At 33.9% G+C, this 57,671-nt stretch carries 38 protein-coding genes, 1 tRNA gene and 1 pseudogene (2 of these 40 running past the window's edge); 20 read left to right on the top strand and 20 right to left on the bottom strand.

What is annotated here, in order from left to right; translation table 11 throughout:
- Window positions 1–111: the start of a DNA repair protein RadA gene (radA, locus tag ACKX2A_RS08365; RefSeq protein ID WP_415328913.1), read on the bottom strand. Its footprint begins 1,242 nt before the window's first position; 111 of the gene's 1,353 nt are visible here — the first part of the coding sequence; it begins with the start codon at window positions 109–111; its stop codon lies beyond the left edge, outside the window.
- Window positions 112–347: 236 nt separating this feature from the next.
- Here radA and ACKX2A_RS08360 point away from each other — a divergent pair, with 236 nt between their 5' ends.
- The 3 genes from ACKX2A_RS08360 (at window position 348) to yidC (ending at window position 4,882) form a co-directional block, all read left to right on the top strand.
- The gene (locus tag ACKX2A_RS08360) at window positions 348–917 is read left to right on the top strand and encodes a YceI family protein (RefSeq protein ID WP_415328912.1); all 570 of its coding nucleotides are present in this window, start codon (window positions 348–350) and stop codon (window positions 915–917) included.
- Window positions 918–1,240: 323 nt separating this feature from the next.
- The gene (locus ACKX2A_RS08355; RefSeq protein WP_415328911.1) at window positions 1,241–2,848 is read left to right on the top strand and encodes a CTP synthase; all 1,608 of its coding nucleotides are present in this window, start codon (window positions 1,241–1,243) and stop codon (window positions 2,846–2,848) included.
- Between the two features lie 237 nt (window positions 2,849–3,085).
- Entirely contained in the window at window positions 3,086–4,882 is a 1,797-nt protein-coding gene (gene yidC / locus ACKX2A_RS08350) for a membrane protein insertase YidC (protein WP_415328910.1), read from the top strand.
- A 107-nt stretch (window positions 4,883–4,989) separates the two neighbouring features.
- Here yidC and ACKX2A_RS08345 read toward each other — a convergent pair whose 3' ends face one another.
- A complete protein-coding gene (locus tag ACKX2A_RS08345; RefSeq protein WP_415329437.1) occupies window positions 4,990–5,574 on the bottom strand; it encodes a ribonuclease HII in 585 nt (194 codons plus the stop codon).
- A 59-nt stretch (window positions 5,575–5,633) separates the two neighbouring features.
- Here ACKX2A_RS08345 and ACKX2A_RS08340 point away from each other — a divergent pair, with 59 nt between their 5' ends.
- From ACKX2A_RS08340 to ACKX2A_RS08315, 6 genes are all read left to right on the top strand, one after another.
- On the top strand, window positions 5,634–8,681 hold the full coding sequence (locus tag ACKX2A_RS08340; RefSeq protein ID WP_415328909.1) for a SusC/RagA family TonB-linked outer membrane protein: 3,048 nt from the start codon (window positions 5,634–5,636) through the stop codon (window positions 8,679–8,681).
- 10 nt (window positions 8,682–8,691) lie between these two features.
- Window positions 8,692–10,302, top strand: a complete 1,611-nt coding sequence (locus tag ACKX2A_RS08335) for a SusD/RagB family nutrient-binding outer membrane lipoprotein (protein ID WP_415328908.1) — start codon at window positions 8,692–8,694, stop codon at window positions 10,300–10,302.
- A 396-nt stretch (window positions 10,303–10,698) separates the two neighbouring features.
- Complete coding sequence (locus ACKX2A_RS08330) at window positions 10,699–13,740, top strand: SusC/RagA family TonB-linked outer membrane protein (protein ID WP_415328907.1); 3,042 nt, start codon at window positions 10,699–10,701, stop codon at window positions 13,738–13,740.
- 19 nt (window positions 13,741–13,759) lie between these two features.
- On the top strand, window positions 13,760–15,412 hold the full coding sequence (locus ACKX2A_RS08325; protein ID WP_415328906.1) for a SusD/RagB family nutrient-binding outer membrane lipoprotein: 1,653 nt from the start codon (window positions 13,760–13,762) through the stop codon (window positions 15,410–15,412).
- Between the two features lie 141 nt (window positions 15,413–15,553).
- Window positions 15,554–17,314: an arginine--tRNA ligase gene (gene argS / locus ACKX2A_RS08320; RefSeq protein WP_415328905.1), complete on the top strand. Its 1,761-nt coding sequence runs from the start codon at window positions 15,554–15,556 to the stop codon at window positions 17,312–17,314.
- 19 nt (window positions 17,315–17,333) lie between these two features.
- A complete protein-coding gene (locus ACKX2A_RS08315; protein WP_415328904.1) occupies window positions 17,334–18,680 on the top strand; it encodes a T9SS type A sorting domain-containing protein in 1,347 nt (448 codons plus the stop codon).
- 17 nt (window positions 18,681–18,697) lie between these two features.
- On the opposite strand, the gene ACKX2A_RS08310 is transcribed toward ACKX2A_RS08315, so the two are convergent.
- The 5 genes and pseudogenes from ACKX2A_RS08310 to ccoN all read right to left on the bottom strand — a co-directional run bounded on the left by ACKX2A_RS08310 (window position 18,698) and on the right by ccoN (window position 30,608).
- Window positions 18,698–19,627 carry a YihY/virulence factor BrkB family protein gene (locus ACKX2A_RS08310; RefSeq protein WP_415328903.1) on the bottom strand — a complete coding sequence of 310 codons (930 nt, stop codon included), beginning with the start codon at window positions 19,625–19,627 and terminating at the stop codon, window positions 18,698–18,700.
- A 138-nt stretch (window positions 19,628–19,765) separates the two neighbouring features.
- Window positions 19,766–22,092: pseudogene (locus tag ACKX2A_RS08305) on the bottom strand (BamA/TamA family outer membrane protein).
- The gene (locus tag ACKX2A_RS08300) at window positions 22,092–26,915 is read right to left on the bottom strand and encodes a translocation/assembly module TamB domain-containing protein (RefSeq protein WP_415328902.1); all 4,824 of its coding nucleotides are present in this window, start codon (window positions 26,913–26,915) and stop codon (window positions 22,092–22,094) included. The pseudogene ACKX2A_RS08305 and the gene ACKX2A_RS08300 overlap by 1 nt, the downstream one beginning before the upstream one ends.
- Window positions 26,916–27,423: 508 nt before the next feature.
- Entirely contained in the window at window positions 27,424–28,311 is an 888-nt protein-coding gene (locus ACKX2A_RS08295) for a cbb3-type cytochrome c oxidase N-terminal domain-containing protein (RefSeq protein WP_415328901.1), read from the bottom strand.
- Between the two features lie 17 nt (window positions 28,312–28,328).
- Window positions 28,329–30,608 carry a cytochrome-c oxidase, cbb3-type subunit I gene (gene ccoN / locus ACKX2A_RS08290; RefSeq protein ID WP_415328900.1) on the bottom strand — a complete coding sequence of 760 codons (2,280 nt, stop codon included), beginning with the start codon at window positions 30,606–30,608 and terminating at the stop codon, window positions 28,329–28,331.
- A gap of 195 nt (window positions 30,609–30,803) precedes the next feature.
- Between ccoN and ACKX2A_RS08285 the strand changes: the two genes are divergently transcribed.
- Window positions 30,804–31,097 carry a helix-turn-helix domain-containing protein gene (locus ACKX2A_RS08285; RefSeq protein ID WP_415328899.1) on the top strand — a complete coding sequence of 98 codons (294 nt, stop codon included), beginning with the start codon at window positions 30,804–30,806 and terminating at the stop codon, window positions 31,095–31,097.
- Between the two features lie 144 nt (window positions 31,098–31,241).
- On the opposite strand, the gene ACKX2A_RS08280 is transcribed toward ACKX2A_RS08285, so the two are convergent.
- Window positions 31,242–32,585: an alkaline phosphatase family protein gene (locus ACKX2A_RS08280; RefSeq protein WP_415328898.1), complete on the bottom strand. Its 1,344-nt coding sequence runs from the start codon at window positions 32,583–32,585 to the stop codon at window positions 31,242–31,244.
- 187 nt (window positions 32,586–32,772) lie between these two features.
- Between ACKX2A_RS08280 and ACKX2A_RS08275 the strand changes: the two genes are divergently transcribed.
- Complete coding sequence (locus ACKX2A_RS08275; RefSeq protein WP_415328897.1) at window positions 32,773–34,191, top strand: amino acid permease; 1,419 nt, start codon at window positions 32,773–32,775, stop codon at window positions 34,189–34,191.
- Between the two features lie 727 nt (window positions 34,192–34,918).
- Complete coding sequence (locus tag ACKX2A_RS08270) at window positions 34,919–35,854, top strand: glycosyltransferase family 2 protein (RefSeq protein WP_415328896.1); 936 nt, start codon at window positions 34,919–34,921, stop codon at window positions 35,852–35,854.
- 329 nt (window positions 35,855–36,183) lie between these two features.
- Here the strand turns inward: ACKX2A_RS08270 and ACKX2A_RS08265 are convergent.
- A tRNA-Gln gene (locus ACKX2A_RS08265) sits at window positions 36,184–36,254 on the bottom strand.
- 99 nt (window positions 36,255–36,353) lie between these two features.
- Between ACKX2A_RS08265 and ACKX2A_RS08260 the strand changes: the two genes are divergently transcribed.
- The 4 genes from ACKX2A_RS08260 (at window position 36,354) to ACKX2A_RS08245 (ending at window position 40,284) form a co-directional block, all read left to right on the top strand.
- Complete coding sequence (locus ACKX2A_RS08260) at window positions 36,354–37,391, top strand: AMP-binding protein (RefSeq protein ID WP_415328895.1); 1,038 nt, start codon at window positions 36,354–36,356, stop codon at window positions 37,389–37,391.
- A 107-nt stretch (window positions 37,392–37,498) separates the two neighbouring features.
- Window positions 37,499–37,891 (top strand): alternative ribosome rescue aminoacyl-tRNA hydrolase ArfB, encoded by a 393-nt coding sequence (gene arfB, locus ACKX2A_RS08255; RefSeq protein WP_415328894.1) that lies wholly within the window; start codon window positions 37,499–37,501, stop codon window positions 37,889–37,891.
- A gap of 84 nt (window positions 37,892–37,975) precedes the next feature.
- Complete coding sequence (locus tag ACKX2A_RS08250; protein WP_034673009.1) at window positions 37,976–38,947, top strand: deoxyhypusine synthase family protein; 972 nt, start codon at window positions 37,976–37,978, stop codon at window positions 38,945–38,947.
- A gap of 245 nt (window positions 38,948–39,192) precedes the next feature.
- Entirely contained in the window at window positions 39,193–40,284 is a 1,092-nt protein-coding gene (locus ACKX2A_RS08245; RefSeq protein WP_415328893.1) for an acyltransferase family protein, read from the top strand.
- 281 nt (window positions 40,285–40,565) lie between these two features.
- On the opposite strand, the gene ACKX2A_RS08240 is transcribed toward ACKX2A_RS08245, so the two are convergent.
- Complete coding sequence (locus ACKX2A_RS08240; protein WP_415328892.1) at window positions 40,566–41,357, bottom strand: glucose 1-dehydrogenase; 792 nt, start codon at window positions 41,355–41,357, stop codon at window positions 40,566–40,568.
- 158 nt (window positions 41,358–41,515) lie between these two features.
- Between ACKX2A_RS08240 and ACKX2A_RS08235 the strand changes: the two genes are divergently transcribed.
- Window positions 41,516–41,812, top strand: a complete 297-nt coding sequence (locus ACKX2A_RS08235; RefSeq protein ID WP_415328891.1) for an MGMT family protein — start codon at window positions 41,516–41,518, stop codon at window positions 41,810–41,812.
- Window positions 41,813–41,982: 170 nt separating this feature from the next.
- Here ACKX2A_RS08235 and htpG read toward each other — a convergent pair whose 3' ends face one another.
- A complete protein-coding gene (gene htpG / locus ACKX2A_RS08230) occupies window positions 41,983–43,875 on the bottom strand; it encodes a molecular chaperone HtpG (protein WP_415328890.1) in 1,893 nt (630 codons plus the stop codon).
- 138 nt (window positions 43,876–44,013) lie between these two features.
- Here htpG and ACKX2A_RS08225 point away from each other — a divergent pair, with 138 nt between their 5' ends.
- On the top strand, window positions 44,014–45,441 hold the full coding sequence (locus tag ACKX2A_RS08225; RefSeq protein ID WP_415328889.1) for a hypothetical protein: 1,428 nt from the start codon (window positions 44,014–44,016) through the stop codon (window positions 45,439–45,441).
- A 41-nt stretch (window positions 45,442–45,482) separates the two neighbouring features.
- Here the strand turns inward: ACKX2A_RS08225 and recA are convergent, their stop codons facing one another.
- The 3 genes from recA to ACKX2A_RS08210 all read right to left on the bottom strand — a co-directional run bounded on the left by recA (window position 45,483) and on the right by ACKX2A_RS08210 (window position 48,994).
- Entirely contained in the window at window positions 45,483–46,484 is a 1,002-nt protein-coding gene (recA, locus tag ACKX2A_RS08220) for a recombinase RecA (RefSeq protein ID WP_415328888.1), read from the bottom strand.
- A 396-nt stretch (window positions 46,485–46,880) separates the two neighbouring features.
- Entirely contained in the window at window positions 46,881–48,077 is a 1,197-nt protein-coding gene (locus ACKX2A_RS08215) for an oxygenase MpaB family protein (RefSeq protein ID WP_415329435.1), read from the bottom strand.
- A gap of 137 nt (window positions 48,078–48,214) precedes the next feature.
- A complete protein-coding gene (locus ACKX2A_RS08210; protein WP_415328887.1) occupies window positions 48,215–48,994 on the bottom strand; it encodes a response regulator transcription factor in 780 nt (259 codons plus the stop codon).
- A gap of 362 nt (window positions 48,995–49,356) precedes the next feature.
- Here ACKX2A_RS08210 and ACKX2A_RS08205 point away from each other — a divergent pair, with 362 nt between their 5' ends.
- Complete coding sequence (locus ACKX2A_RS08205) at window positions 49,357–50,649, top strand: hypothetical protein (protein ID WP_415328886.1); 1,293 nt, start codon at window positions 49,357–49,359, stop codon at window positions 50,647–50,649.
- Window positions 50,650–50,696: 47 nt separating this feature from the next.
- Here ACKX2A_RS08205 and gap read toward each other — a convergent pair whose 3' ends face one another.
- The 6 genes from gap to ACKX2A_RS08175 all read right to left on the bottom strand — a co-directional run bounded on the left by gap (window position 50,697) and on the right by ACKX2A_RS08175 (window position 57,055).
- Window positions 50,697–51,707: a type I glyceraldehyde-3-phosphate dehydrogenase gene (gene gap / locus ACKX2A_RS08200; RefSeq protein WP_415328885.1), complete on the bottom strand. Its 1,011-nt coding sequence runs from the start codon at window positions 51,705–51,707 to the stop codon at window positions 50,697–50,699.
- 29 nt (window positions 51,708–51,736) lie between these two features.
- Window positions 51,737–52,723, bottom strand: a complete 987-nt coding sequence (gene pfkA / locus ACKX2A_RS08195; RefSeq protein WP_415328884.1) for a 6-phosphofructokinase — start codon at window positions 52,721–52,723, stop codon at window positions 51,737–51,739.
- Window positions 52,724–52,932: 209 nt separating this feature from the next.
- Window positions 52,933–53,079 (bottom strand): DUF4846 domain-containing protein, encoded by a 147-nt coding sequence (locus tag ACKX2A_RS08190; protein WP_415328883.1) that lies wholly within the window; start codon window positions 53,077–53,079, stop codon window positions 52,933–52,935.
- Window positions 53,080–53,269: 190 nt separating this feature from the next.
- The gene (locus tag ACKX2A_RS08185; protein WP_415328882.1) at window positions 53,270–54,028 is read right to left on the bottom strand and encodes a TIGR03915 family putative DNA repair protein; all 759 of its coding nucleotides are present in this window, start codon (window positions 54,026–54,028) and stop codon (window positions 53,270–53,272) included.
- Window positions 54,029–54,046: 18 nt separating this feature from the next.
- The gene (locus ACKX2A_RS08180; RefSeq protein WP_415328881.1) at window positions 54,047–55,720 is read right to left on the bottom strand and encodes a right-handed parallel beta-helix repeat-containing protein; all 1,674 of its coding nucleotides are present in this window, start codon (window positions 55,718–55,720) and stop codon (window positions 54,047–54,049) included.
- 75 nt (window positions 55,721–55,795) lie between these two features.
- Entirely contained in the window at window positions 55,796–57,055 is a 1,260-nt protein-coding gene (locus tag ACKX2A_RS08175) for a putative DNA modification/repair radical SAM protein (RefSeq protein ID WP_415328880.1), read from the bottom strand.
- Between the two features lie 188 nt (window positions 57,056–57,243).
- On the opposite strand from ACKX2A_RS08175, the gene ACKX2A_RS08170 reads away from it, so the two are divergent.
- A protein-coding gene (locus tag ACKX2A_RS08170) for a hydroxymethylglutaryl-CoA reductase, degradative (RefSeq protein WP_415328879.1) crosses the window boundary here: on the top strand, window positions 57,244–57,671 show its start. The gene runs 901 nt beyond the window's last position; only the first 428 of its 1,329 coding nucleotides appear in the window; the start codon lies at window positions 57,244–57,246; the stop codon falls past the right edge of the window.

Genomic DNA, 57,671 nt, shown 5'->3' with positions numbered 1-57,671 from the left:
AACCTCTTCCACCAAAGTATTCCATTGTCCGCAGTTTTTGCACTGTCCCATCCATTGGGAGTATTGTGTTCCGCAGTTTTGACAGAAATATGCTGTTTTTAATTTTGCCATGATGTAAAATTATGAAAAACTTAGAGTTTATTTAAATTGTGATTTGAGAATTATAAAATTTAGATTTTTAAAATCCTCCGACTCTCTCAGATGAATCTTTTAATTGAAAAAAATTAATGGTTCAAATTCAATTTTAAAATGATTTTAGCAAAATCAAAAAAATATCATACATCAATGTCACGTTATGAGAACTAACGTATTTTTGTATCAGAAATTAATTTAATAAACAATATATAATGAAAAAGGTATTTTTAACTTTCGTATTTGCGTTTGTAAGCATTTTAGGATTTGCACAGACAGATTGGGTAGTAGATCCAATGCACTCTTCTGTTAATTTCAATATCAAACATATGGGAATAAGCTTTGTACAAGGCAGATTCGATAAATTTGACGGTAAAGCAGCGATCAAAGGTAATACTATTGAAAACGGAGATTTGAACGTTACGGTTGATGTAAATACGATCAACACAGGAGTTGAAATGAGAGATAAGCATTTGAAAAGTGCAGATTTTTTCGAAAGTGAAAAATATCCAAACATGAGTTTCGAATCGACTTCTATTAAAAAAGATAAAAATAATTCTTACATCTTGAAAGGAAAACTTACCATTAAGGATGTAACAAAAGAAATTACTGTTCCATTAATTTTCGGAGGGATTACAAAAAATCAGCAAGGAAAAGAGGTGATGGGAATTCAGACAACATTTAAAGTAAACCGTTTAGATTATAATATTAAATATGATCCAACGGGGGCTGGCGTGGCTAAAGACGTTGACGTTAACTTATATTTTGAGTTAATTAAGCAATAGTTTTCATATATAATTTGGTTTAGAAAAGGTTTTCAAGTTTTTTGGAAACCTTTTTTTGTTGTTGGATAATAGCAAAGGCGCAAAGATTTTATCAATTAGAATGTTTTTAAGGCGCAAGAAAATCAAAGATTTTCAATTAAGTTTTAAAAGAAAATATTCATTGTTAAATTTTATCAAAGATAAAATCCTTGCGTCTTAGAGATGGGTAATAATCAAGTAATAAACCTTTGCGTCTTTGCTATTATCCAACAATAAAACTTAAAATTCTAAAATGAAATTGCTTTGTATTTCTTTTTCCCCTAACTTTGCACAAACCTAATCTAATGAGTAAAAAGAATACAAAGTACATCTTTGTGACAGGAGGTGTAACTTCATCTTTGGGAAAGGGAATCGTTTCAGCTTCTCTTGGACTTCTACTAAAATCACGTGGCTTCAACGTAACAATCCAAAAGCTAGATCCTTATATTAATATCGATCCCGGTACTTTGAATCCTTATGAGCACGGAGAATGCTATGTAACCGAAGATGGCGCGGAGACGGATCTGGATTTAGGACACTATGAGCGTTATCTTGATGCTCCCACTTCCCAAAACAACAACGTTACGACAGGAAAAATCTACCAGACTGTAATCGAAAAAGAAAGAAAAGGAGACTTCCTTGGAAAAACAGTGCAGGTAATTCCTCATATTACGAACGAAATTAAACGTAGAATTAAAATTTTATCGAAACAGAACTACGATATCATCATTACTGAGATCGGAGGAACTGTTGGGGATATCGAATCTTTACCTTACATCGAAACTGTTCGTCAGTTGAAATGGGAATTGGGTGAGAAAAATTCTATGGTTATTCACCTTACTTTGTTGCCTTATCTGGCTTCAAGTGGAGAATTAAAAACAAAGCCTTCTCAGCATTCTGTTCGTCAGTTAATGGAAAGCGGAATTATGGCAGATGTTTTAGTTTGTAGAACAGAACATAAAATCCCGAAGGATCAGAGAGCGAAATTGGCCCAGTTCTGTAACGTTCCTTTAGATAACGTCATTGAATGTAAAGATTTGGAAACTATATATGAAGTTCCAATGTACCTTCAAAAGCAAAACTTTGATGATGTAGTTCTTAAAGAATTGGATCTGAAAAGTGATAAGGAAGCTGATCTTAAAGACTGGAAATCTTTCTTAAAGAAATTCCAGAACCCTAAAAAATCTGTGGAAATTGCATTGGTTGGAAAATATGTTTCTCTTCAGGATTCTTATATTTCAATCGCAGAGGCTTTCAAACATGCAGGTGCAGATTTGGAAACTGAAGTGAAAATAAGATGGGTTTACAGTGGAGATCTTACTGCTGAAAATATTAAAGAAACTTTAGCTGGCGTTAGCGGAATTCTTGTTGCTCCAGGTTTTGGTGACAGAGGAATTGAAGGAAAAGTTCTTACCGCTCAATATGCAAGAGAAAATAAAGTTCCGATGTTGGGAATTTGTTTAGGAATGCAGATTATGACGGTTGAATTTGCGAGAAATGTTTTAGGTTATACTAAAGCAAACTCAATGGAATTCGATACTTCTACGGAACATCCTGTAATTTCATTAATGGAAGAACAGAAAAATGTAGTAGATAAAGGAGGAACAATGCGTCTTGGAGCCTGGAAATGTTCTTTGAAAAACGGTTCTAAATTAAACGACATCTACGGAGCAAAAAATATTACAGAAAGACACCGTCACAGATATGAATTCAACAGCGATTATATCGGTGAATTCGAGAAAAACGGTTTCTTGGCAACAGGAACAAATCCGGAAACAGGATTGGTGGAAGCATTGGAAATGCCGGATCACCCATTCTATGTTGGTGTACAGTATCACCCGGAATATAAGAGTACGGTAGCAACTCCGCATCCGCTATTCAGAGCTTTTATTAAGGCTTGTTCAGGGAAATAATTTAAATTAGTAAACCTTCAAGATTTCAAAAGCCCTGAATGTTTGATGGATATAAAGTAATTTAAATATTACAAACGTCATATATAAACTCAGACTGATCTTTCTCAGCCTGAGTTTATTATATAGTAACATATTATAGTATAGAGTTTTGATAAAAAAACAGTATTTTTGTCGACTCGAAAATGTATGTCATTTTGATATACATTTAAATAGGTAAAAAATTTTAATTAAAATAAAATGCAACAGAACAACGGACTCGATAAAAGTCAAATGATTAGTTTTGGGGTTTTATGCTTGGTACTTTTTGGTTTCATGTTTTATTTTCAAAACAAGCAATCGAAAGAAGAAGCATTAAAAGCTCAGCAGCAGAAAACTGAACAGGCTAAAAATGCTGTAAAACAAACTCAGGCAAGCAATATCAATCCAAATGTAACTCCGAATGCAATTCAGACGGCAAATCTTTCCAACAAAGAACTGAATATTGAATTTGCAAGTCTTGGAGGGCAGGTTTCTAAAGTGGAACTTGCAGAATACAAAGCATACGATCGTAAAACAGATAAGGCAGATCTTCCGCTTAATCTTATTACTAAAAATAATTCAAACTACGGTTTCCAATTCAAAGATAAAACAGGAAAAGTAATTAATACTAAAGATTTAGTTTTTGCTCCGACTGTTAACGGAAATGCTGTGACGATGACGGCTAATTATAATGGTGCGGTTATCCAATTCATTTATACTTTACTTCCGAAATATACTTTAGACTTTAAAGTAAGAACGCAGGGTTTAGCAAAAATCACCTCTGATAACAAAGCAGATTTTATCTGGAATTATAATGTAAGAAATTTAGAAAAGGGTAGAGCTCAGGAGCAGTCTCACTCAGAATTCTCTTATGCTTTCAATAATTATAAAGATTATGATTATGATGGAAGAACAACGATGGAAGAAGATAAAGAAACATTGAACTGGATTGGTGTAAAACAGCAGTTTTTCGCGTCTGTGATTGAAGCTAAAACAGGTTTCACACAAAGTAAAGGAAATCAGGAAACAGTAGAAGAAGGTGAATATTTGAAAAAGCTAAATTATGAAGGTTTTGTTCAAATGACAGGAAGCGAGCTGAATCAGGATTTCACTTGGTACTTCATGCCATTGGATTTACCATTATTAAAATCTTACGATAAAAATTTCGACGAAATTCTTCCATTAGGATGGTCTTTCATCGGATGGATGAACAGAGGATTTTTCATTCCTATTTATAATTTCATTGCGTCTTGGGGATTAACTGCAGGTTGGGCGATTTTCTTATTGACAATCTTGGTTAAATTAATCTTATCACCAATTATGTACAAACAACATAAGTTGAGTGCGATGATGAGAGTAATCCGTCCTGAAATTGATGAAGCAAACGCTAAATTCAAGGATGCAGATCCAATGAAAAAGCAACAGGCAACAATGGAAATCTATCGAAAAGCAGGTGTTAATCAAATGGCGGGATGTCTTCCGGCGTTGGTGCAGATTCCGATTTTCTATGCATTATTCCGTTTCTTCCCGAACTTTATTGATTTAAGAGGAAAAGGATTCTGGTTTGCTAAAGACTTGACGGCTTATGATGATTTAATTAAATTACCATTCAAAGTTCCATTCTTGGGAGATCACTTAAGTATTTTTGCATTGGCTTGTACGGTTGTAATTTTAATTTATACCGTAATGACTTCAGGAAATATGCAACAGCCACAGCAAGAAGGAATGCCCAACATGAAAGTGCTAATGTACATTTTCCCAATTACATTCTTATTCTTCTTGAATACGTCTGCATCAGGTCTTTCTTGGTATTATTTTGTATCAAACGCGATCAACATTTTAATAATCCTTGTTATTAAATATGTAATCTTGGATGAAAAGAAAATTCATGCACAGATTCAGGCGAATAAAGAAAAGCCAAAAGCTGAAGGGAAGTTCCAGAAACGTATGAGAGAAATGATGGAGAAAGCTCAGGAACAACAAAAAGTTCAGGAAAAATCGATAAAAAAGAAATAATTTTATTGATCATAAATAGAAAAGAGAAGCAAATTTGCTTCTCTTTTTTTGTATAAAGTTGAAATCTTAAATTTCGTTAAAATTTCACGATTTATAGAATTATATTTTTAATCGTATTTCAACCTGAAAGACTGTCGGTGATGCTTTGTCGGTCCAAACTTTATTAAAGCTTCCTGATGCTTTTTTGTTGCATAGCCAAAATTAGTATCCCAGCCGTACTCAGGATGCTCCTCATGAAGTTCAATCATTAATTTATCCCTGTAATTCTTCGCTAAAATAGAAGCAGCTGCAATCGACAAAACCTTTGAATCTCCTTTAATAATGCATTCATGAGGGATGTAATTGTATGGGTGAAATCTATTACCGTCAACCAAAATCAGCTCTGGTCTTACTATTAATTTATCTAAAGCCTGGTGCATTGCATGAATGCTAGCATTCAATATATTATGCTCATCTATAAAAGCCGGAGAAAGTTCGGCAATGGCATAATCTTTCACATTGTCTTTTATATAGCTATCAAGATCCATTCTAGTTTTAAAATTTAATTTTTTTGAATCATTAACCAGATTTTGGTTAAAATTTTCATCTAAAATAACTGCGGCAGCAACCACAGGTCCACATAAACAGCCTCTTCCGACTTCATCACACCCTGCTTCGACATAAAAAATCGACCATTTTTTTATTAAATCCATAAATATATTGAGTATCAAAACATAAAAACATTCAAATTTAAATATTTTTAACAAAATATTTGGTTGTTTTAAGAAAGTTTTACATATTTGCAGGTAATAAAAAAATAATCAATTTAAATATGAAGAAATTAACAGCAAGTGTTCTACTGGTAGTTTTGTCATCTTCTGTAGGGTTTGTAAATGCACAAAATCGAGATACCCTCAGAACACAAGACATAACAGAAGTAGTTATGACTGGTGCAATGAATAGAAAAATGAAGCTTGATGCGCAAACTTCAACTGCAACAGTTGTAAGTAAAGAAAAGCTTACTCAAGCTGGTGCACCAAATGCAGTAGCAGCTTTAGTAAGTAAGGTTCCTGGTTTGACAATTAATAAAACGAATAGTAGTGTTGATGGAACTTATGATATCAAAATTAGAGGTTCTAGAACGTTAACAGGAAATACTTCTCCATTGATTGTTATTGATGGTGTAATTTCATCAATGCAGATTTTTCAAGCTTTGCCAGCAGATGCTATCGAGTCTACAACTACTTTGTTAGGTTTACAAGGAGCAGCTCTTTATGGATCTCAAGGTGTAAATGGAGCTATAGTTATAACTACTAAAAAAGGTAGTGGCTCAAGAAAACCTAGAGTTTCATTTAATAGTAACATTGAGTTTGATAATGTACTTTTCACTCCAGCAAGACAAAGAAAATATGGTCAGGGATGGTATGGAGATAAAATTCATTCGGAGAATGGTTCTTGGGGACCTGCATTTGATGATCCTGCCTATGCTGGACAATCGTTTGGTATCGGGGTGCCATTTTATGATGTTAATGGTGATGGAAATATTTTTATATCTGATGGTATAATGCCATCAGAAGATGCTGCATCAGCTGTTTATGGTACTTATGCGGCAAGAAAAAAAGATAATGCAAAAGAATTTTTTCAAACAGGTCTAAACTTAAATAATACTTTAACTGTTTCAGCGGGAAGTGAAGGTGCTTATGCAGGATTAACAATTAACCGTCAGGATAGAGAATTTATTGTTGCTGATGATAAGTTGAAGAAAACTTCAGTGTCGTTAAATGGAGGTTTTAAGGCTGGTAAATTATCTTTAGACGGTACTGTTACTTATATCAATAGATCAGTTTCTACAACAGATCCTGGATTATATACAAACCTTCTTCAGTCATCTGCAGAGATTCCAATCACAGATTTTAAAAATAGTCCACAGCCATACGCATGGACTATATATTATGCGAGTCCATATTGGACAATGCGTAATGTTAGAAATAATTCTAAAATCGATATTCTTAACGGAACAATTTCATTGGGATATAAAATTAATGATAATATCTCCGTTACAAATAATGGCTCGGCACAGATTACTTCTACCGATGTCTTGAACTATAATAATGGTTATGTCGCATCTCTTGCGATGCCAAGAATTACCTATGATGATGGATCTACAGCTGTACAACCTATTGGATCTTCTCTTTCGCAATCTAATCAGATTAATAGATATTTCTATAATGATTTGATGGTGAACTTGAATTATGATCTTACATCTGATATCAATCTTAAAGCAAATTTAGGATGGAATGTTCAACAGACAGAATTAAAAACTACACAAGTTTCCGGGACAGGTATAAAAATACCTGGAATATATCAGTATTGGAACTTAACAACATTAACTATTCCTTACAATCTTAATAACAGGAGATTCAAAGATAACAAATTTGCATATTTTGCAAATGTAGACTTAGGTTATAAAGATTATCTATATTTAAACCTTACTGGCAGACTTGAAAATTCATCAAAATTATATCATTCTGAGGCTAATTTAGAAAGTAATTCTAGCTATTTTTATTATTCAGGGGGTGTTTCATTTATGCCATTAAAAGCATTTAATATTCAAAGTGATTTGCTAAGCAGATTAGTTGTAAAAGGATCTTATACTAAGGTAGGTAATGATCCGGTGAATGTTTATGCAATTGAGAATACTGTTACGTTAGCTCCTGGATATCCTTTTGGAACTGGACCATTAAGTTTTTATGATCAAAAGTCTCCTACGGATAGAAATATCAGACCTGAAAAAGTGGATAACACAGAAGTGAGTTTAGGATTAGGATTTTTGAAGAATAGAATTACTTTAGATGCAAGTGCCTATATTCAAAATACTAAAGATCTAATAACAAATCAAACAACATCTAGTGCTACAGGTATTACCTATACACCAGTAAATGTTGGGAATATTAGAAATAAGGGTATAGAAGTAACTTTAGGTGCTACACCAATAAGAACAAATGATTTCTCTTGGGATATGAACCTTGCATGGACAATTAATAGGACAAAGGTACTTGAACTTGCAGATGGCCAAGATGAGGTTAATTTATCTACTGGAGGTTATGCAGGTATTTATGCAATTAAAGGTCAAGAATTCCCAATGCTGAAAGCAACTGCTTATATGAGAGATGACCAAGGTCGAATTATTATTAATCCAGATAACGGGAATCCTTATATTACAAATAATTTTGTCAATTTTGGCAGAGTTACTCCGAATTATACATTGATGTTTAATACAAACTTTAAATATAAAAACTTTGGATTTTATGCAGTGTTAGATTATAGAAACGGTGGTGTATTATACTCTGGTGCAATGCAAGGTCTTGCTTTTAGTGGAGGTCTTGAACAATCGGCTGAATTTGACAGAACTCAAGGGGGGTATATTATACCTAATTCTGTATACCAAAATTCTGCAGGGCAGTATGTTGCAAATACATCTATAAAATCTGGAGGGAATGATTATGCAGGTCTCCCTGATTACTATGGAAGTGTATACAGCAGAGTAGGTGAAAACTTCATTATCAGTGGTACGGCGTTCAGAGTAAGAGAATTAGGATTATCTTATACTTTAAGCCAAGATGCAGCTAAATCTATTGGTTTAACAGGATTAAGTTTTAGTATCTATTCTAGAAATCCATTCTATAAATTTGCAGATAATAATAGAGGTTATGCAGATCCTGAAGCATCTTTCACAACTGGAAATATTTCTGGTTTAACAAATTCCAACCAATATCCATCAACAAGAACAGTAGGTTTTACAACCACAATTAATTTTTAAATAAATCGTAATGAAAAAGATATTATTATCAACTTTAGGAATTGCTGCGATGTTAGCCTTTAACTCATGTAGCGATGATTTCATTGACGTAAATAAGAACGTTAATGATGCTTATGCTGATCAAGTTACTCCAAAAGATAGATTGTCTGCTGCGGAAACGGTGATTTATAGAACGCAAGCAAATACTATGAATAGATTTGGTAATCTAATGATGAATGCTTGGGCAGGAAATATTTATTTTTATGCCTCTCCTTATGGTGATGAATTCAGAATGAGAGCTGATTCTCAATTTTATAGTGGGATCTGGGATAACTTATATTTAGGTATTGCGAACTATCAGGCTATTATTGATAGTCCTATGGCTTCAAATTATCCTCATCATGTTGCTATTGCTAAGATTATGAAAGCATATTATATGCAAATGATCGTAGACTTATATAATGATGCACCTTATACTGAAGCATTTAAAGGTCAAGATAATAAGCATCCAAAATATGACTTAGGTAAAGACATATATAAAGGATTATTTGCAGAACTTAACCAAGCTTTAGTTTTATTACAGCAGGCTCCTAGTACTACTTATGCCGTAGCTGCAGCAGAAGATCCGATTTTTGCCGGTGTTATGTTAAATTGGACAAGAATGGCTAATACTGTAAAGCTTAAAATGGCTGTTAGATTATCTAATTGCACTGATCCTGCTGTTATTGCTTATAGAAATGCTGAATTGGCAACTTTGGCTCCATTAACTAGTAATTTAAGTAATTTTATAATTGCCGATGTTAGAATTCAGCCTGGTTATAGTAATGCAGCAGTGTTACAACAAAATCCTTTCTACACTACGTATGGTATCTATGATATCTCTACTCAGGATATGTCTACTGGTTATAGATTAACATTTGCTTCAGATCATATTATAAAAGCTTTAAGAGGACAATTACCTGAAACATCTGGTACTCTTGATAATAGAATTAATAGATTATTTCTGAATAATGGAGTAACTCAAGGATTTGATTATCTTCATGGTATAGCTGCACCAACACCTGATCCATCACAGATGATAGGTCAGCCTCAAGGAGGTCTTAAAGATGCTAGTAAAAATGAAGGAAGCTTTGCAACTTTAGGAACATTTGCTGGATTTGGATCTCCATCAGGGGGCTCTGGGCTTGCTGGTTATATTTTGACACTATCTGAAGTTAGGTTCCTACAGGCGGAAGCAGCTGTAGTATATCCGACTACGATGGCATTTAATGCTCAAACTATGTTTAACGATGGTATTACCCAATCATTTACAACATTTGGAGCAGGATCTGCTACAGGTTATCTTAGTAATATTGCAACTAAGCCAGGTATTGGTTGGGCAGCATCAACGAATAAAATTCAAGCTATTCAATATCAGAAATGGATTGCTTTAACTAATATTAACCCTACAGAAACTTATATTAGCTATACAAAAACAGGATATCCTGTTTTGCCAATGCCTCAAGGTTCTTATTATCCTTCTAGACCGAAGAGATTAATGTATGCGCAGTCAGAATATATTTCAAATACTGCGAATGTACCAAATCCAAGTGTTGATGAAATGTATACTATAAATCAATATTCTCCTTTTTGGTTAAAATAATTATTTTGTATTATATCAAAAACCGCCCTCGTGGCGGTTTTTTTATTTTTAAATGTTAAAATTTCAATTATTATAAAAATTAATTATATGCAATACATTCTTTTAACTTGTTCCAAAAAATAATTTTTTAGCATAATAAACTGTATATCACATATATTAGATATTATTTTATTAATGTTATGGTATAGATAATATCAATAGCTAAAATTAGATTTAATTCATTTTTCAGTTTTGTTGAATAATTTAATTTTGTTAAAATTGCGTTATTTAACAAAAAATATTAATTAAATAATAAAATTTGGTTAATAAAAATGATTAATTGTTAATTTTAATCCTTTTTCTTTTGTCATTTTAAGAAAGTTTTACACCTTTGTGCTAAGCAAAATTTAATTTGATATGAAGAAACTAACAATGGGTGTACTTGCTTTGGTGCTATCCTCATCTCTAGCTGTTGCTGAAGCTCAGCAAAAGAAGGATACATTAAAGACACAAGACATTGAAGGTGTAGTTGTAACTGCACTAGGTATTAAAAGAGAGAAAAAATCTCTAGGTTACGCTTCACAAGAAGTAAAAGCAGATAAGCTATTCGAGGGAACAACAAATACTGGAAATATTGCTTCTCAGCTTTCCGGTAAAGTAGCTGGTTTGAATGTTAACACTAACTCTAACTTTGGTGGTTCTGCAAATTTAGTTATTCGTGGAGTTAAATCTCTCGGTGGAAGTAATCCTCTAATTGTTATAGACGGATCACCTGTTAATAACTCATCAACTTCTTTTGGTAATCAGAACGGAGGTTTTGATTTAGGAAATGCTTTATCCGATATTAATCAAGAAGACATTGAATCAGTAAACGTTCTAAAAGGTGCTGCAGCATCCGCGTTATATGGAGAGAGAGGTTTGAATGGGGTAATTGTTATTACAACCAAAAGTGGAAGAGGAAAAGATGATGATTCTTGGGGAGTAACATTATCCTCTTCAGTACAGGCTGGATTTATTGATAAATCAACTTTTGCCAAATATCAAACAAGATATGGAGGTGGTTATGATCCTTCATTCTATTATGGAAGTGCACCAGACGGTATTGATTATGCTAATTTTGGAGAAGATGCTTCATGGGGTCCAGAATTTAACCCTAATCTATTAGTTTATCAATGGGATTCTTTTGATCCAACATCACCAAATTACAATAAAGCAACTCCTTGGGTAGCTGCTAAAAATGGACCACTTAAGTTTTTTGAAACTCCAATGTCATTTGTTAATTCCATTTCACTTTCGAAAGGAAGAAAAGGGTTTAATTTTAATTTAACTTATGATAACAACTTATCAAATGGTCTTTTACCTAATTCAGATTTAAGAAAAAATACGATTTCAACAAAAATCAATTATGACTTAAATTCTAAATTACACGCAACTGTATATTCAACTCTTACACTTCAAGGGACTACAGGTAGAACTGAAACGGGATATAATGATAATGTTGTTACCGGCTTCAGACAATGGTGGCAAACTAACGTTGATTTAGAGGCTTTAAAAAATGCCTATTTCAATAATATAGGTAATCCTACGCTTGCTAATAACTATGGTAATGTATCATGGAATAGAAAAAGTGCGGGAAATGGTGTCCCTGCATTTTGGAACAATCCATACTTCCAACGTTACCAAAATTATTCAACAGACGACAGAACAAGAACTTTTTCATATGCCCAATTAACGTATGATGTTGATAGTCATATCAATATTACAGGTAAATTAAGTTATGATAATACAAATCTGGTCTTTGAGAGAAGATTAGCGCTTGGATCATATCCTCAAAATTTTGGAGTGTCAGGAAAAGCTGTAGGTTCAGGATATCACAGATATGATTTGAAAAGAAGTGAAACCAATTATGATTTATTTGCTAATTATAAATATGATCTTACATCTTGGTTGAATTTAAGTGGTATTGTAGGTGGAAACGTCAGAAGAAATCATGAGAGCTCCATTGAAGCTTCTACAGAAGGTGGTTTAATTAAAGCGGGTTACTATTCATTAGATAATTCTAAAGCACCTGTTTTGAACCCTGTAGAATTTGAAGCTACAACACAAACAAATAGTTTGTATGCGACTGCATCTTTTGATTTTAATAAAATCTTTTATTTAGATGGAACGATTAGAAGAGATGTTAGCTCTACATTACCTGCCGGAAATAACAAATATACCTATGGCTCAGTATCCGGTTCAGTAATTTTATCAGAACTTTTAAAATCTCAAAAGTCTGTAATGAATTTCTGGAAAGTACGAGGTAACTTCGCGGAAGTGGGAGGAACCGCTAATCCTTATCAATTAAATTATACTTATTATACTGCTGGATATTTTAATACAGGGAATGGTAATATTAATATTTACAGACCTCAAACTATTTTAAATAACCCAAATTTGAAACCTCAGCGTTCTAGAGAGTTTGAATTTGGTACTGAAGCTCATTTCTTCAGAGACAGAATCATTTTCGATGCTGCTTATTACGATACAAAAACATTTGACCAACTTATCACTCCTGATATTTCAGCTGGTTCTGGAAGCCTTGGAGCCGCAATTAATGCAGGTCAGATAAACAATAAAGGTATTGAGTTACACTTAGGAATTACTCCAATTAAAACAAAAGATTTTGGTTGGGATATAGATGCAAACTGGGCTAGAAATAGAAGTAAAGTTGTTGAACTTGCAGATGGCTTACAGGTATATCAACTAGTAGGTTTAGTAGGAGGTGCTTCTATTGTAGCTTCTGTAGGTAACCAATGGGGTGATATTTACGGAAGTGATTATGTATATTTGAATGGACAGAAAGTAGTTGATCCTACTACAGGATTATATCAAACAGAAAATAATAAGGTAATTGGAAATGTTCAAGCTAAATGGACTGGAGGTTTAAGAAACTCATTCAGATATAAGGATTTTTCATTGAGCTTCTTAATTGATGTTCGTCATGGAGGTGATGTATTTTCTTCTGATATGTATTACGGACTTGCGAGTGGATTATTCCCAGAAACTGCTGTTGATGGATATAGAACAAATATTCCTGTGTTAGCAGGAGTGAATCCAAATGGTCAGGTTAATACAACTCCAGTTGATACAAGTGTAATTAATCCAAATGAGTATGGTAATAACCCGAATGATGGATATGCAATAGCCCCAGATAAAAGATTTGTATATGATGGTTCTTTCGTAAAGCTGAGAGAAGCAAGTATTACTTATTCTCTTCCAAAAAGTTTATTAGCAAATACATTTATGAATGAAGCTAAAATATCTATTGTAGGAAGAAATCTTTGGATCATTCATAAAAATCTTCCATATGCAGACCCTGAATCTTCGCAAATGGGAGGCTTATACTCGTATGGATCATCAGTAGGAGCTTTGCCTACTACAAGAGAACTTGGAGTAAACTTTACGTTTAAATTCTAAAATTTAAGACTATTTAAAAATGAAAAATTTCAAAAAAATATTATACGCAGGAGGAGTTGTCGCTTCATTGTTGATGTTTAATTCATGTCAAAGCGATATTACTTCTTTAAATGAGGACCCTAAACACCCGTCGAGTGTGCCTTCTGGAAATATGTTGGCAACAAGTATGTATCAAGGTTTTTATTATATGTATACGGGAAGTGTAAATTTTAATAATTATCGCTTTTTCACACAACAATGGACTGAAACCACTTATACTCAGGAGACTAATTACAACCTTACTACAAGAAATCAGCCTAGAAACCATTTCAGAAGAATGTATGTATATACATTAGCTCCTCTTGAACAAGCTAAAAAAGATCTTCCATCAGAAATTAATGCAGATCCTGATGTTGTAGATAATAAATGGGCAACTCTAGAAATCGCTTCAGTCTTTACTTGGGAAAATATTGTAGACACTTTTGGAAATGTACCTTATAAGGAAGCTTTGCAAGCAGAAACAATTAAATCTCCAAAATATGATGATGCGAAGACTATTTATTTAGATCTTATTTCTAGATTAAATGTGGCTATTTCAAAAATTCATACTACTAAGGCTGGTTATCCGGAAGACTTGGTTTATAAAGGAGACATGTCAAAATGGGTTAAATTAGCAAATTCTATAAAACTAAGGTTAGCAATTAACTTGGCAGATGTTGATCCGGCTACTTCTAAAGCTGTTGCAGAAAGTGCAATCAGTGGAGGAGTATTAGCTTCTGCTACTGATTCTTACTCTTTGAAGTTTGATGGAAATACATTTACTAATCCGTTGTTTGATGATTTAGTAGCAGCAGGAAGAAATGATTTTGTTCCTTCAAATGTAATTGTGAATCCAATGAATGCAAAATCTGATCCAAGAAGACACAGTTACTTTGATGAAAATTTGGTTAAGGCTACTGTTACTGGCGTAACACCTCCGACTTCTCCATCTACATCTACAACTGTAACTCTTAGCAGCTTGCCTACAAATATTGCTGTAGGGCAATCGGTATATGTAGCGTCGTCTGTACCATCTATATTTGTAGGAACTGTGTCATCAATTGGAAGTAATTCAATAACAATTAATAATGCCGGATCTATAGCTATCAATAATTCTCTAGCTTTTGGATACTATAAAGGAGGCACATATGGAACTCAAAACTCATATGCAAATAACTCACATGTTAACCCTACTTATTTAACAGGTAATGCACCAGCAAATTTATTCAGTTATACAGAAGTATTATTTTTAAAAGCTGAAGCGGCTCAAAGAGGATATAATGTAGGTGCAGGAACTGCTGCTAGTTTATATGCAGATGCTATCACTGCTTCAATGTTAGAAAATGGATTAACTGCTGGAGATGCGGCTACATATATTACTGCTAACCCATATAACGCTGCAAACTGGAAGCAATCAATTGGTTACGAAGGTTGGGTAGCAATGTGGAATAATCCATTTGCTGCTTGGAACTTCGCAAGAAGATTAGATAATCCTGTACTTACGCCACCTCCATCATCTTATATTGGCGGTATTCCATACAGAATGCCATATTCTGATCAGGAATATGTTACGAATAATGCTAATGTTAGTGCTGCAGCTACCGCAATTGGTGGTGACAAAGCAACAACGAAATTATTCTGGGATATTAATTAATCAAATAAATATTAATTTCCTTCATATTTATTCCGCCTTCGGGCGGTTTTTTTATTTCCGTATATTTGTACTTTAAAATTTTTAGACAGGAAAAAGACTGTAACATATGTTCGTGGTCTTTACAAAAATTAAAACTAAACAATGAATATTAAAAATATAATAGAAGAAAAACTTTCGGAGGTTATTTTGAATGTTTACCAACTGAAGGAGATTAATCTGGAAGTTCAGGAAAATAAAACTGAGTTTGAAGGAGATTTTACGATCGTGACTTTCCCTCTGGTAAAACAATTGAAGAAAAACCCTGAAAGCATCGGGGTAGAATTGGGAGAGGCATTAACAGAGCAAACAGAATTACTGGAAAGTTTCAATGTAGTAAAAGGATTCCTTAATGTTAAAGTTAAAAATCAGTTTTTTGTAGATAATTTTACATCTATTAAGAACGATTTCGATACTATAGAAAAGAAAAATTCTACGGTAATGGTAGAATATTCTTCCCCAAATACAAACAAACCTCTTCATTTAGGGCATATCAGAAATAATTTATTAGGATATTCTGTAGCTCAAATTTTGAAGGAAGCAGGTTATGATGTAATTAAAACTCAGATTATCAACGATAGAGGAATTCATATTTGTAAGTCGATGTTGGCTTGGGAAAAATTTGGAAAAAATGAAACTCCTGATACAACAAATACAAAAGGTGATAAATTTGTTGGAAATTACTATGTAAAATTCGATAAGGAATATAAAGCTGAAATTGCTGAACTAGTAGCTCAGGGTGTTTCTGAAGATCAGGCAAAAAAAGATGCTCCTTTAATGAAAGAAGCTCAAAAAATGCTTCTGGATTGGGAAAATGGAGATGAAAAAGTAAGAAATCTTTGGAACGAAATGAACTCTTGGGTTTATGATGGTTTTAATAAAACATATAAAAGACTAGGTGTTGATTTCGATCAGGTTCAGTATGAGAGTAATACGTATATTTTAGGAAAAGACCTTATTCAGGAAGGTTTGGATAAAGGCGTTTTGTACCAGAAAGAAGATGGTTCTGTTTGGTGTGACTTGACAGATGAAGGTTTAGATCAAAAATTATTATTACGTTCAGACGGAACTTCCGTGTATATGACTCAGGATTTGGGGACTGCCGTAGAACGTTTTAAAGAAGAAAATATCCAAAAGTTAATTTACACTGTTGGAAACGAGCAAGATTATCATTTCCAAGTTTTATTTAAAATCTTAGGAAAGTTAGGATATTCTTGGGCAGATCAATTGTATCACTTGTCTTACGGAATGGTTGAACTTCCTAACGGGAAAATGAAATCTCGTGAAGGAACTGTTGTAGATGCAGATGATTTGATGCAGGATATGTATGAAGAGGCAAAATTAAAAACAATAGAGCTAGGAAAATTAGAAGGTCTTTCGGAGGAAGAAAAAGAAATTTCTTACGAAATAATTGGGCAGGCTGCATTGAAATATTTCATGCTAAAAGTTGATCCAAAGAAAAAAATGCTCTTTAATCCAGAAGAAAGTATTGATTTTCATGGGAACACAGGTCCGTTTATTTTATATACTTATGCTCGTATTCAATCTTTATTAAATAAAGCAGATTATAAGTATGAAGAAATTTCCGGTGTTGAATTCAATCAATATGAAAAGGAATTAATTATGCTTTTATCCAATTATAAAGGAATTGTTGAGAAAGCTGCAGAATCTTTGAGTCCAGCTTTAATTGCAAATTATGTTTATGATTTGGTTAAATCATACAACTCTTTCTATCAGAGCAATAAAGTTTTAGCATTAGAAGATGAAAATTTAAAACAAATTCGTTTGAATTTATCCGATCTTACAGCAAAAACTATAAAAAAATCTTTACAACTTTTAGGAATAGGAACTGTAAACAGAATGTAAAAAAATTAAAACTAAAACCTTGAAAAAAATTAAATATTTAGTAATTATAGGCCTTGTTACGATAAGCTGTGGAATAGTAAAAGCTCAGTCAATTACTACGGCTATGGGAAGTTTTGTACCCGGAACAGGAGAAAATATTCCTCCTACATTAACTTCTTTGGGAGATCCTATTGATGTTTTTATGGATTCTACGGGTAATTTATATGTAACAGAATTTCACAGGATCAGAAAATTTACTGTAAGCACAGGACTTGTGACGACAGTTGCGGGGAGTGGAGCAATGGGTTTTACGGGAGATGGATCTCCTGCTACAAATACTGGGGTAAGAATGTATGCGCCGAATGGTGTTGCGGTCGACAGTCAGGGAAATATCTATATTTGCGATACTTTGAACAACAGAATTAGAAAAGTTACTAAAAGTACGGGAATTATTTCCACGATCGCAGGTAACGGTGCGGGTATCACAACTCCTCTTGGAGATGGGGGTCTTGCTACCGCTGCAAGGCTGAATCAGCCTTTGGGAATTTTTATAGACTCATCAGACAATATTTATTTTGCTGATAGTTCCAGCCATAGAGTACGAAAGATAAATCATGCGACCGGAATTATCACCACTATTGCAGGTACCGGATATTATTCTACAATCTCTAGCGATGACGATTTAGGCTTGGCTACAGCTGTTAATCTGTATTATCCTACCGATGTCACGATGGATAGTTCTGGAAATCTATACATTACAAATTCAGGATCGCATAATGTCTTGAAGCTAAATGCCAGTACCCAGATATTAACAAGAGTTGCAGGTCATTTTGATACGGCTTCTTACTCAGGAGATAACGGACTTGCAATAAATGCAGGTTTGAATGCTCCAAGAGGAGTTGTGGTAGATAATGCAGGAAATGTTTATTTTTCAGACCGACTGAATCATAGAATCAGAAAGGTAAATGCTTCTACGGGGATCATTACGACGATTGTAGGTACAGGTGTACAAGGATTTTCGCCTGATGGAACTCCGGGTGTCTCGGCAAATATTAATACTCCGGAAGATTTATTCATGACCAATAGTGGAACTCTTTATTTTGCAGACAGAGGTAATAATAGAATAAGAAAAATCGAAAGTGGAAATTTAAGTACTGTAAGTTATGAAAATACTTTAGAGGCTGGTATTTATCCGAACCCGGTTGTTGATAAAATTCATTTTAAAGCCAAGAAAGATGGGTTAGCAATTATTTACTCTTCTACAGGAAGTTTTATAAAGAATCTTCAGTTTAAAAAAGGAGATAATAAATTTAATATTTCATATCTTGAAAAAGGTGTTTATTTAATTAAAATAGAAGAGAAATCTTATAAATTAATAAAGGAATAAATAAAAAAACTCAGAAACTAAATCTGAGTTTTTTCTTTTTTCAAACTATCCTCATACAATTTCGCATCGCTCCATTTGGCATGTTTTGAAGGAGAAATTTTATACCCTTTTCGATAAGCATAAACTTTGGTATATTCTGCGCCGAAGAAAATCAGCATACAAGAATAATTGATCCACATCATAATTAAAATTACGGTTCCGGCTGTTCCGAAAGCAGATGTTGGTTTTGCCGTTCCGAAATATAAGCTCAATAAAAATTTTCCTAAAGTAAATAATGCGGCCGTCAAAAAAGCGCCTTTCCAAACGGGTTTCCAGCTAACTTTCACATCAGGAAGAACTTTAAACATTAATGCAAAAAGCAGCATCACAAATCCAAATCCAACCACGAAGTTTACTAATTCTACCAGTAAATAGGTTTCAAAACCGAAATATTGTGTAATAATTTTATTAAAAACACTTACTAGAGACGATAAAATCATAGTAATCATTAATAAAAATCCTAAAATCAGGATCATTCCCAATGAATTGGCTCTGTCCAAGAGAAATTTCACTAATGCTTTTTTGGGAGCAGACTGCACATCCCAAAGACTGTTTAATGAATGTTGAAGCTGAAAAAAAAGTGTGGTCGATCCAAAAACTAAAGATCCTACTCCAACCGCCTTCATGAAGATGTTCTGTTTATCGATCAACGCTCCGGCAATCATATTTTCGATACTTTTTGATACTTCAGAACCCATAATTCCGCTTATTTGTTTGCTGATTTCACCACGAATGGCTTCTTCACCAAAGAAATACCCTGCAATCCAGATTATGATAATTAACAAACCGGGAATGGAAAAAATTGCATAATAAGCCAGACTTGCAGAATCTTTTGAAGCAGAAGATTTGTTCCATTCGGAAAAAGTCTCTTTTAGCGTTTCCCAAAAAAAATTTACATGCTTTATCATTTGTTGTGTTTTTAATATTTGAAAAAAAAATTAAATCATAAAATTTAAATTATGTTTTGGCTAAAGCCAATTGAATTTTGTTTTATTTTAAACGGGCTAAAGCCCGTTCCTATTGATGAGATTTTTATTTTTAGATTTTTAGAATGGATATCCTATCGCAATATTCAGAATAAGATTATCTTTTCTCCAGCTTGCATCTCCGAAGTTTATTCTGTCAAACGCCCACCTGTCGCCTCTTTCGTAGTAAGGAACTCTCAAAGGCATTGCCAGATCTAGTCTTAGAATAAGGATAGAAAAATCAAGTCTCAGACCAACTCCGGCTCCTACGGCAACTTCGCTTAAAAATTCCTTAGAGAATTTCGCTCCCGGTCTGCTTGCATCTTCGTTTACAAGCCAAACATTTCCTGCATCAACAAAAGCAGCAACATTTAAAAATTTATAAAGATTGGCGCGGTATTCTGCATTTAATTCCAATTTAATATCACCGGATTGATCAAAATAATATCCTGGTTGAATGGTTCTCGGATCAAAACTTCCAGGACCCAAGGTTCTTGCACGAAAAGCTCTTACACTGTTACTTCCTCCTGAGAAAAACTGTTTAGAGAATGGAATATGATCCGAATTTCCATATGGATAAGCAATTCCTGCAATAAATCTTGTTGCTAAAGATGTTTTTTCTGTGAATTTATGATACAGTCTGAAATCATTTTCAATTTTTGCATACTGACTGAAAGGTATTCCGAAAATCGTTTTTTCTTTATCTTTTTTTACATTTGCACCAGTTACCAAACCAGTGATGTTTCCTGCCAAATCCAACGTTCCCTTGTAATAAATAGTGGTTGGCTTCGTGAGCATTGTATTCGTGTAAGTGTAAGAATAAGTTGGTCCAAAAATCAATTGTTTTTGAACAACTCTTTGCATGGCATCGCTTTGTTTTGAAATTGAATCGTACAAAGCAGTCACGTTTGCCGGAGAAACATACGTTACATCAAAGATTTTCAGATCATGTTCCTTTCTTGCATTCTCTTTCCAGACGTATCCAAATGAACCTGTGAAAGTATTCAAACTATAATATTCTGTACGATTCTGGAATTCATATCCCAATGCAATATTTGTTCTGGGAACAAACGCACTTGAAGAATTAAACCTAAATGGCGCAACAATTCTAGGAATCGAAAGCTGAACATTGCTTCCGGCTCTGAAAAGGTTTTTCGCATTTTCAGGACCTCCCATCTGGAAATCGAAAGCTCCGTATACAGATGTTTTAAACTGCTCTGCTCCACGGAAAAAATTTCTGTGTGTCCAGTTTAAATTCAATTCACTTCCTGCGTAATTGGCGGAATTGGTTCTTCCTAAAGCTTCCAAACGAAGCGACTGGATCTGTCTCGGAGTTAATAAATAATAGGCATCAAATTTATGTTTTAAAGAATCTGAAACAACAAATTCATTTTTTACAAATTTAAAAACGCCTAAGCTGATCAATCTGTTTAAAGTAAGGTTATGATTCGTCCTGTTATAAAGATCTCCCTGCTTAAAATACAAAGCTCTGTCGAAGATTTTCGGTTTAAATTTATGTTGAGGATCAATGACGTAAATATCTTCATGAGCATATTTCTGAAGAGAATCTTTATCCATCGGGATTGTATATTTTCCGTCTTTTACATCCTGAATATTGTAATTTGGAAAAACGACAACTTTATCAATACTGAATTGTTGTGTAGATAAATCCGGCGTGTTGTCTTTCAGTTTTACATTAAGCTCAACTTTATGATTTTTAGCGACCGTACTGTCTGCCTGAACCAAAATATTATCGGGATGAAAATAATAAAAACCTCTTTCTTTTAAACCATTATCAATTCTTTCTCTTTCACTTTTAATGACATCAAGATCGAAAGGATTTCCTTTTTTAAGGAAAGTTTTACCCGTAAGATTCTGAATTTCCTGGTTCACCAAAGAAGAATCCTTTTGAAATTTTACATCACAGATCAGATATCTCGCTCCCGGTCTCAAAGTATAAATGACCTGAGCTTTTTTATTTTTTGAAACCGTGTCATATGTTGCCTTTGCATTAAAATATCCCTTGTTTTCGGAATAATTTACAATAATATCTTTGTTGAATTCACGATCCACATCACTCAGCAAAACAGGTTTTTCTCCCATTTTATATTTCAGCCAATAGTTGAATCCTTTTTCTTTTTTAGGTTCTTTGGCGATATTATAAAAGTATAATTTAGGTCTTAATCCCAAAAATGTTGAGTTCGGCTTTGGGGTAAGATTGGCTTCCAAAGCGGTTTGAAGTTCTTTTTTTCTTTTTTCGAAATGGTATCGTTTTCAATTTTTACATCTGCTCCCGTGTACAACATTTGCCCTTCTTTCAAATATTTTGTATTGCTGCACGAGAGCGTTACCGAAGCGAATCCGGAAGCGAATAAATATTTACAATATGTATGGAACTTGTTTTTCATTATTTAAATTCTACCACTTGGTTTTGTTTATTTTTACGAGATTCTCTCTGGTTTTTGTTTCTTGTTTTCTGGAAAATTTCACGGAATTTATCATAGTCTAAAGTGATGATAAATCCGGCTCCCGTTTCCACGATCTGTCCTTGAAGAGCTACCTGATATTCATTCTTGCGATACGCGCGAAGCATATATCTTCCATCTTTGGAAAGACTGTAATCTACCGTCACGTCACCTGCAATATTAGTCATGTTTTCATTTTGGCGGGCTTCTCCCTCCAGTCCGAAATTACTTCCTACAGAAACTTTTAATCTGTCATTTAACAATCTTTTGCTTACACCAACATTCAGGTCAGTTCTTGTATTTTTATTTCCGGTTGAATAATCTTCGGAAGATTCCAAATCAAAATTCAATTCAACACCTTTTATTAATCCGGCTGCCAAATTGTTTAATTGTTGAGAAAGAAGTTTACTTACACTCTGTCTCGCCATCATTTCTCCGGACATTCCAGCTCCGGATTCAAAAGGATTTTCGCCAATAAATCTGTTCAGTAAAAGCAAAGCAAAAACCTGTTTGTTCATTTCAGATTCCTGAGTTCTCAACTGTGCCAGTTTTTGGTCAACAATATCAGTTACGGTTGAAGAAACGGCATTATTTTTATCATCGGTTGTAATGTCGAAAGTGATAACAGGTTTCAACAATTCACCTTTCATTTTTAGCAATGTATTGAAAGGCATTCTTTGTTTATATTGATTTAAAGTTGTTGCAGCTTCACCACTGATTTGTTGTTCAACTAAATCTATCGGTGCAGCTTCTGTTTTATAAACGGCGGTAATATCCATTTGCGCCATCGTCGGTTCACCTGTCCAGGTAATCGTACTTCCTTTTTGAATATCGAATTTTCGTTTAAGAACACTTACCGACATTTCGTAGGCTCCTTTTTCCACTTCATAAACCCCCACCAACGTTGTTTTTCCTGATGGATCAACACCTCCCGTCAATTCTGCTTCACCCTGAAGTTTTACAAAATCTCCGTTGGCTTTATCAATGATAATCGACATTTTGGCTTCTTTGCTTACTTCGATATTTACACTCACGTCCATTCCCTGAATACGACTTTTTGAGTTTAAAGAATCTGCTTTTATCGTCTTATTCAAAACTACCTGATCCTGATCGATAAACTCCACAATTCCGTCTCTTTCCTGCAAAGTCGGTGAAGATTGAGGAAGAACAAACGAGAAATCTGTATTGTCTGCAACAGCCAATCTTCCGTCAACTTTTGGTAGATCCAGATTTCCACGAACGTGTAAATTCGCATCAATTGCTAAAATTCCGTACATGATTGCGTCGTTGGATTTTTCTGAATTCACGACTTTGAAATCTTTAGCATTTACATCTAAATTAAATGCGAAATCTCGATATGTCTGCGTTAAAACCTGTCCGTTGATTCTTAAAGAATTTCCGTCTTTATCATTAATTTTAAAGTTATCAAACTCAATTCCACGGTTGGTAAAGTCGATTTCGTCGTTCAGTTTTCTGAAATCACTTCCTGTTTTGGCAATTTCCAATCCAACATCATTAAATTTTACTTTACCTAAAATATTCGGTTTGTCCGCTGTTCCTGTAATTTTTAAATTTCCTGAAATATAACCTTCCGTATTAGTGATCGCATTCATCGAGAATCCCTGAACGGATTTCATTTGCAATTGATTGATTGCCATATTCAGATCAAACGTGCTGGAAGATGTGTTGTAATCTCCCAAAATTTTCACATCATTATTATTTCCGGAAAGTACAACATCAGCATTTAAAAGATTCGGTGAAGTGTTGTTGACTTTAACGGCAAGGTTTCCGACTGGATTTCCATAAACAATTAAATCTGAAATATTTAAATCAGAAGTAAAGGTCATGTTTTTCGTTAAATCCTTTAGCTGTGCTGTTCCGTTGATGGTTCCTCTCGCTAAAACCGTATCTTTTTTAATAAGTTCTGTGATGGTTTCAATTTTAAAATCTTTCAGCGAAACATTTAAAGGAGAGTTCGGAGATTGAGATTCCGATTGTAATGAAATTTCGCTTCCGCCATTGGAAAGCCTGAAATTATCTGCTAAAATTCCTTTGCTGCTGATCTGGATTTTGTTTCCTTCTGCAACCGTCCAATCGGCGTAATTTAATTTTAAACCATTTGGATTCAATGAAATTTCTGTAATGTCATTCAACGATTTGGCGTTACCGGCAATCAGGAATTGGGTTGCATCTTTTTCGTCCTTCGTTGTGATGTTGTAATTGATAATATTATTGGAAACATCACCACCAACATTCACTTTATTTAAGGCAAAGCTGGAGCTCTTCAATCCTGCAACATATAAGTTATATTGCAAAGCTTGATTTTCATTCGTTACCTTTAAAGTTGCATTTTCAATGGAATTTTCACCGTATAACAATTGTGGAATCTGTCCGTCGATTTCAATTTTTTGGGAATCGGCATCATAGTTTCCGTTTAAATTAATGGTTTCAAAACTTTTAAGATCCGGAACAAATTTTCTGATCAGATCATCATTTTTAATTTTTGCATTAAAGGTGAAAAACTGTCCGGCCTGAATTTTTTCTGCTTTTCCAGGCTTCTGGAACTGATAATATTGATTGATTGTATTCGCTAAAGAGCCAAAAATCTGCGTCAGCTTATATTTTCCTTTCAATTCAACATCCGCAATCTGCGAATTGAAAATAATATTGGTAGAATCGTTGGTTGAAGATGCCTTCAAATTTACTTCCTGAACCGGATAAACTTCTTTGGTATCTGAGAAAGCAAAATCTTTTAAATTTAAATAACCATTCAAGTTATCAGGATCTAGATTGGTGAAATCGCCATCTATTTTTCCTGCAAGAATCATTGGATCTTTGTAGAAACCAAGTTTATTTAGATCTAATTTAATGACCTCACCATTTACTTTTACCGTAGGATTTTTTTCGTTATAAACGCCGGAAGCAGTTAATGAAAGATTCGCATTCTGATCTTTTGAGTTTAAATAAATATTGTATGCTCCACGTCTTATTTTTCCCGTTAAATTCATGTTTTGATAACGGTAACCTTTGTAAACAGCGGAAGCAACATGACCTTTCAGATCGGCGTTGGCATTTTTGAAATCAAAACTTTCTCCTTTTGCATAAATCTGTGCAGAGATCGCTCCAATATCTTTATTCTGAATGATTTTTCCGATTTGTAAGCCTTGAAGATTGGCTTTTACATCATACAATTCATGATTTTTTCTGCGCATGTCAACTTTAGCAACAACAGCGGCATTTCCAAGAGTAGAGTAGAGGTTAAGATTCGCGTCTACAACTTTGGTTGTTCCTTTTGCCGTTCCTTTGATGCTCATATTTGAAGGCAGAGAAATATTGGATGGAATTGTATTTTTCGGAACTAAATTGAATATCGTTTTTGCTGATGAAGACAATTCAGCTACTCTCAAGTCATAATATAAATTCTCAGGATTCATTGCATTTTTGATTCTTCCTGAAGCGGCAACTCGCAATTGGTCTAAACCTGAAACTTTAAGATTGTTGATCAGTAGATCATTCACATTTCCTTTTACATTGGCATTGACATTTAAAATCGCATTCGGATATTTATTGAAAGGAACTGTATTTCTCAATGTTGGAACCAGATTCAAAATATCTGCGAAACCAATTCTTGAATCTTTAATATTGGCAGCAATTTTTACAGTTCCTAAATTTGAACTTAATTGCTCAATCGAATTGTAATTTAAAACAACCTCATCTCGCAGCAATGTTTTCGGTGTTTGCAAATAAAGATCTTTTAAATAGGCTTCCTTCTCATTATACACAAAATCTGTATTGAATTTCTGAATATTCAAACCTCTTTCCTCCTTGATTTCTGCTGAGTTTACCGTTCCTGCAAACGTATTGTCCTGCATTTTGAAACTTCTCACCTCAACATTCATTTTAGAAAAATTCATGTGGTTGAAATCAATTCCCTGTTTTGTAGGAGCGATGGCAGTATTGTTGTAGGCAACTTTTACATCGTTTAAAACCAGTTTTCCTAAAAGAAGCTGCATGGCTTTTTCTTTATCGGTTGGTTTTGAAACCCCAGATTCTTTGGCGTTTTTCGGATTGGCATTTTGAGCCGGAAGGTAAAGATTGGCGTTGATGTCTGCTCCGGAAAGGAAAACATTGGAAACGTTGTATGCATTATTTTCCAGATCCAATTTGTTGACTTTCGTGCTCAGTTCTTTAAATAAAACCTTTGCAAAAGTTTTGGTGTTATCGTCGCCGTAATCGATATCGAAATTGGTGAGTTTAATTCCTCTTAAACCAATCTGCATCGGCTTTTTATTGTTTAACGAATCGACTTTCTTTTCAACTTTTTTAGAAACTTCTTCTATAAGATCCTGTTTCAGTTTTAGTTTTAATCCGTCGAGATTAATGTCGTTGACGGCGTATTTGTTGTTGCTTAGATCAAATGTTTTTACTCTTGTGTCAAACGATTTGAAATATAGTTTAATATCATTTCGGGATTGCTGGTCGTTGAACGTAACGCCGATATCTTTTAATTTAATTTTATCTAAAGAAATAATAAATGGCTTCGACGGACTTTCTTCCTTATCGCTGGTCGCAAAAGCATCAATGATATAATCGAAATTGAACTTTCCATCAGGTTTTCTCACGACATTTGCTCTTGCGCCTTCCAGATCTACCGAAGTAATATCTGCTGTAGAATTAATCAGCTTAAGCATATTCAATCCAACATCCAGTTTTTTTACCGCTAAAAGAGTATCGATATCCTGACCTTTTAAATACAAATTTTCCATAACAAGGCTGTTTGGAAATCCTATGTAAACCCTTTCGAGGCTTACTTTTGTCTTGATTTTTTTCTCAAGATATACGACCAGTTTGTCTTTAATAAAGTTCTGAACAGCGGGAAGTCTTAGGCTCAGAATAAGCAGAATAAGAAAAACCAGTATAGAGATAATGGTTATGATGAATCGCCGGAAGAGTTTTCGTTTATTTATTTTCAAGAGTAATTTGGTTTTTAACAAATATAATAATACTATTTTATTATTTGTCTGTTTATGGTAATTTACTCTTAGCGAATACAAAAATCCTGCCTCGACTGCCCTATTATGGAATTTAGTTTAGTTGATTGTCTAGTGAATTAGTTGATAAAGACAGTCAAAGCGCGGATTTATAGTTCTTTAAAAAAGCCCCCTTTCATCATTTTTAAATGTTGAAAAGGTTAGCAAAAATGAAAATTCAAGTGTTAGTTTAGTTATTCAAAGGGGGCTTCGGCATGGTTTGTATGTTGAGATAATAAATTTTCTATTCGTTTCCGTTTTCCCATTTCACATCTTCTCCCTGCGGAGCTGCACCTCCCTGAGCCGGAGTGATGGGCGCGGTTTCCTGATTGATATGATAAACGTAAGCCGCAATTTTTTCTGCATCTCTTCCCGTAATTGTTCCTTCCTTAATGAAAGGCCGCATCGTAGGATTATTTGGTGAACCGTTTTCGAGCATCCAGAACACATTCTTGAATAAACTTTTTTCTTTGATGTTGATCCAGTGCGTGTCCGTTAAATTAGGACCGATTCCCCCTTTTCCGTTATCGCCGTGACAGGTTACACAATTGGTTTTGAATAATTCCTGACCTTCCGCAATATTGTCTGCGCTGTATTTTGCCGATTCTAAATTGATCTGAGGTGCAGTTTTTTCAAACTCTTCGATGGAAGCTAGCATTGTTTTCGTTTCATGATTCAATTCTGCTTCTGGATGTGCATAATCTGTGAAGGCAAAAGCTGTAAGATACACCGCACAGAAAATACATCCGAAATAAAACAGACCGATCCACCATTTGGGAAGCGAGTTGTCAAGTTCCGTAATACCGTCGAAACCGTGATCTATCAGAATATCTTTTTCCTCTGTCGCAGACTGCTTTTTGAACGCCGAGTTCCAAAGTTTTTGATAATATGGCGTGTTTTTTTCTTTTAAATAAGCCGCTTTTTCTTCTTCAGATAATTTTTTGAAACTTTCATTTTCAATTAAATCTCCGATAGCGTTGAGGATAAAAAGTAAAACAATCGTGATTATAATTAATCCCCAGAAAAATGACGAAGATAAATATTGAGTGTCATTGGCAAACATTTCGAATGCAAGGACGGTTATTCCAATTGTAACGGCAATATATATTAATAAAGGTGTTCTTGTTTTCATTTTAATTCCAATTTAAATTAATCAGCACTTGCCGTTTGAATTTGCGTTGTCTTAATATCTGTTCCCAATCTTTGCAGATAAGCGATCATGGCTACAATTTCTCTGTCTTCAAGCGGAATAAATGTTGCTCCTTTTGCTGCTCTGTCTTTTTCAATTTGTTCTTTAACATCGGTGGCTTCAGAATAAATTCTTTTCACAATTCCTCTTGCTTGATTATTTGCCCATTGATTCGCAGAATCTATTTCAGCTTTTGTGTAGGGAACGTCGAAATAGTTTTTCATTAATTTCATTTTATCCACCATTTGTGTTTTGTCTAGTTTATTGGTAATCAGCCAAGGGAAACGAGGCATGATAGAACCTGCAGACGTAATTCTTGGGTTGTACATATGTTTGAAATGCCATGAATCTGGGTTTCTTCCACCTTCTCTGTGCAAATCCGGTCCTGTTCTTTTTGATCCCCAAAGGAAAGGTCTGTCGTAAACGAATTCTCCAGCTTTTGAATACTGCCCGTTTTTCCCTTCAAACCTTACAATCTCATCACGGAATGGTCGGATCATTTGTGAGTGACAGGAATTACAGCCTTCACGGATATATAAGTCTCTTCCTTCCAATTCCAGTGGTGAATAAGGTTTCACTGCTGAGATTGTCGGCACACTTTGCTTTAAAGTTAATGTTGGAATAATTTCAACTAAACCTCCGATAGCGATGGTGATTGCTGCTAAAACTGCTAATAATTTAGGTGTTCTTTCAATCCAGAGATGTACGCCTTCGCCTTCTTTTCTTGAAGTGCCGATGTTCGCTAAAGCGGGTGCTTCTGCCGGAACATTTTTCTGGAAAGATCCTGCTCTAATGGTTTTGAAAACATTTACCACCATTAAAATTGCTCCCGAAAGATAAAGGGCACCGCCTAAGAATCTCATTTTAAAGTAAGGAATAATCGCAGTCACCGTATCCAGCCAGTTTTTCCAAACCAGAGTTCCGTCGGGATTGAATTGTTTCCACATCAATCCTTGTGTAAATCCTGAAATATACATCGGAACGGCGTAGAAAATAATTCCTAAAGTTCCCAGCCAAAAATGCCAGTTGGCTAATTTTTTAGACCAAAGTTCAGTTTTCCACATCACCGGAATCAGGTAATAGACAACTCCGAAAGCCATAAAGCCATTCCATCCGAGCGCGCCCAAATGTACGTGCCCAATAACCCAATCTGTGTAATGCCCTATTTTATTTAATGATTTTGTAGCTAAAAGTGGCCCTTCAAAAGTTGCCATACCGTAGCAAGTCACGGCAACTACGAAAAATTTAAGTATCGGATTTTCTCTTACTTTGTCCCAGGCTCCTCTTAAGGTTAAAAGTCCGTTCAGCATTCCACCCCAAGACGGTGCGATCAGCATGATAGAGAAACCTGTTCCCACTGCCTGAGCCCAGGCTGGCAAAGCGGTGTATTGCAAATGGTGTGGTCCTGCCCAAAGATAAACGAAGATTAAAGACCAAAAGTGAATAATAGATAATTTGTATGAAAATACAGGTCTGTCCGCTGCTTTTGGTAAGAAATAATACATTAAACCTAAAACCGGAGTTGTTAATACGAAAGCCACTGCATTATGACCGTACCACCATTGAACAAGCGCATCTTTAGCTCCGGCATAGATTGAATATGATTTCCATGTCGTGAATGATAACGGAACTTCAAGATTATTGAAGATATGAAGCATTGCTACCGCAATCCAAGTTCCCATGTAGAACCAAATGGCAACATATAAATGTCTTACTCTTCTTTTCGCGATCGTTCCAAACATATTGATTCCGAAGATTACCCATGAAATCGTAATTAAAATATCAATCGGCCATTCGTGTTCAGAATATTCTTTTGAGGTATTGATTCCCATTAGGAAAGTAATGACCACAGAAATAATCATGATTTGCCATGTCCAGAAATGGATCCATGAAAGGGTATCGCTATACATTCTTGTTTTCAGCAATCTTTGCATACTGTAATACGCTCCGCAAAAAAAGGAATTACAGACAAACGCAAAAATAACGGCACTGGTGTGCAACATTCTGATTCTTCCGAATCCTAATGCTCCTTGTGTATTAATCAAACCCTGAATATTACCAGATGCTAAACTTTTAATGGTTGTATCATCTGTACCGAACAAAAACTCCGGTAGTTCGGGATAAAAAAGCATTAGTGCGGCAGTAAGCCCCAATAAAAAACCTACCAAGCCGAATGCAATTGTAGCATACAAGAATGCCCTGACAATATTATTGTCATAATTGAATTTTTGCGTCTCCATAATTCCAAATGTGTTGCAGAACTGATAAATATCTCCTTATTACACTTGTGGAAATCAGCAAAAAAGTGTATCTTGAAAAGGAAATAAATACCGTTTTTAGTATATATAATGTTTTGTCAAAGGTATTTATTAAGTCGGGTGAAGTCTAGTAGGAAAACTTCTAAACTATACCAAAAACTACTAAAAATAAACACTATGAAATTGTGTGGAGAAAATATCAGGAAAGTAAGAAGAAGCAGGGATTTTACACAGGAATATATGGCTTTTGAGATGGGCATTTCTCAGAAAGCTTATTCTGATATTGAAAATTCTAAAGTGAAGATTAATCTGGAAATTTTAACCAAAATCTCTAATATTCTGGAAATTAAACCTTCAGAAATTTGCAGTATTTCGCACAAATGCAGCAACGATGAATATGAGGATAAGTTTAATGATCTTGTGGAGTACATGAAGAAAAATAACATTTCGGTTCCGAAAGAATATTTGTAAATATTGTTAGATATAAAATCAGAAAAAGCTGCTTCTTGGGAGGCGGCTTTTTGTGTTTTTTTGTTTATTAAATCTTCAAGGTTTTGATAGGATGAGTTTTTGGTTTCGGCGGCGAAGCCGCCGAAACCAAAAACTCAAAAAAACTTATTTCTTCAACAATCCCGGATACAAAATCCCGTCTGTTTTTAAATTAAGATGTAATAAATTTGCAATCAACGGAGCGATATCTTCCTGTCCCATTAAAGGCAAAACTGTTCCTTCCTTGATATTTTTTCCGAAAGCTACGAACCCTGTCTGAATTTCTTTAAAGTCTGTCGGTAAATATCCGTGCGTTCCTCCGTCTGCAGCTTTTAGTAAATCACCGGTTGCTGTTGCTCCGAAACTTACTCCTTGATAAGCAGCCAAAGCCAATGCAGCAGTAGGATCTCCCTGTGCTTCTGCGACCTGTTGCTTGTTTAAAACATGGAATAATTTTTTATAACCATCAGGTAAATTATTCAAAAGCTCGTTTACTTTTGCCAGAGTTGCTTTGTCATTTGGATTTTTTAAATGCAGAAATGCGGAACCTCCACTAGCCTGAAAATAGGCTTTCCAGTCTTCTTTTTTATCATTGTTGTATAATCCGGCCTGTGCTAACATTACATTTGGATTGAATTGCGAATTGATATCCACGAAACCATGATCTCCAGTGATGATAAATGTTGTGTTTTCGTCGATTCCTGCTGAAGTAGCGGCGTCAATCAAAAGTTTAATTGCAACATCTGCTCCTGCTATAGCAGAACGAACTTTATCTCCGTCTCTTCCTTGTTCATGTTCAAAATGATCGACTGCGGCAATGTGAAGTGCCAAAAATGAAGGTTTGTATCTTTTTAAAATGTAAGCCGCCATTCTTGCCTTGTTTTGGTCGGTCACGGCATAATCTAAACTGGCTCCATATTCTCCGAATTTACCCACCGCATAATCCTGAACTTCCTGAAAAAGTTCTTTCGGAGTAGATTCCATGCTCATGGCTTTTACTTCGTCTTTTTTCTCGCCTTTGTTTTTGGGAAGATAAACGTATTCCGGTAAGTTATAAGTGATTGGTGCACCAACGGTTACTGGCCAGCTTACTCCTGCTGTTGTCAAACCTGCATCTTTTGCTGCTGTGAAGATTGTTGGAACTTTAATATCTTTATAGAACCAAAACCATTCTCCCGTAATTCCCAAAGGCTGAACCGGAGTGTTGTAATAAATTCCATGCTTTGCCGGTAAAACTCCGCTAATCATCGTTGTGTGCGAAGGATACGTAACGGTAGGAAACGAACCACGAACGCCGTTTGCATAAGCGCCTTTCTTCATCATTTGTCTTAAATTGACCATCGACCATTCCGGATTGAGATAGAACTCTGGTCTAAGACCATCTATACTTATTAAAACGACATGGTTGTTATTGTTTTGAGCTTTCGCTAATCCCGTAACAAATGCCAGAAAAAGTAATATTTTTTTCATTGTAAAAAATTTTTGCAAGATTAGGACATTAGTGTTAATGGAGTGTGAATAGACTATTAAGTTTAAATTGTTAATGTAGATTAGTTGTTATTGTGAAAATCATTCATGTTTATATTCATGTTTAAAAAGTTTCTAGTACGATAAGGAATAAAAGTTTTTATATATTTAAACCAAATTTTTTCCATTTATGAAGAATGAAAATAAAGAGGGGCAACAGGATTCTCTTGTAAGAGGGCTTACAAACCGACATATTCAGTTGATTGCTCTTGGTGGTGCAATTGGAACAGGTTTGTTTTTAGGAATTGGTCCGGCTGCTGTTTTGGCAGGACCATCTGTGATTTTAGGCTATGCTTTGGCGGGGGTGATTGCATTTTTTATCATGCGACAGCTTGGTGAAATGGTTGTACAGGAGCCGGTTTCAGGAAGTTTCAGTTATTTTGCTTATAAATATTGGGGGAATTTTCCCGGTTTTGCATCGGGCTGGAATTATTGGATTCTCTATATTTTAGTGAGCATGGCAGAACTTACGGCGATTGGTCATTATGTTCATTTTTGGTGGCCGGATATTCCGCTTTGGGTTTCTAGTTTATTCTTTTTTATTGTTATCAATGCATTAAATCTGGCTTCCGTAAAAGTTTACGGTGAAACAGAATTCTGGTTTTCCATTATAAAAGTCGTGGCGATTATTGCGATGATTGTTTTTGGAATTTATTTGTTGATCAGTGGAAGTGGAGGAGAGAAAGCGACGGTTTCCAATTTATGGAATGATGGCGGATTTTTTCCAAAAGGTTTGTTTAATAAAACTGAAGGTGGATTTTCCGGCTTATTTGCAGCAATGGCGATGATCATGTTTTCATTTGGTGGATTAGAATTAATTGGAATCACGGCAGCAGAAGCGAAAAATCCCGAAAAGACAATTCCAAAAGCAACCAATCAGGTGATTTACAGAATCTTGATTTTTTATGTTGGAGCATTGGTTATTCTATTTTCGTTAAGTCCGTGGAGAGAAATTACAGAAGGAACAAGCCCGTTTGTGATGGTTTTTCAGAACTTAAATGGCTTTGAATTCAACCTTTTCGGAAAAGTAATTCAGTTCAATGTTTTAATTGCAAATGTGTTGAATCTAATTGTTTTGACAGCCGCTTTATCCGTTTATAACAGCAGTGTTTACAGCAATAGCCGAATGCTTTTCGGATTGGCGCAACAGGGAAATGCACCGAAATTTTTAACGAAATTAAATAAAAGCAGTGTTCCCACAAACGCAATCCTAGTGTCGTCTTGTTTCGCGGGAATTTGTATTGTCATTAATAAATTAGTTCCGGAAAAAGCTTTTGAATATTTAATGGCTTTGGTGGTTTCTTCATTAATTATCAATTGGATGATGATTTGTTACACGCATTTGAAATTCAAAAAAAGCAATATAAAAGCTGGAGTTGATTTGAAATTTCCATCCATATTTTATCCGGTTTCCAACTATATCTGCATTGGTTTTTTATTAGTAATTTTAGTGTTAATGAGCATTACAGGTATGGGAATTCAGGTAATTCTGATTCCGGTTTGGCTGGCATTTTTATTCTTAATGTATATAATATATAAGCCGAAATAAAATCATATTTTTAAATATCAAAAAAGGATTTACCGTAAAGGTTTATCCTTTTTTTTGTGATTTTAGCTACAAGAAAATTACTAAAATACTTATAACTTTCATTATGAATAATCCAAAAAATTCAAATGCTTTGATGGATATATTCTTATCCGTTTCATTAATATATAATTTATTGATTGTTCTAAATTTTAATAATCAATAAAGAATTACTTTTTACTTTTTATTACGCCTTTCAGAAAATTGAAATCCTTTTTTATATTAAATTTCAATAAAAACTAAAAATATAAATCAAATTAAGCACTGCATAACTACTTCATATCATATTTTGTTTACTGAGAATCAAGTGTTTATTTTTCTGTAGAACATTTGTAGTAGTAGCTTTTTATTTGGAGATAATAACTTTGCTTATCAATAAGCGAAAATGTTTTCTATTCAGTTCATAAAAAATTAATAATTGACTGTAAAAAAATATTTATTGTATTATCCTATTGTTTTCCAATTTATTTTGAAAAAAACGTGGTATTAATTTATGATTATATTTTACTGATTAATTCCAGATAAAGTGAATTTTTTTCATAATTATTGGGTTTTTTACTTTAAATTATAGTATATTTACTACATAATTCATTATTGATAGAGATATTGTTTTCTGAATTTTGGATTTTAAAAACTAAAGCCGTGATTAGACAGTATTAAAAAATTAATATTATTAAGCTAATCGATAACAATGAAAATTTCTGTAATAATTCCAGTTTATAATGCTGAAAAGTATGTTGCACATGCTGTGGAATCTGCATTACAGTTTGACGAGGTATGCGAAGTGATTTTGGTCGAAGACAAATCACCTGATAACGCATTGTTGGTGTGTGAAAGATTAGCCGAAAAATATGAAAGGGTAAAACTTTTCCAACATGCTGATAAAAAAAATCATGGACCAGGTGCGAGCCGCAATCTTGGAATACTAAAAGCCGTAGGAGATTTTATTGCTTTCTTGGATGCCGATGATTATTACTTACCTAACCGTTTTGAAGCAGAAAAAGAAATGTTCCAAAACCCTGAAGTAGAAGGAGTTTATGGGGCAATTGGTGTAGATTATTATTCTGAAAAAGCAAAAGAACAATATTTTGATATATTTAAAAATGACCTTACAACTGTTCACCGAAAATATCATCCTAAGGAGGTATTTCCAGGACAAATGAATATGTTGGGAAGTTTTGGACTGTTCACTATGGATGCCTTAACGATCCGTGCTTCGTCTTTGAAAAAAATGAAAACCTTGTTTAAGCCACGTTTCAGATATCATGAAGATACGGAGTTTCTTTTTCGTTTATCTTATTACTTAGATCTTTATCCCGGAATTTTGGATGAAGCTGTTGCCATGAGAGGCGTACACGAAGAAAACAGAATCACAAAAGTGGATACGGGAAAAATAAATCCAGCCACTACAAAAATCCTTCTTTGGAAAGAAATTTATGATTGGGCACAAACCGAAAGTGGAATTTCGGAGGATATTAAGCTTCATATTAAAAGAATGTACCGCAGTTTCGAGATTGCTAATGCTCCGCGAACAACAAAATTAAAAATGATTCTTACTTATCTTGTGAAAGACTACCGAAGCATTCGTTCGGGACTTTATAATATCAATTTCAGATCACTACTATAGTATTTTGTTAAATACTTCTAATTTATATTGATTGGCAGAATTTTTTCTGCTTTTTTTGTGAAAGGTGTTTAAATTTTCTATTAGAAGCTATTTCCTGCTTTTCATTATATCTTTTTCACCAACGCTTTTTCAAGCCATTTCCGAAAAAGGATGTCATTTCAACCAGGGCTAATGTGGTAGTCATAAATTAAAAATCATGTTTCAATTGAGAAGAAATACACAAAGTCACTAAGCTTCCTTTTTTGATTTGAACATGGAACGTATTTATGACGAAACTATTTTAAAAAGATAAAATAACAAAAAAACCATCCTCAAAAGGATGGTTTTCGTAGACTCACAGGGATTCGAACCCCAGATGACTGAACCAAAATCAGTAGTGTTACCGCTACACCATGAGTCTCTGTTTGTTTTAGTGGTGCAAATTTACAGCTTTTTTAATTATTTGCAAGAAATTTTTAAACTTTTTTTTAAATTTACTACACTTTTTATTAAAATGATCATGCAGATAGACTTCAATAATCTCAATACGAGCAAATTATACTTCAAAACAGACTTTGAAAAAAAAATAGATCATTTTCTTGAGGATTGGTTCTCCAACTCCGATACGGTAAAAGTGCAGACTTCCGGTTCTACAGGAATCCCGAAAATTTTTGATATTGAAAAAGATAAAATGATTAATTCTGCAGAAATGACCTGTAATTTACTTGGTTTAAAAGAAGGTGACACAGCTCTAATTTGCCTTCCCGTCGAGTATATTTCCGGAAAAATGATGGTCGTGCGTTCTATTCAAAGAAAATTAAAATTAATAATTATAGATCCAACTTTAAAACCATTATCAGATATCAACGATGAGGTTAATTTTTGCGCAATGACACCGTTACAAGTAGAAAATTCATTAGATAAACTATATTTAATTAAAAATTTAATTATCGGAGGAGCAGCGGTATCTGAAAATTTAAAAACAAAAATCTTCAAAGAACTATCAACCGACAACCGACAACCGACAACCAAAATCTTCGAGACTTACGGAATGTCAGAAACTCTTTCTCATATTGGATTAAAACAAATTTTTCCAAAAGCAGAAGATTATTTCACTGTTTTTGAAAATGTTGAAATTTCAAAAGACGAAAGAGGTTGTTTAAGAATTTTTGCACCCAATTTAAATTCTGAAATTTTGCAGACTAATGATTTAGTTGAAATTAAGAATGATAAACAATTTAAATTTTTAGGAAGAATAGATAACGTCATCAATTCCGGTGGAGCGAAAATTTTCCCGGAACAACTGGAATCTTTAGTAAAAAAAGAAATTCCAAATGAAGCAGTTTTCTTAGGAATCGATGATGAAAGTTTGGGACAAAAATTGGTATTAATTATCGAAGGAAAAGAATCTGAATTTATAAATCAAAAATTAGCAACCATCAACTATCAACAAAAATTTCATAAACCGAAAGAAATTATTTTCACCGAAAAAATTCCAAGAACACCAAATGGAAAAGTAAACAGATTAAAATTAAAAAGTATCATCACCAAAAAATAAACGATATGAAAATTTCCCTCCTCTGGAGGGGTGGCGAAAATTCAAAGAATTTTTGTCGGGTAGTTAAATAAATATTACACTTATAAAAGTTACCAAATCAACAAAAAATGAAAGATTTCACAAAAGAACTCAACTTCAAAACTTCCCGCAGCAGTGGAGCAGGAGGTCAGAATGTGAACAAAGTAGAAACTTCCGTTACCGTTCTTTGGAAAGTCGAAGATTCTGAATTTTTTGATGAAGATCAGAAGGTTTTAATTCAAAATAAACTTAAAAACAAAATCAATGCAGAAGGATTTTTGTTTTTAACGGTTTCCGAAAGCAGAACACAATTAGCCAATAAAAAGAAAGCGATTGAAAAAATTCTTGAAATTGTGGATAAGTCTTTATTTATCCACAAAAAAAGAGTGGCAACAAAACCTTCAAAAGGACAAAAACAAAAAAGGCTAGACAATAAAAAGAAGCTTTCCGATAAAAAAGAAAACCGAAAATTTAAGTTTTAAAAATAGCAGGAAATACGATAATAGTTTTAAAAAGTGATATGCTCAAACACTTTAAAAATAATTATCTTTGCAAAAATTAAAAAAATGAGCAAACCGATTACCGAATTCATAGAAAAATATTATCTGCACTTCAATGCAGCAGCATTAGTGGATGCATCAAAGGGATATGTTGCACACCTTAAAGATGGTGGGAAAATGATGATTACTCTTGCCGGAGCAATGTCTACCGCAGAGTTAGGGAAAATCCTTGCTGAAATGATCCGTCAGGGGAAAGTAGATTTTATTTCTTGTACAGGAGCGAATCTTGAAGAAGATTTGATGAATCTTGTAGCGCACTCTCACTACGAAAGAGTTCCTCATTACAGAGATCTTACGGCTCAGGACGAGTGGGATCTTTTGGAAAGAGGTCTGAATAGAGTTACAGATACTTGTATCCCTGAAGAAGAGGCTTTCAGAAGATTGCAGAAACATATTGTTGAAATTTGGAAAGATGCTGAAGCTAAAGGAGAAAGATATTTCCCACATGAATTCATGTATAAAATGATCCTTTCGGGAGTTCTTGAGCAGTATTATGAAATTCCTAGAGAAAATTCTTGGATGATCGCAGCAGCAGAAGCAAACTTGCCAATCGTTGTACCAGGATGGGAAGATTCTACTATGGGTAACATCTTTGCTTCTTACTGTATCAAAGGTGAGTTGAAAGCTACTACAATGAAATCAGGGATCGAATATATGACGTATTTGGCAGATTGGTATACTAAGAACTCAGGTGGAAAAGGTGTTGGATTCTTCCAGATTGGTGGAGGTATCGCAGGAGATTTCCCAATTTGTGTTGTACCGATGTTGTATCAGGATATGGAAATGCACGACATTCCTTTCTGGTCTTATTTCTGTCAGATTTCGGATTCTACGACTTCTTACGGTTCGTATTCAGGAGCAGTTCCGAATGAGAAAATTACTTGGGGTAAATTGGATATCACGACACCGAAATTTATCGTTGAAAGTGATGCAACAATCTGTGCACCATTGATGTTCTCTTACATCCTTGAAAACTAATTTTATAATTTCAAATTAATTATATGTAAAAGGCTTATTTATTAAGCCTTTTTTAGTATCATACTTTTAATTTAACCGCAAAAGAGTCAAAAGAAATCATTGAAAAAATAGAAATTCAAAAGTTTGCAAAATGTGACTGTGTTAATTTTTTGATGTTTTGTAACCTTTTGAAATACTCTTTACATTTAAAATTCTTTTGTTTCTTTTGTGGTTTAAAAACTAAATAACTTATACTGTTATAAAACTTGGAAACTCTTCAGAAAAATAAATTCGACGCTCTTACAGGAATGCGTGCCGTTGCTGCCATTATGGTTTTTGTATATCATAACCGTAAATATTGGCGCAATGATTTATCTTTTGAGATCATGCGATTCATCAGCGAATGGCATATCGGAGTTACCGTTTTTTTTGTATTAAGTGGTTTTTTATTGGCTTATCGATATGAAGAATCTCCTTTAAAATCAAAAAAATCTTATTTAAAATATATTTTGCTCCGTATAGCAAGGATTTTCCCACTGTATTGGATTCTGTTAAGTGCTTATTTTCTCGACACCCCTTATTCTAAAAATGTAGATACTTATTTTCTGCAATACACCCTTTTTTATTCCTTGTTTGAAAAATATTCGGTTTCCGGAATTGTACAGGCTTGGTCGCTTACAGTGGAGTTTTTCTTTTATATTCTGGCTCCGTTTTTATTCTTGTTATTAAAGAAAAACTGGAAATACTGTGTTTTATTTTTACTTGGATTTTTTCTGTTAGGTTGGGGAATCGGTTATGGTTTGAATAGGTATAATGTAAATCCTAAAGGTTTTTTATATCCTTTGAAGTTTATTGTTGGAAGCACATTTTTCGGAAGAAGTTTTGAATTCTTTTTTGGAATGGTACTGGCTTATTTAATGAAAATGGAAAAAGGGATTTCATTCTTAAACAAACTTAAAAAACCGACATTTTTAGGTGGAATTTCAATGGTAATTTTAACGATCTCAATTGCCTTTTTTGCAAGAAATAATTTTGTACACGGTATAGAACGTTGGGAAGGAAGATTGATCCACGAACTTTTTCTGCCTGTTGCTATTGCCGTCTTCTTTTGGGGATTGATGACAGAAAAAACTTGGCTTTCCAAGATACTTTCAACAAAGTTTTTTATTCTTTTTGGAAATGCTTCATTTGTTTTTTATTTGATCCATCTAAGCTATTTCAACTTGAAATTAAAATCCTACGTCTATCTTCCGGATCGAAACTTTGTGTTGTTATGGATATGTTCAATCATCATTTACTTATTGATTGAAAAACCGCTTTATAATGTTTGTCGAAATTTAATCGCCAAAATCAAATAAAAGAAAAGGTTTAAAATTTTATTCCAACGAATTAATCAATACAAAATATCGGTATGCCAAAATTCCCTTTTGGATTTTTGTTAGTTTGTTAGGGTCTTTATCACTTAATTTGGGTAGAATTGCTTTATTAATCCTGTTCATTATTCTAAAAAATGACTTTTTCATGATACAATATTTTAGGGATTGAGATATTACATTCAAAAATTATGCAATCGCAATTTTAGTTTAAAATAAAATTGCCCACATTTCTGCAGGCAACTTAAACACTTTATCACATATACTTACGGATTTCCGTACATATTAGATTCGCCACCATCGATGGCAATCACCTGTCCGGAGACATATCCGTTTTCATCACTTAATAAATAGGCTACAAGATTTCCGACATCTGTTGGATCGCCCAATCTTCTCGTAGGATTTCTGGATGCATATTCTTGTTCGGCAGATTTGGGATCGTCAGGATTTACCTGTTTGAAAGCTTCTGCAACCATCGGTGTTAAGATCGCTCCCGGAGCAATAGCGTTGGTTAAGATATTATCTTTACCATATTCCAGTGCTGCATTTTTAGTCATTCCGGCAACCGCATGTTTTGTTGCGACATAAGCGGTTTGATTCAAAACTCCACGTATTCCGCCAACGGAAGCTACATTTACAATTCTTCCGCCACCGTTTTTCTGTAATTCAGGAATCACATATTTCATTCCATAATAGACTCCCAATAAATTAATATCAATTACTTTTTTGAACACTTCAATATCATAATCAATTAAAGGAGCCTGTTTTCCTTCAATTCCAGCATTGTTGTAAAGTCCATCTACTTTTCCGAATTCTTTTACAGTTTGATCTACATAATTTTTTACATTTTCCTCCACCGAAACATCGGCCGCAACTGTCAGAAATTTTGTTCCCGGAAATTTCGACTGTAATTCTTCTTTGGTTTTATTTAATGCTTCACCATTATAATCTACAAGAGTAAGATCTGCTCCTTTGGATGCTAAAACTTCTGCTGCAGCCAAGCCTAAGCCCATTGCTGCCCCTGTTACAATTATTACTTTTCCTTTTAAATTCGCCATAGTTTTATGAATTTTTATTGTAATAAAGTTACAAACAATACAAGTATTTCGTCTTGATGTATGATAAGGAATCTGATTTTAGTGTTATTCATCATTCGAATTTCATTCTTAAAAACCGAACATATTTCTTACATTTGATTCTTATCAATTCATAAAATATGGATGAAATTTTCAAAAAACAGGTTTGTGAAATCACCAAATTAGTTCCCAAAGGAAGAGTAACAAGTTACGGAGCTATTGCAAAAGCGGTTGGTTATCCCAATCATTCACGACACGTAGGAAAAGCAATGGGTGGCTGTCCGAAAGATGTCCCTGCCCATCGCGTAATTTCAAGTTCCGGAGCTTTATCTGTCCCAGAATTTCAAAAAAGATTGGAAGCTGAAGGAGTTGTTGTGGAGAATTTTAGGATTAAAAATTTTAAGAATCTGTTTTGGGATCCTTTGCAGGAGCTGTAATCAAAGTGTGAAGGGAGCTACAAAGTGGGGACTTACATCAGGGATGGATGCCAATCCAATTAAAAAGATTAAATGATAAAAGGTTTCGGCGAGGCTTTGCCGCGCCGAAACCCAAATAAAAAATCTCGGCGGAGCATTGCTCCGCCGAGATTCAATATAAAATAGTTAAATTATTTATTAAGATTCTGATAACTTCTTTGAATAAAGTCCGTCAAATCTTTTCCTTTCAATAAATTCTGAGAAAGTTTAGCCAAATCCAAAGCATATTGAATCAAACCTTTTTTCTCTTCAACATTTTCCGATTTTAAAATCTGGTTTGCAAAATCACTGTTAGAGTTTACTACCAGATTGTACATTTCAGGGAAACCGCCCATTCCAAACATTCCGCCACCACCTGTTGCTTGCATATCCTTCATTCTTCTCATAAATTCAGGTTGAGTGATTGTAAATGGGGCATCATTGCTATCTAAATCTTCAAGTTGAACTGTAAATTTCGTATCATTAATAGCTTCCTCAACATTTTTCTTTAATGATTCTTTTTCCGTTTCATTCAATTTAGAAATAACAGGCTCATCTTTTTTAATCAAGTTATTTACGTGATCTGCATCCACTCTTACAAAAGAAATTTTCTCTTTTGAAGTTTCCAGTTTTTGAATAACATGAGGTACAATATGAGAATCCAAAAGCAAAACTTCATATCCTTTATCTTTTGCAGACTGAATATAACTGTGTTGTTCATCTTCATTTGAAGCGTAAAGAATTACCAAATTTCCATCCTTATCCGTTTGGTTTAATTTAATTTTTTCTTCCAATTCATTCCACAAGAAATACTTTCCATCTGTTGTTGGATATAATGTGAATTTATCCGCCTTTTCAGCAAATTTTTCTTCCGTTACGATTCCGTATTCGATAACGATTTTAATGTCATTCCATTTTTTCTCATAATCCTCACGATTTTCGTTGATTAAAGAAGACATTTTGTCGGCAACTTTTTTTGTGATGTAAGAAGAAATTTTCTTCACTGCTCCATCTGCCTGTAAATACGAACGGGAAACATTCAACGGAATATCCGGAGAATCGATCACACCGCGAAGAAGCATTAGGAAATCAGGAACGATACCTTTCACTTCATCCGTAACAAATACCTGATTTTGATATAATTGAATTTTATCTTTTTCAATATTTAAATTATTGCTCAGTTTCGGAAAGAATAAAATCCCTGTTAAATTAAACGGATAATCAACATTCAAATGAATATTAAACAAAGGTTCCTCAAATTGCATCGGATACAATTCGTGGTAGAATTTCATGTAATCTTCACTCGTTAATTCACTCGGAGCGATAGTCCAAGCCGGAGTAGGGTTGTTGATGATATTGTCAACTTCCTCAGTTTCTGCAACCGCATCTTCCGGAGCGTCTTCTGGTAAGGGTAATGTGTGCGTTTTTGTTCCAAATTTAATCGGAACAGGCATGAATTTATTATATTTCAATAACAATTCACGGATTTTTCCTTCTTCTAAAAATTCTAAAGAATCTTCTGCAATGTGAAGAATAATTTCCGTTCCTCTGTCTTTTTTATCAGCAGTTTCTTCTAAAGTAAATTCAGGACTTCCGTCGCAGATCCAACGAACGGCTGGTTCGTCTTTGTAAGATTTAGTTAAGATCTCAACTTTTTCTGCAACCATAAACGCAGAATAAAACCCAAGTCCAAAATGTCCGATAATCCCTGAGTCTTTTGCGGTATCTTTATATTTTTCCAAGAACTCTTCCGCTCCTGAAAAAGCTACCTGATTGATGTATTTTTCAACTTCTTCGCCAGTCATCCCAATTCCCTGATCGATAATGCGAAGCGTTTTATTTTCTTTGTCGATCTTAACCTCCAGTTTCGGATTTCCGTACTCAACTTTTGCTTCTCCAATGCTTGTAAGATGCTTTAATTTTAAAGTAGCATCCGTCGCATTAGAAATTAATTCTCTCAGGAAAATTTCGTGGTCACTGTAAAGAAATTTTTTGATAAGCGGGAAAATATTTTCCACAGATACATTAATATTTCCTTTAGTCATAATATTTTTAGTTTTAATTTTTTTCTTCCAAATCTTTCTCAAAAAAAATACCGTTTGACTAAAAGTGACATTTTGACATTTTTTTAATGATGCTCTATCATTTGGTTTTGATTATATTTATCGCAATTAATTAATAATATGGGAATTTTTGATATTTTTAAAAAGAAAAATAAACAACAGGAAACGAAAGTTGTTCAGGCTGAACATGAAGAAAAAACAGAAGTAAAACCAATTGAAATTTCGGAAAGCAAACCGATAGAAACTTCTTTACAAAAAAATGAGGAAGTGAAATCTTCCGATTTATACCAAAAAACTAAAATCTATAACGACTATATTGTTTATTCAATCTCTCTGCAACTAAAAGGCGATTATGCTCCAATTGCAGCATACGAAAGGCAAAATGGGGAAATACAAGGTTTTCTATACTTAATTACCGATGAATCTTATTCTCCTTCTTCAAAAGATGTAATTGAAAGAATGGAGGAAAAATTTGAAAACGAACTTAGAGAAGACAAAATAAAATCATACATTATCCTGTATCATTCGCAGTTTGAAAATAACGGAAATCATAGTTTAGCAACAAGACAAGAGGAGTTAAAGGCAATCACCATGGCTTATCATTTTAAAGATTCTGAGGCTGCAAAAATAGGACTGCCTTACGTTTTTGAAAATGATGAAATCAGCTACAGAGGATTTTCAGAGTTTTCTAATAACGAAAATAATGAGATTATGTTGACCGAGCTTGTGGAAGGAAAAGATTATTTTGCAGACAGAGAAGAGATTGAGGTTCCTGAAACGATCAATGAAATTGGAATTAAAATAAAAAAATCAAATTCAAATACACTTGGAAATACATGGGGCGGAATTTTTGGATTTGAACATTTTCAAAACAGCAATATTTCCGATTATCTGATTCAAACGATGGCTTTGTGTAAAATGGATTCACCGGAATATGATGATGATAAAATTAGGCTTACAGATTTTAAAGACGTTCAATTTAAAAATGTTCTTACAGAAGATTTCAGCACCATTTATCCTGAAGTGAAAACCGACTTTTCATTGGATTTTGAAATGAAAGAAATTAATGAATGGGAAAATGCACAGAATCTGGAAGCAGTTGTTTGCGGAAAAGGGAGGGATACCTTTGGTGTTTGGTTTTTTGCAACAGATTATGCAGAAAATAAAAATGTTTATCACTTTCAAAATAAATTAAACGTAAATATCAGCGGAATTGTTTTCGTATTGGATATTCACCAAAAGTTTGACTTACCGGACGGAACGAAATTAAGCGACGACTTTACAACTTATATGCCTAATAATGATATTCCTAATTATGCTCTTTTCGACTTTGTCGCTCAGTTGATTGATTTTAGAGAAACAGAATTGCTGGAAGATCGAAGTATCAAAGGATATATGTTGAAACTAAAATTGATCACCAATTCTGAAATGGAAGATTTCTTTACCATTGATGCTTTTGTAAATAAAGAAAATATGAGATTTGAAACGCTTACAAAAGGAATGAAAGTTACGGGAGCTATTCAGCTGCAGGGCAAAATTTCACAATAATACAAATAAAAAAAAGTCTGAAATTTTCAGACCTTTTTTTATTATTTGTTTTTCAACTCTTCTTTAATTTTATTTTCCAGTTCTTCGGAAAGTTCAGGATTGTCTTTCAATACATCTTTTACGGCATCACGACCTTGTCCTAATTTTGTTTCCTCGTAGCTGAACCAAGAACCACTTTTCTTCACGATTCCCTGTTCTACAGCCTGATCCAAGATTTCTCCTGTTTTAGAAACACCCTCTCCATACATAATGTCGAATTCTGCCATTTTGAAAGGTGGAGCAACTTTGTTTTTCACAATTTTTACTTTCACTCGGCTTCCAACAGCTTCATCTCCATTTTTGATTGGCGCACTTGCTTTTCTAATATCAACTCTTACTGAAGCGTAGAACTTCAATGCGTTACCTCCCGTTGTCGTTTCAGGGTTTCCGAACATTACACCGATTTTTTCTCTCAACTGGTTGATGAAAATTACCGTACATTTTGTTCTGTTGATCGTTGCCGTCAATTTTCTTAACGCTTGAGACATCAATCTTGCGTGAAGTCCCATTTTAGAATCTCCCATTTCGCCTTCAATTTCGGCTTTCGGAGTTAATGCAGCAACAGAGTCAATGACAACAATATCGATTGCTCCCGAACGAATCAGGTTATCAGCAATTTCTAATGCCTGTTCACCGTTATCTGGTTGAGAAATAATTAGGTTTTCCAAATCGATTCCCAGTTTTGCAGCGTATGTTCTATCGAAAGCGTGTTCCGCATCGATGAACGCAGCAATTCCTCCTGCTTTTTGAGCTTCTGCAATAGCGTGAAGCGTTAAAGTTGTTTTACCTGAAGATTCAGGTCCGTAGATTTCGATAATTCTACCTCTAGGATAACCACCTACTCCAAGAGCGATGTCTAAACCTAAAGATCCGGACGGGATTACTTCAATTGTATTGTCGACGGAATTGTCTCCCAACGTCATTACAGTCCCTTTTCCGTACGTTTTATCTAGTTTGTCAAGCACCAATGCAAGTGCTTTTTTCTTATCGTCTATGTTACTCATCTGTTGTTTAAATAATTTATCAAAAATACGGAAATTTAGAATCAAAAACTAATTTTATTTGCTTTCAAGCTTGCTTTTTATAGTTAAAAAAAGATAAAGTTTTTAGAATCAATTTGGTGAAAATTAGACATGAAATTATTTTATTTGGAGCTTTATCCTGCTTTCCACTATATCTTTTTGGTTACGGCTTCCACTTTGTTCCAGCCGCAACCAAAAAGGATATCGTTTCAATCAGTGCTAATGATAACGTCCTGTAAGACCAATCTTCAAGGTTTCGAAAACTTAGATTTAGAAATAGTAAAACGAATGATATCAATCGGAATAGGGTATAGCCGTTTAAACAAAAAAATATGAAATCAAATCGGCTTTAGTCAAAACTTATTAAAAAGAAAAAAATTAATGAAAATTAGAATTTTGTGTAATATTAAGATAATCGTTCAGCACTTTCATTTGATCTTTATTCCCTCTATTGATTCTCGCTTGTCGACTTATTAATTTATCATAAATACAATTGATCATCCATTTGGTATAAGGAAACATTTTCTTATTGGATACGTTTGGAATCTCAAGTCGTTTACAAACTTCATCATCCAGCAAAAACCAAGTACAGCAAATATGAAGATAACGTAAATTTTTTCGTTGAAATTTATATTTTAAAATAGGATTTTCCAAAGATTCATTCAATAAAGAATGTGCCAGCAAAACAGAATCTTTATCTGAAGGGGGCTGAACGGAAGTCCATAAATAAAAATATTCTGTTGCCTGTTTTTTATCATTAGGTAAAAGATTTTCCGGAATTCCTAAAAGATAACCGACATATTTCCAAAGGTGAAAAAGTCCTTTTTCTTCCTCAATTGAAATTATGTTTCCTAATTTTTTCAAACTATGCAAAAAAACCAAACTGAAACCAATATAAGTGGCCATCATATCCCATGAATTAATCGGTTCGCCCCAGTTTTCGGTGTCCCAGCCTTTATAGTGTTTTTTAATGGAAAGTCTCGCGTAAGAATGAATCAGCCTTGTTTTGATGGCGAATTCGTAGCCCTTTTTATGAATTTCTAAGGCGTTGTATCTTGTCACATTTACCCAAAAATTCAATGTTTCGGAAAGACGTTTTACTGCTCCTTTTTTTAATGCCTCAGTCGCAATAAGAGGTTTGTTGAGATAAGCATAGTCGTAACCTCCAATTAAGCAGTAGTCTCTTAAAGAAATCAATGAATCGAGGCTGCTTCTCATACAAAGTTCTGCGCCACTTTTAAGCAAATCATAATCAAGCCAATCGGGAATTTTCTGAGTTTGCGCAAAAAGTTTTTTTACACTTTCAGGAACATTATGATTTTCCAAAACACCATTTCGGATATAATTTTCAATTTCACGGGATGCCTCATGAAATTTTTTCGTAAAATAAACATCTTTTACAACTTCATCTCCAATTTCATCGACATGATAGAAATAAGACGAAAATTTATCAAATTCCTTGAAATTCACTTCTGCACCAGAAAGTTCTGTCAATTGTTTTCCGTTGCCCTTTTCCCAAAAGTCTTTAAAATGCTGTGAGTCTTTGAAGTGTGGCTGTAAACTGTTTATTTTCATCAAGTATAAAAATACAAGTTTTGCGCCGAAATTCTACTGTGAGATTTATCATTTTTTATAGTGAATTGTCAAATTTGAATTTGCTTTGCTTGTAAATTATTGAAGAGAATTTACAATTTACTTATTCACTAGTCACATTAAATAATCCCCCATTCAAAAGCTTTTTTCAATAATTCTTTGCTGTTTCTTGAATTGGTTTTTGCTAAAATATTTTTTCTGTGCGTACGAACGGTATGTTCAGATAAAATCAACATTTTTGAAATTTCCGGTCCTGAATATCCTTTAGCAATAAGAGACAAAATTTCAGTTTCTCTTTTGGTTAAATTTATTTCAGAAAAATTCTTTTTGGAAGAAATATTTTCAATTTTCATTTGATGGAAATCATTTCTTGAACCGATCCCGGAAAGTAAAACGGTATATGGATTTTCATTCGTAATATGATTAATATTAGTATGAATATTAATGGTTTGGATCGGGTTTTTGTCATCATCTTCTAATGTTAAAATTGCCTGATGATGAAAAAGTTCATAGTTTCCGGCTGCGGTTTTCATCCTAAAACAGTAGCTTGGTTTAAGATACATTTGATTTTCTTTGCCTACTTCCAGCATTTTTTCAACCACTTTTTGTTCGGCTTTTATGATAAATTCGATATCGTCTGGATGAGTAAGATCAATAATATCCTTTAAATGTTCAGGATATTTTTTTAACCCGTGAAGCTTTAAAATGTTTTCATGATGGTGAGAAACTGTACTGTTGGTGAGATTTAAAACATAATAATAAAACTCTCCGATAGCGAACATTTCTCCTATAATACGCTCAATTGGAGGGATGATGGAAATGTTTTTATTTTCTTTTCTAGCGCCGGGATAACTGTTCCAGACCTCTATAAGAGGGTGGTTTTTTTCTGAATGATCCAAAGTGTAAGTTTTGTGCTAAAAATAGTTAAAGTTTTCTTAAAAATACCACAAAAGGGGGATTTTTTTGCATTGATAAAATTTTAAAATTTGTTGTGGCTAATAACCATGAAAGCTTAATACCAAAACTGTCCTAAATTGGATCTTGCTTTCTTACATGTTTTTCATTAATTTTAATCACACATTTACCCAGATATGTAGAAATAGTTTAGAATTTTCTGTTAGCTGTTTGAAAATGATAAACTGGAACCTCTTGCAATTTGTAAGGGGTTCTTTGTTTTTTAGTAATCTCCATGAAAATCACACAAACGGGTAATTTTTTCGTGTTCCTGGATTTTGAAAATTTGTATTAAAAATTGATAGCCATGAAAACAAATTTATTATTGCTGTTTCTGCTGGGATGGGTAGGGATGGCTTTTGGACAGGATGTGAACGAAAGAAGTATATTTGAATTAAGCTTTGAAAATGATACTATAAAAGTTTCAAAAACATCTAAAGATGAATATATTTCAATTCCTATTAAGATTGGAATTGTAGATGCAGCGACTTGGAAAGATTACAAACTAAATGTTGAAGTGGATGAAGTAAGTACGTTACCTCTTTCAGATTACGAATTCGAAGAAAAAAATTTTAACTTTTGTGATTTACAGAAAAACAAAGTTATTAGTATAAAATTAAAGAAAGATGACGTTGTAGATCGGGATAGAATTCTTGTATTGAAACTAAAAACTTATAATAAAGATAAGGATATTGAGGAAAGGAATATAGGCTTAAAGAAAAAAATTGTAATTATTATTCATGATGGAAAAGATCACGTCAATCTTTTTAACGAATATAATATACTTGCTTATCTAGGAACCAATTTTGATATAGTTGAAAGTAAAACAAAAGCTAAAAATTTATTTTTTGCTACAAATATTTTCATTCCCCCTATTGAAAGAAAAAATAAAATAGGTTTTTACTTCAGTTTGTATGGGAATAGAACGATGAGTGATATTGATTCTACTGGTAATGTTAGTAGGGTGTATAAAATAGAGCCTCTAACAGATTCTACACATACAAGATATTTTTCTCAAAATAAAATGGTTATAACGAGAGTTTCGGATAATATAGGAGCGTTTATTAGTCCTCTAATTAAGATTTTTAAGTCCTCTAATAAGCATCTTAATTTATATTATTCTCCTTCGCTAGAATTTATTTGGAGAAAAGTAGATATAACAACAGAATTTAAAGACCCATCAAATCTAAATTCAAATATTGTTACAGGAGGAGTTCCTGGAACTATGGTTATGGATAATATTTCTAGGAAAATTCAAAATGAATATACCTTTAATTTTGGAGCAGCAGGATTGTTTCTCGCTTACCAAACTTCAGCTGTAAGTTTTAGAGTTCATGCGTCTGTTGGATATTCTTCTCATTTTTATCCAAGCAATTCCTTAGTAAAAGGAATGGAGGATGAGTCGGTAGGAAGAAAACATGATATATTTTTCTTAGGAAGAGCATGGTTAACTGAGGCGAAAACAGGAGTTACTCTTCAAGCTGAGATAATGAATACAGCTCTACATCCTCGCCCATTTTTCGGTGTTACACTTTCAAAAGCTTTCAGATTAGAAGAAATAGGAAGTATTTTTACACCTTTGACAGACCGATCAAAATAAAAACAACCTCCCAAAAGGAGGTTGTTTTTATTTAAGTCAAAACTTTATTAGTTAGACAAAGAAGCAGCGTGGATCAACATATCAACCAACTTGTTAGAATAACCCATTTCGTTGTCATACCAAGAAACAAGTTTTACGAAGTTAGGAGAAAGCATGATACCAGCATCTTTATCGAAGATGGAAGTTCTCTTATCTCCTACGAAATCCTGAGAAACTACAGCATCTTCAGTGTATCCAAGGATACCTTTTAATTCACCTTCAGAAGCAGCTTTGATCGCAGCACAGATTTCATCGTAAGAAGTAGCTTTTTCTAATCTTACCGTTAAATCTACTACAGAAACGTCAACTGTTGGTACTCTGAAAGACATACCAGTTAATTTTCCGTTCAAAGAAGGAATAACTTTTCCTACCGCTTTAGCAGCACCAGTAGAAGAAGGGATAATATTGTTTAGAGCAGCTCTACCACCTCTCCAGTCTTTCATTGAAGGACCGTCAACAGTTTTCTGAGTTGCTGTTGTAGCGTGTACCGTTGTCATCAAACCTTCTACGATTCCGAAGTTATCGTGGATTACTTTAGCCAAAGGAGCTAAACAGTTTGTTGTACAAGAAGCGTTTGATAAGATTTTAACATCGTCTGTAAGCTCTGTGTGGTTTACACCCATTACGAACATTGGAGTATCATCTTTAGATGGAGCAGAAAGGATTACTTTCTTCGCACCAGCTGTAATATGTTTTGCAGCACTTTCTTTATCTAAAAATAAACCTGTGGATTCTACTACGTAATCAGCACCGATTTCGTTCCACTTTAGGTTACTAGGGTCTCTTTCAGCTGTTACTCTGATTCTTTTTCCGTTTACTACAAGGTCATTACCTTCTACAGAAACTTCACCCGGGAAAATTCCGTGTACAGAATCATATTTAAGCATATAAGCCATGTATGTAGCATCGATAAGGTCATTGATTCCTACTACTTCGATGTTATCTCTTTCAGTCATTGCTCTGAAAACAAGACGTCCAATTCTACCAAACCCGTTGATACCTACTTTAATTGTTGACATAATAGTTTGTTTTAAATTATATTAAAATATTAGATTGCTAAAATTTCTGAAATCAGTAAAAGATCCTGATTGATTTCGTTATGTTTTTTAATGGCTTCCTCAATCGGTGTATAAACCAATTCATTAGAACGCATTCCCGCCATTACGTTTGTTTGCCCTTCCATTAATCCGGTTACAGCACCATAACCCAATCTGCTCGCCAAGACTCTGTCGGCACAGCTTGGAGAACCTCCTCTTTGCATGTGTCCCAAAATCGCTACACGTATGTCATAATCTGGAAATGCTTCTTTGGTTTTTTCTGCAAGCCCATAAACGTTGGCCACTTTTTCACCTTCAGCTACAACCACGATGCTTGAAGACTTTCCTGATTTTTCAGCAATTCTGAAATTGTTGAAAAGTTCATCAATACTATCTTTTTTCTCAGGAATTAAAATATCCAAGGCACCGGTTGCCAATCCGCTGTTTAAAGCTATGAAACCAGCATCACGACCCATTACCTCAACAAAGAAAACTCTGTTGTGAGAAGTCGCCGTATCACGGATTTTGTCAATCGCATCCATTGCTGTATTCAAAGCAGTGTCGTAGCCGATGGTATTGTCTGTTCCGAAAATATCGTTGTCGATTGTTCCTGGAACACCAATAACACGGATTCCGAATTCTTCATTGAAAACTTTCGCCCCTGTGAAAGTTCCGTCTCCTCCGATACAAACCAATCCGTCGATTCCAAGCTTTACGCAGTTTTCGTATGCCTTCTGACGACCTTCTTTGGTTCTAAATTCCGCGGAACGGGCAGATTTTAGAATAGTTCCACCCTGGTTAATTATATTTTTTACGGAACGAGGTCCCATTTTCAGGAAATCGTTGTGGATAAGCCCATTGTAACCTTCTCTTACTCCGTAACATTCGATATTATAGTAATTTGCGGTTCTTACCACCGCCCTCAATGCTGCATTCATACCCGGAGAATCTCCTCCAGAGGTAAGAACTGCAATTTTTTTTACAGCACTCTCTTTCATCTAGTAAAAAATTTCGAACACAAATCTACAAAAACAAGTTCAGATAATGGCAGTAACTTTATAAGAGTTTTGAATATAAATTATTAAAATTGTCTAAAATTTGTCGGTTTAAAAATAAATCTTGCAGTTTTCGTCTCAGAATTATTAACATCCAAATTATACCATGGCGAAATATTTTTTTCAAAAGGATTGGAAAGCAAATGAATAGACTAGGCAGGAGTAAAACCCTCACTTAATAAGAATAACCTTTCTCCGTTCTTATTTTTACAAACTCCGGAAATAAAAACAACATGTCCTGTACTTCCCGGTGTAATTAAAATGTCTCCCGTTTTCAAATGTGAATTTTTTCGTAACATTTGTTGTTCCTTTATTTAATGAAATGGTTCCTGCATAATTGAAATCAGATTATTTTTTGCCACGAATGCACAAATTATCTTAGATGAAACTACAAAATTTATTTATTTCAAAAAAGCCAATTATGAATATGCACAAACATTTGTTGAAATTTGTGTATTCATGGCAAATCTATGTAAGTGAGAATAAAAATCAATGCTTTTCTGTCAAATACTTCCAATACCTCCTCGGAACATGCTGAATATGCAATTTCAAATTCTTCCTTTCCACAATATTGGTCTTCGTAAAATACCGTTGCCAAAGTGTCTGATAATTTTTTTCCTCGTCATGAAATTTTTGCTGATATTTATTCAAATCTATTTTTTCATCAGGATAAAAGAAATCGCAGGTTTCCAGGTCATACAAAATCCCATAGTTTCTTCTCAGATCATAAATCATCCATTTTTGATCCTGATAACGATCTTTAAAATGTTTTCTAATCAAAGGAAGGACATTAAAATCAGGATCGATTTTAGCAAAGAAAACACCATCCTGCATTTTTTCAAAACGTACAAAAGCGTTCATACGATGCCTTTCTCTACTCACGGATTTGCAGATTTTTGAAATTTTTAAAATATCATTATCAGCATAATTTTGCAGAATATTTTCATTCGGATGTTGAATAGATTGCTTTATTGCCGAAAAAATAAGCTGTTCCAATTCAGTATCTTCCGATAAATAAACCTTAAGCAACTCATGAATTCCCGATTTTCCGATATTTTGTTCTAATTTATTTAAAACCCTTTCAGACTTATCATTTTGAGTAATCACTTCATGGATTTCAGCGAAAATATTTTCCTGATGAAATCTTTCTCTACTCACAATTTCCACATCTCTATAACGATATTCAAAAACCTCGAATATTGCCGTTAGAAGTCCGTCGAAACTGCCGTCGTAGAGTAGTGTCGTCATTTTATATTTTTTGAATTTCTAAACTATTTGTTTAAAAACTGCATTTTGAGTAATGTTTCCTGAATCATCTAATTCAGAAGATTCAACGCACAGGTAATAATCTGTATTATCCTTTTTTACATCTCCAGCTTTTCCAACAATTGAAGCTGCAAGAAGGTTGTCATTTATTTTAAAATAATTAGAAGGGTCTGTTGAACCTATATTTACTGAAATAGGATAGTAAGTATTGGAAAAGAAACTATTGCCTTTGCTGGTTGATGTTAAATTGACTAAATTTTGAGATACTGTAGAAATAGTTTTTTCAACAGTATTTTCAAATACAGAATTAAAGTTTCCATCTAAGTTGAATACAGCATAGACATCATAAATATAGCATGGGTTAATGATTGTATTTCCAGACACAATATTATGATCACCAGTCACAACGATAGAAGTAGAAGAAGTCTTGTCAATAATGTTATTTTTAAGAGTATTATTATTACCTCCTATTGCTATCCTTACAATATTATAAAATTTATTATCTGTAAAATTACTATTTTTAATATTCGGAAGATTTATCCCTGCGCCACTTATATTGGTAACATTTCTGTAATCAACAACATTATTTCTGAAATTTATGCTAATTTCATATTCGCCATCAGTGTAAACAGGAGAATCAAAATTAAAATCAGAAATGAAAAAATTATCTGTAATGTCTATCCCATTATTACTTCCATTTTCTACTGTTGCAATTTTTAATAGACCATTTTTAATAGTATTATTTATGAATTGAATGTTGGAACCATTAATTAAGGCAGCTCCACCTGCTTCAACTCCATCACCGATTAATGTATTTCCGAAAATTTTTATATTTCCGATATTATTGTATAATTTTAATTGACCTTCTAGGTCTTTATTGTTTTCAAATTTACAATTAAGAACACTTGCACCATCTACTCGGCTCATTATGAGAACCCCACTCGAAAAGTTGTCTCTAAAAACACAGTTTTGTATTATTACATTTTTTACTATGCTATTAATAGCGGCTGATTCTACATCAATTCCGCATCCCGGTCCTGTTCCATTTGTTTTTTCGAATAAAGAATTTTGAACAATTACATCTATTCCGCTTTCAATGGACATTCCTTGTCGCCTGTTATCATAGCAGTGAACATTTGTAATCTGCACATTTTTACAATCAAGATGAGTATTTGTATCAGGTTCAGCATATTGTAAATTAATACCGTCTCCCCACATATCAATAGATTGAACATCTTGTATATAAACATTTTCACTTCCTGAAACAGCAATACCATAACCCCATTCTCCTGTAGTCATTCCGTTTTTCTCAGAAGAATACCTGTCACCAATTAATATTCCACCTTTTATTTTTACATTTTTTTTATTATAAATTCTAAATAAATTGTATTGCCCTTTTTTATTAGGAATGACATAAAATTTAGCATCATTTTCTAAAAATAAATCTGAATTATTCTGTAAAGCAAGACCTCCGGAATCTCTCAAAAAATCGACATAATCACCTAAATCACCATCGGCTTTTATATAATATGTTCCATTCGGAAAATATAATTGTTTTCTTAATGTTGCTGCTTGATTAATAGCATCTTGTATAAGTTCTGTCTGATCTGCAGTGCTATCAGGATTGATGCCGAAAAGGCGAATATCTAATGTATGTCCAAATACACTTCCCATAATTATTAAGTTTTTATTGAAGTAATAATAAGGAAATAATTTTATTCTGTTAATTGGAGAAATTTTAAATTTTTGTTAAAATAAAGTCAGCTGCTGCGAAAACTGATTATTAAATTTAGAAGAACTCCCGCCAATCAACAATTCTTTCAGATTTTGATTCGTTAAATATTTCAGAAAAGCATTTCCTGCATTAAAATCAATAAAATATTTTGCGCGATTTACAGCTGCTCCCAATTTTTTCAGATGATCCATATTCAGAACCTGAAAACGTCTCGCGCTTACAATTTTTTGTGCGGTTTTTACACCAATTCCCGGGATTCTTAAAATCATTTGATAATCGGCAGTCTGCAAATTCACTGGAAACTGATCGAGATGGCGCAATGCCCAGCTTAATTTTGGATCAACTTCCAAATCTAGAAAAGGCATATTAGGATCTAAGATTTCCTCTGCTTTAAAACCATAAAAACGCATCAGCCAATCCGACTGATACAAGCGGTTCTCCCTAAGCATCGGAACTTCCGTCGTTAGAGAAGGTAATCTTTTATCTTCCAAAACAGGAACATAGCCAGAATAATAAACTCTTTTCAGACTAAAATTTTTATAAAAATGATCGGCAACTTTAATGATCTGTAAATCGTTTTCATTGGTTGCTCCAACAATCATTTGCGTTGACTGGCCAGCCGGAGCAAACTTCGGAACTTTTCTGAAAATTTTCTTTTCATCTTTGTATTGAGCGATTCCGTTCTGAATATACTTCATCGGATTCAGCATATCCTGTCGATTTTTTTCAGGTGCTAATAATTTTAATCCGCTTTCGGTCGGAATTTCAAGATTTATTGATAATCGATCGGCGTACAAAGCGGCTTCCTGCATCAGTTCATCACTCGCTCCCGGAATCGATTTTAAATGAATATATCCGTTAAAATTTTCTTCCAAGCGTAATTTTTTCGCTACACGAACCAATCGCTCCATCGTTGTATCCGCATTTTTGAAGATTCCTGAACTTAAAAATAAGCCTTCAATATAATTTCGTCGATAAAAATTGATCGTTAAATCAACAACTTCTTCTACAGTAAAAGCCGCTCTCTTAATATCGTTTGAACTTCGTGAAACACAATATGCACAATCATAAATGCAGTGATTGGTCAAAAGAATTTTGAGAAGCGAAACACATCGTCCATCTTCAGTATAGGTATGACAAATTCCGCTTGCAGAACTGTCGCCCAAAGCGCCTTTTTTATTCTTTCTCGAACCTCCGCTTGATGAGCAGGAAACATCATATTTCGCTGCGTCGGCAAGGATTTCGAGCTTTTCTTTTAGGCGGTCAAAATTCATTTTTATTAATTGAAAATTTAAATTTTAAGTATAATTTTAAGTTCAAATTTAATTCCAAAATTGATAAATGTCAATCTTTTTTAATGGAAGTTATCCACAATTTACAGAGACAAATTTAGTATATTTACGGTCATTAATTTATGAGTGTAATCGTAAATCGGTTACATTTTATCTAAAATTACAGACTTATGAATCATAAACCGGTAGAAGGTTTTTCTAAATTAACGAAACAAGGAAAAATCGATTGGCTTGTTAACGAATACCTCGATGGAAACTCAGAATATCAACATATTTTAAATCAATATTGGAACGAAAATGCAGAGTTGCAGAAACTTCACGATGAGTTTTCTGAAAATACGATTTCCAACTTCTATATGCCTTACGGAATTGCACCAAATTTCTTAATCGACGGAAAATTATTCGCTCTTCCAATGGCAGTTGAAGAAAGTTCTGTAGTTGCAGCGGCTTCAAAAGCAGCGAAGTTTTGGATTGATAAAGGTGGTTTTAAAACAACAATTATCAACAACGAAAAACTAGGTCATACTCACTTTATTTTTAATGTTGAATCTCATAAGCTGCTTCATTTTTTTAATTTTAATTTAAAGAAAAAATTAAT

This window comes from Chryseobacterium sp. MMS23-Vi53, assembly GCF_047651245.1.
GTDB lineage: Bacteria > Bacteroidota > Bacteroidia > Flavobacteriales > Weeksellaceae > Chryseobacterium.
The sequence above is the reverse complement of the archived record's forward strand: the minus strand, read 5'-3'. Positions and strand labels throughout refer to the sequence as shown.

Coding starts and splice junctions, on each gene's coding strand:
- ACKX2A_RS08300 (WP_415328902.1), bottom strand. CDS start 26,915: ATGGAAAATTTGTATTTAAAAGGTCAGGATATCGATACTCTTTTAGCG.
- gap (WP_415328885.1), bottom strand. CDS start 51,707: ATGTCAACAATTAAAGTAGGTATCAACGGGTTTGGTAGAATTGGACGT.
- ACKX2A_RS08260 (WP_415328895.1), top strand. CDS start 36,354: ATGCAGATAGACTTCAATAATCTCAATACGAGCAAATTATACTTCAAA.
- ACKX2A_RS08275 (WP_415328897.1), top strand. CDS start 32,773: ATGAAGAATGAAAATAAAGAGGGGCAACAGGATTCTCTTGTAAGAGGG.
- ccoN (WP_415328900.1), bottom strand. CDS start 30,608: ATGGAGACGCAAAAATTCAATTATGACAATAATATTGTCAGGGCATTC.
- ACKX2A_RS08215 (WP_415329435.1), bottom strand. CDS start 48,077: ATGAAAATAAACAGTTTACAGCCACACTTCAAAGACTCACAGCATTTT.
- recA (WP_415328888.1), bottom strand. CDS start 46,484: ATGAGTAACATAGACGATAAGAAAAAAGCACTTGCATTGGTGCTTGAC.
- ACKX2A_RS08355 (WP_415328911.1), top strand. CDS start 1,241: ATGAGTAAAAAGAATACAAAGTACATCTTTGTGACAGGAGGTGTAACT.
- ACKX2A_RS08180 (WP_415328881.1), bottom strand. CDS start 55,720: ATGGGAAGTGTATTTGGACATACATTAGATATTCGCCTTTTCGGCATC.
- ACKX2A_RS08205 (WP_415328886.1), top strand. CDS start 49,357: ATGAAAACAAATTTATTATTGCTGTTTCTGCTGGGATGGGTAGGGATG.
- ACKX2A_RS08335 (WP_415328908.1), top strand. CDS start 8,692: ATGAAAAAGATATTATTATCAACTTTAGGAATTGCTGCGATGTTAGCC.
- ACKX2A_RS08240 (WP_415328892.1), bottom strand. CDS start 41,357: ATGGCGAATTTAAAAGGAAAAGTAATAATTGTAACAGGGGCAGCAATG.
- ACKX2A_RS08325 (WP_415328906.1), top strand. CDS start 13,760: ATGAAAAATTTCAAAAAAATATTATACGCAGGAGGAGTTGTCGCTTCA.
- ACKX2A_RS08185 (WP_415328882.1), bottom strand. CDS start 54,028: ATGACGACACTACTCTACGACGGCAGTTTCGACGGACTTCTAACGGCA.
- ACKX2A_RS08190 (WP_415328883.1), bottom strand. CDS start 53,079: ATGTTACGAAAAAATTCACATTTGAAAACGGGAGACATTTTAATTACA.
- ACKX2A_RS08345 (WP_415329437.1), bottom strand. CDS start 5,574: ATGGATTTAATAAAAAAATGGTCGATTTTTTATGTCGAAGCAGGGTGT.
- argS (WP_415328905.1), top strand. CDS start 15,554: ATGAATATTAAAAATATAATAGAAGAAAAACTTTCGGAGGTTATTTTG.
- ACKX2A_RS08330 (WP_415328907.1), top strand. CDS start 10,699: ATGAAGAAACTAACAATGGGTGTACTTGCTTTGGTGCTATCCTCATCT.
- ACKX2A_RS08235 (WP_415328891.1), top strand. CDS start 41,516: ATGGATGAAATTTTCAAAAAACAGGTTTGTGAAATCACCAAATTAGTT.
- htpG (WP_415328890.1), bottom strand. CDS start 43,875: ATGACTAAAGGAAATATTAATGTATCTGTGGAAAATATTTTCCCGCTT.
- pfkA (WP_415328884.1), bottom strand. CDS start 52,723: ATGAAAGAGAGTGCTGTAAAAAAAATTGCAGTTCTTACCTCTGGAGGA.
- ACKX2A_RS08280 (WP_415328898.1), bottom strand. CDS start 32,585: ATGAAAAAAATATTACTTTTTCTGGCATTTGTTACGGGATTAGCGAAA.
- ACKX2A_RS08250 (WP_034673009.1), top strand. CDS start 37,976: ATGAGCAAACCGATTACCGAATTCATAGAAAAATATTATCTGCACTTC.
- yidC (WP_415328910.1), top strand. CDS start 3,086: ATGCAACAGAACAACGGACTCGATAAAAGTCAAATGATTAGTTTTGGG.
- ACKX2A_RS08225 (WP_415328889.1), top strand. CDS start 44,014: ATGGGAATTTTTGATATTTTTAAAAAGAAAAATAAACAACAGGAAACG.
- arfB (WP_415328894.1), top strand. CDS start 37,499: ATGAAAGATTTCACAAAAGAACTCAACTTCAAAACTTCCCGCAGCAGT.
- ACKX2A_RS08360 (WP_415328912.1), top strand. CDS start 348: ATGAAAAAGGTATTTTTAACTTTCGTATTTGCGTTTGTAAGCATTTTA.
- ACKX2A_RS08295 (WP_415328901.1), bottom strand. CDS start 28,311: ATGAAAACAAGAACACCTTTATTAATATATATTGCCGTTACAATTGGA.
- ACKX2A_RS08270 (WP_415328896.1), top strand. CDS start 34,919: ATGAAAATTTCTGTAATAATTCCAGTTTATAATGCTGAAAAGTATGTT.
- ACKX2A_RS08285 (WP_415328899.1), top strand. CDS start 30,804: ATGAAATTGTGTGGAGAAAATATCAGGAAAGTAAGAAGAAGCAGGGAT.
- ACKX2A_RS08310 (WP_415328903.1), bottom strand. CDS start 19,627: ATGATAAAGCATGTAAATTTTTTTTGGGAAACGCTAAAAGAGACTTTT.
- ACKX2A_RS08175 (WP_415328880.1), bottom strand. CDS start 57,055: ATGAATTTTGACCGCCTAAAAGAAAAGCTCGAAATCCTTGCCGACGCA.